This is a genomic window from Pseudomonas sp. 20P_3.2_Bac5 (assembly GCF_025466035.1).
GTDB lineage: Bacteria > Pseudomonadota > Gammaproteobacteria > Pseudomonadales > Pseudomonadaceae > Aquipseudomonas.
Genome location: NZ_JANLOA010000021.1, coordinates 110,742 through 156,684 on the forward strand (window position 1 = coordinate 110,742; position 45,943 = coordinate 156,684).

The 45,943-nt window shown below is 65.4% G+C and carries 43 protein-coding genes (1 of these 43 running past the window's edge); 23 read left to right on the forward strand and 20 right to left on the reverse strand.

What is annotated here, in order from left to right; all coding sequences use genetic code 11:
* On the reverse strand, positions 1 to 29 hold the beginning of the coding sequence (locus tag NTD88_RS04250) for a 3-hydroxybutyryl-CoA dehydrogenase (protein ID WP_262155980.1). Its footprint begins 823 nt before the window's first position; the window shows 29 of its 852 coding nt (coding positions 1-29); it begins with the start codon at positions 27 to 29; its stop codon lies beyond the left edge, outside the window.
* A gap of 14 nt (positions 30 to 43) precedes the next feature.
* Positions 44 to 1,228 carry an acetyl-CoA C-acyltransferase family protein gene (locus NTD88_RS04255; protein ID WP_095153725.1) on the reverse strand — a complete coding sequence of 395 codons (1,185 nt, stop codon included), beginning with the start codon at positions 1,226 to 1,228 and terminating at the stop codon, positions 44 to 46.
* A 176-nt stretch (positions 1,229 to 1,404) separates the two neighbouring features.
* On the opposite strand from NTD88_RS04255, the gene NTD88_RS04260 reads away from it, so the two are divergent.
* Complete coding sequence (locus NTD88_RS04260) at positions 1,405 to 2,415, forward strand: AraC family transcriptional regulator (protein ID WP_095153724.1); 1,011 nt, start codon at positions 1,405 to 1,407, stop codon at positions 2,413 to 2,415.
* Here the strand turns inward: NTD88_RS04260 and NTD88_RS04265 are convergent.
* A complete protein-coding gene (locus tag NTD88_RS04265; protein WP_095153723.1) occupies positions 2,412 to 2,849 on the reverse strand; it encodes a carboxymuconolactone decarboxylase family protein in 438 nt (145 codons plus the stop codon). The genes NTD88_RS04260 and NTD88_RS04265 overlap by 4 nt on opposite strands.
* Positions 2,850 to 2,974: 125 nt before the next feature.
* Positions 2,975 to 3,826: a LysR substrate-binding domain-containing protein gene (locus tag NTD88_RS04270; protein ID WP_262155979.1), complete on the reverse strand. Its 852-nt coding sequence runs from the start codon at positions 3,824 to 3,826 to the stop codon at positions 2,975 to 2,977.
* Between the two features lie 91 nt (positions 3,827 to 3,917).
* On the opposite strand from NTD88_RS04270, the gene NTD88_RS04275 reads away from it, so the two are divergent.
* Genes NTD88_RS04275 through NTD88_RS04285 form a run of 3 tightly spaced genes read left to right on the forward strand, consistent with a single transcriptional unit; the run spans position 3,918 to position 6,269 of the window.
* On the forward strand, positions 3,918 to 4,583 hold the full coding sequence (locus NTD88_RS04275; protein WP_410017081.1) for an ankyrin repeat domain-containing protein: 666 nt from the start codon (positions 3,918 to 3,920) through the stop codon (positions 4,581 to 4,583).
* A 19-nt stretch (positions 4,584 to 4,602) separates the two neighbouring features.
* On the forward strand, positions 4,603 to 5,058 hold the full coding sequence (locus NTD88_RS04280; protein WP_262155978.1) for a nucleoside deaminase: 456 nt from the start codon (positions 4,603 to 4,605) through the stop codon (positions 5,056 to 5,058).
* Positions 5,055 to 6,269, forward strand: a complete 1,215-nt coding sequence (locus tag NTD88_RS04285) for a cyanate transporter (RefSeq protein WP_262155977.1) — start codon at positions 5,055 to 5,057, stop codon at positions 6,267 to 6,269. The genes NTD88_RS04280 and NTD88_RS04285 overlap by 4 nt, the downstream gene beginning before the upstream one ends.
* Here the strand turns inward: NTD88_RS04285 and NTD88_RS04290 are convergent.
* Positions 6,262 to 7,695: a PLP-dependent aminotransferase family protein gene (locus NTD88_RS04290; RefSeq protein ID WP_262155976.1), complete on the reverse strand. Its 1,434-nt coding sequence runs from the start codon at positions 7,693 to 7,695 to the stop codon at positions 6,262 to 6,264. The two genes, NTD88_RS04285 and NTD88_RS04290, sit on opposite strands and share 8 nt — an antisense overlap.
* Positions 7,696 to 7,841: 146 nt before the next feature.
* Here NTD88_RS04290 and NTD88_RS04295 point away from each other — a divergent pair, with 146 nt between their 5' ends.
* Positions 7,842 to 8,084, forward strand: coding sequence for a DUF2790 domain-containing protein (locus NTD88_RS04295; protein WP_262155975.1), 243 nt, complete (start codon positions 7,842 to 7,844; stop codon positions 8,082 to 8,084).
* A gap of 15 nt (positions 8,085 to 8,099) precedes the next feature.
* On the opposite strand, the gene NTD88_RS04300 is transcribed toward NTD88_RS04295, so the two are convergent.
* Together NTD88_RS04300 and NTD88_RS04305 are read right to left on the reverse strand one after the other, a co-directional pair.
* Positions 8,100 to 8,984 carry a dihydrodipicolinate synthase family protein gene (locus NTD88_RS04300; protein WP_262155974.1) on the reverse strand — a complete coding sequence of 295 codons (885 nt, stop codon included), beginning with the start codon at positions 8,982 to 8,984 and terminating at the stop codon, positions 8,100 to 8,102.
* Between the two features lie 21 nt (positions 8,985 to 9,005).
* Entirely contained in the window at positions 9,006 to 9,788 is a 783-nt protein-coding gene (locus NTD88_RS04305) for an aldolase (RefSeq protein WP_095153715.1), read from the reverse strand.
* A gap of 163 nt (positions 9,789 to 9,951) precedes the next feature.
* On the opposite strand from NTD88_RS04305, the gene NTD88_RS04310 reads away from it, so the two are divergent.
* The 3 genes from NTD88_RS04310 (at position 9,952) to NTD88_RS04320 (ending at position 13,953) form a co-directional block, all read left to right on the forward strand.
* Positions 9,952 to 10,491 (forward strand): helix-turn-helix domain-containing protein, encoded by a 540-nt coding sequence (locus tag NTD88_RS04310; RefSeq protein WP_095153714.1) that lies wholly within the window; start codon positions 9,952 to 9,954, stop codon positions 10,489 to 10,491.
* 74 nt (positions 10,492 to 10,565) lie between these two features.
* Positions 10,566 to 13,115: a hypothetical protein gene (locus tag NTD88_RS04315; protein WP_262155973.1), complete on the forward strand. Its 2,550-nt coding sequence runs from the start codon at positions 10,566 to 10,568 to the stop codon at positions 13,113 to 13,115.
* Positions 13,116 to 13,167: 52 nt separating this feature from the next.
* Positions 13,168 to 13,953, forward strand: coding sequence for an AraC family transcriptional regulator (locus NTD88_RS04320; protein ID WP_262130548.1), 786 nt, complete (start codon positions 13,168 to 13,170; stop codon positions 13,951 to 13,953).
* Here NTD88_RS04320 and NTD88_RS04325 read toward each other — a convergent pair.
* Complete coding sequence (locus NTD88_RS04325) at positions 13,942 to 14,529, reverse strand: LysE family translocator (RefSeq protein WP_262130549.1); 588 nt, start codon at positions 14,527 to 14,529, stop codon at positions 13,942 to 13,944. The genes NTD88_RS04320 and NTD88_RS04325 overlap by 12 nt on opposite strands.
* Positions 14,530 to 14,758: 229 nt before the next feature.
* Between NTD88_RS04325 and NTD88_RS04330 the strand changes: the two genes are divergently transcribed.
* Positions 14,759 to 15,469, forward strand: coding sequence for a YebC/PmpR family DNA-binding transcriptional regulator (locus NTD88_RS04330; protein ID WP_262155972.1), 711 nt, complete (start codon positions 14,759 to 14,761; stop codon positions 15,467 to 15,469).
* Positions 15,470 to 15,548: 79 nt separating this feature from the next.
* On the opposite strand, the gene NTD88_RS04335 is transcribed toward NTD88_RS04330, so the two are convergent.
* The gene (locus NTD88_RS04335) at positions 15,549 to 16,838 is read right to left on the reverse strand and encodes a leucine-rich repeat-containing protein kinase family protein (protein WP_262155971.1); all 1,290 of its coding nucleotides are present in this window, start codon (positions 16,836 to 16,838) and stop codon (positions 15,549 to 15,551) included.
* A gap of 143 nt (positions 16,839 to 16,981) precedes the next feature.
* Here NTD88_RS04335 and NTD88_RS04340 point away from each other — a divergent pair, with 143 nt between their 5' ends.
* On the forward strand, positions 16,982 to 18,871 hold the full coding sequence (locus NTD88_RS04340) for a propionyl-CoA synthetase (protein ID WP_262155970.1): 1,890 nt from the start codon (positions 16,982 to 16,984) through the stop codon (positions 18,869 to 18,871).
* A gap of 15 nt (positions 18,872 to 18,886) precedes the next feature.
* Here the strand turns inward: NTD88_RS04340 and zapE are convergent, their stop codons facing one another.
* Entirely contained in the window at positions 18,887 to 19,981 is a 1,095-nt protein-coding gene (zapE, locus tag NTD88_RS04345; RefSeq protein ID WP_262155969.1) for a cell division protein ZapE, read from the reverse strand.
* A gap of 225 nt (positions 19,982 to 20,206) precedes the next feature.
* Between zapE and NTD88_RS04350 the strand changes: the two genes are divergently transcribed.
* The 7 genes from NTD88_RS04350 (at position 20,207) to NTD88_RS04380 (ending at position 26,554) form a co-directional block, all read left to right on the forward strand.
* Positions 20,207 to 20,719, forward strand: coding sequence for a spore coat U domain-containing protein (locus tag NTD88_RS04350; RefSeq protein WP_262156035.1), 513 nt, complete (start codon positions 20,207 to 20,209; stop codon positions 20,717 to 20,719).
* A gap of 34 nt (positions 20,720 to 20,753) precedes the next feature.
* Positions 20,754 to 21,284 (forward strand): spore coat U domain-containing protein, encoded by a 531-nt coding sequence (locus NTD88_RS04355; RefSeq protein WP_095153705.1) that lies wholly within the window; start codon positions 20,754 to 20,756, stop codon positions 21,282 to 21,284.
* A gap of 13 nt (positions 21,285 to 21,297) precedes the next feature.
* A complete protein-coding gene (locus NTD88_RS04360) occupies positions 21,298 to 21,825 on the forward strand; it encodes a spore coat U domain-containing protein (RefSeq protein ID WP_262155968.1) in 528 nt (175 codons plus the stop codon).
* A 3-nt stretch (positions 21,826 to 21,828) separates the two neighbouring features.
* Positions 21,829 to 22,335 (forward strand): spore coat U domain-containing protein, encoded by a 507-nt coding sequence (locus NTD88_RS04365; RefSeq protein ID WP_262130555.1) that lies wholly within the window; start codon positions 21,829 to 21,831, stop codon positions 22,333 to 22,335.
* A 51-nt stretch (positions 22,336 to 22,386) separates the two neighbouring features.
* A complete protein-coding gene (locus tag NTD88_RS04370) occupies positions 22,387 to 23,178 on the forward strand; it encodes a molecular chaperone (RefSeq protein WP_095153702.1) in 792 nt (263 codons plus the stop codon).
* Positions 23,179 to 23,294: 116 nt separating this feature from the next.
* On the forward strand, positions 23,295 to 25,589 hold the full coding sequence (locus NTD88_RS04375; protein ID WP_262156034.1) for a fimbria/pilus outer membrane usher protein: 2,295 nt from the start codon (positions 23,295 to 23,297) through the stop codon (positions 25,587 to 25,589).
* Positions 25,586 to 26,554, forward strand: a complete 969-nt coding sequence (locus tag NTD88_RS04380) for a spore coat protein U domain-containing protein (protein ID WP_410017247.1) — start codon at positions 25,586 to 25,588, stop codon at positions 26,552 to 26,554. Before NTD88_RS04375 ends, NTD88_RS04380 begins: the two co-directional genes overlap by 4 nt.
* 32 nt (positions 26,555 to 26,586) lie before the next feature.
* Here NTD88_RS04380 and NTD88_RS04385 read toward each other — a convergent pair whose 3' ends face one another.
* The 3 genes from NTD88_RS04385 to NTD88_RS04395 all read right to left on the reverse strand — a co-directional run bounded on the left by NTD88_RS04385 (position 26,587) and on the right by NTD88_RS04395 (position 29,063).
* Positions 26,587 to 27,723 carry a M14-type cytosolic carboxypeptidase gene (locus NTD88_RS04385; protein ID WP_410017248.1) on the reverse strand — a complete coding sequence of 379 codons (1,137 nt, stop codon included), beginning with the start codon at positions 27,721 to 27,723 and terminating at the stop codon, positions 26,587 to 26,589.
* A 52-nt stretch (positions 27,724 to 27,775) separates the two neighbouring features.
* Complete coding sequence (locus NTD88_RS04390; RefSeq protein ID WP_262155964.1) at positions 27,776 to 28,288, reverse strand: sigma factor-like helix-turn-helix DNA-binding protein; 513 nt, start codon at positions 28,286 to 28,288, stop codon at positions 27,776 to 27,778.
* A 436-nt stretch (positions 28,289 to 28,724) separates the two neighbouring features.
* On the reverse strand, positions 28,725 to 29,063 hold the full coding sequence (locus NTD88_RS04395; protein WP_095153697.1) for a DUF6124 family protein: 339 nt from the start codon (positions 29,061 to 29,063) through the stop codon (positions 28,725 to 28,727).
* A 126-nt stretch (positions 29,064 to 29,189) separates the two neighbouring features.
* Between NTD88_RS04395 and NTD88_RS04400 the strand changes: the two genes are divergently transcribed.
* The gene (locus tag NTD88_RS04400; RefSeq protein ID WP_095153696.1) at positions 29,190 to 29,804 is read left to right on the forward strand and encodes a S24 family peptidase; all 615 of its coding nucleotides are present in this window, start codon (positions 29,190 to 29,192) and stop codon (positions 29,802 to 29,804) included.
* 64 nt (positions 29,805 to 29,868) lie between these two features.
* Here the strand turns inward: NTD88_RS04400 and NTD88_RS04405 are convergent, their stop codons facing one another.
* The 4 genes from NTD88_RS04405 to NTD88_RS04420 form a co-directional block, all read right to left on the reverse strand.
* Positions 29,869 to 31,830, reverse strand: coding sequence for an acetyl/propionyl/methylcrotonyl-CoA carboxylase subunit alpha (locus tag NTD88_RS04405; protein WP_262155963.1), 1,962 nt, complete (start codon positions 31,828 to 31,830; stop codon positions 29,869 to 29,871).
* Positions 31,827 to 32,645, reverse strand: coding sequence for a gamma-carboxygeranoyl-CoA hydratase (locus tag NTD88_RS04410; protein ID WP_262155962.1), 819 nt, complete (start codon positions 32,643 to 32,645; stop codon positions 31,827 to 31,829). Before NTD88_RS04410 ends, NTD88_RS04405 begins: the two co-directional genes overlap by 4 nt.
* A gap of 3 nt (positions 32,646 to 32,648) precedes the next feature.
* Entirely contained in the window at positions 32,649 to 34,253 is a 1,605-nt protein-coding gene (locus NTD88_RS04415) for a carboxyl transferase domain-containing protein (protein WP_095153693.1), read from the reverse strand.
* Positions 34,254 to 34,352: 99 nt separating this feature from the next.
* The gene (locus NTD88_RS04420; protein WP_095153692.1) at positions 34,353 to 35,516 is read right to left on the reverse strand and encodes an isovaleryl-CoA dehydrogenase; all 1,164 of its coding nucleotides are present in this window, start codon (positions 35,514 to 35,516) and stop codon (positions 34,353 to 34,355) included.
* A 179-nt stretch (positions 35,517 to 35,695) separates the two neighbouring features.
* Here NTD88_RS04420 and NTD88_RS04425 point away from each other — a divergent pair, with 179 nt between their 5' ends.
* On the forward strand, positions 35,696 to 37,366 hold the full coding sequence (locus tag NTD88_RS04425) for an AMP-binding protein (RefSeq protein WP_262155961.1): 1,671 nt from the start codon (positions 35,696 to 35,698) through the stop codon (positions 37,364 to 37,366).
* Positions 37,367 to 37,411: 45 nt separating this feature from the next.
* On the opposite strand, the gene NTD88_RS04430 is transcribed toward NTD88_RS04425, so the two are convergent.
* Together NTD88_RS04430 and NTD88_RS04435 are read right to left on the reverse strand one after the other, a co-directional pair.
* On the reverse strand, positions 37,412 to 38,716 hold the full coding sequence (locus NTD88_RS04430) for an NtaA/DmoA family FMN-dependent monooxygenase (RefSeq protein WP_410017249.1): 1,305 nt from the start codon (positions 38,714 to 38,716) through the stop codon (positions 37,412 to 37,414).
* A gap of 91 nt (positions 38,717 to 38,807) precedes the next feature.
* Positions 38,808 to 40,898, reverse strand: coding sequence for a TonB-dependent receptor (locus NTD88_RS04435; protein WP_262155959.1), 2,091 nt, complete (start codon positions 40,896 to 40,898; stop codon positions 38,808 to 38,810).
* A 283-nt stretch (positions 40,899 to 41,181) separates the two neighbouring features.
* On the opposite strand from NTD88_RS04435, the gene NTD88_RS04440 reads away from it, so the two are divergent.
* Complete coding sequence (locus NTD88_RS04440; RefSeq protein ID WP_262130624.1) at positions 41,182 to 41,952, forward strand: IclR family transcriptional regulator; 771 nt, start codon at positions 41,182 to 41,184, stop codon at positions 41,950 to 41,952.
* A gap of 43 nt (positions 41,953 to 41,995) precedes the next feature.
* Here the strand turns inward: NTD88_RS04440 and NTD88_RS04445 are convergent, their stop codons facing one another.
* The gene (locus tag NTD88_RS04445; protein ID WP_262155958.1) at positions 41,996 to 42,787 is read right to left on the reverse strand and encodes an ABC transporter ATP-binding protein; all 792 of its coding nucleotides are present in this window, start codon (positions 42,785 to 42,787) and stop codon (positions 41,996 to 41,998) included.
* A 127-nt stretch (positions 42,788 to 42,914) separates the two neighbouring features.
* Between NTD88_RS04445 and fepB the strand changes: the two genes are divergently transcribed.
* Genes fepB through NTD88_RS04460 form a run of 3 tightly spaced genes read left to right on the forward strand, consistent with a single transcriptional unit; the run spans position 42,915 to position 45,898 of the window.
* Complete coding sequence (gene fepB / locus NTD88_RS04450) at positions 42,915 to 43,817, forward strand: Fe2+-enterobactin ABC transporter substrate-binding protein (protein WP_262155957.1); 903 nt, start codon at positions 42,915 to 42,917, stop codon at positions 43,815 to 43,817.
* 39 nt (positions 43,818 to 43,856) lie between these two features.
* Entirely contained in the window at positions 43,857 to 44,867 is a 1,011-nt protein-coding gene (locus NTD88_RS04455) for a FecCD family ABC transporter permease (RefSeq protein WP_262156032.1), read from the forward strand.
* Positions 44,864 to 45,898, forward strand: coding sequence for a FecCD family ABC transporter permease (locus NTD88_RS04460; protein ID WP_262155956.1), 1,035 nt, complete (start codon positions 44,864 to 44,866; stop codon positions 45,896 to 45,898). Before NTD88_RS04455 ends, NTD88_RS04460 begins: the two co-directional genes overlap by 4 nt.
* Positions 45,899 to 45,943: the final 45 nt, after the last annotated feature.

Here is a 45,943-nt window from a genome sequence, read left to right on the forward strand (position 1 = left end):
CCGATCACGGCGATTCTTTCAAGCGTCATCTTCATGGTTTCCTTCAAGCCCGTTCGAACAGCACGGCGATGCCTTGGCCGCCGCCGATGCACATGGTCGCCAGCGCGTAGCGGCCTTTGATGCGTTGCAATTCATGGATCGCCTTGGTGGCGATGATCACGCCGGTAGCGCCCACCGGGTGGCCGAGGGAGATGCCGGAGCCGTTGGGGTTGACCTTCTCCGGGTCGAAGCCCAGTTGCTGGGACACCGCGCAGGCCTGGGCGGCGAAGGCTTCGTTGGATTCGATGACGTCCAGGTCGGACACCTTCAGGCCGGCTTTTTCCAGGACCTTGCGGGTCGCCGGCACCGGGCCCAAGCCCATCAGTTCCGGCTCGACACCGGCGTGGGCGTAGGCGACCAGGCGGGCCAGCGGCTTCAGGCCCTGGCGCTTGACCATCTCACCGGTGGCCAGCACCAGCGCGCCGGCGCCATCGTTCAGGCCGCTGGCGTTGCCGGCGGTGACGGTGCCGTCTTTCTTGAACGCGGTTTTCATCGCGGCCAGTTGTTCGCTGCTGACGTCGCCGCGCACGTGCTCGTCCACCTTGAACTGCACCGGGCCTTTGCGGCCGGGGATTTCGATCGGCACGATCTGGCTGTCGAAGCGGCCTTCGGCAATGGCGCGGGCGGCGCGTTGCTGGCTGGTGATCGCGACTTCATCCTGCATGGCGCGGGTGATGCCGTTCTTCTCGGCAACGTTCTCCGCGGTGATGCCCATGTGGAAGCCTTCGAACGGGTCGTGCAGGATGCCGAGCATGTAGTCGATGCTCTTCATGTCGCCCATGCGCGCGCCCCAGCGGGCCTGGGTCAGCAGGTACGGGCCGCGGCTCATGGATTCGGCGCCGGCGGCGATCACCGCTTCGGCTTCGCCCAGCAGCAGGGTCTGCGCGGCCGATACAATGGCCTGCAGGCCGGAACCGCACAGGCGGTTGACGTTGAAAGCGGGGGTTTCCTTGGGGATGCCGGCGTTCATCGCGGCGACCCGGCCCAGGTAGGCATCGCGGGCCTCGGTGGGGATCACGTTGCCCATCACGACGTGGCCGATTTGCTCGGGGGCGACGCCGGAGCGTTCGATGGCGGCGCGGGTGACCTGGGTCGCCAGGTCCGCCAGTGGCAGGTCCTTGAGCGAACCGCCGAAGGTGCCAATGGCCGAGCGCACGGCGCTGACTACGTAGATATCGTTGTTGTTCATGATCGACTCCAATGGGCGAAGACGTGGCGTGGAGCCACGTGGCTCTGAGAGAATGACGCCCGGCCACGCCCGGGGTGTGTCGAGTCTAGGCACTGGGGGCGTTCGGGCCTATGCCTTAAGTGCCCAGCCGGGCTGTTACTTTTTGCCATGCCGTCGAGGTCAATGCGGAAGCTGTCATGCGGGAAAACGATTCGGTCGCGATGTACTTCGTCCACATCATGCTCTACAGCCTGCGCGACCAGCCCGCGCGGGCCGCGGCGCTGTTGCAGCAGTCCGGCATCGATCCGGTGCTGATCCACGAACTCAACGCCCGCGTGCCGGCCTCGGCCTTCGCCCGGCTGTGGCTGATATTGATCGAGGCCCTGGACGACGAATTTTTCAACCTCGACAGCCACGGCATGCCGCTGGGCAGTTTCGCCCTGATCTGTCGCGGGCTGATCCAGGAGCCGAACCTGGAGAAAGCGCTGCGCCAGTGCCTGGGCAACTTCGGCCTGTTCCTGCGGGACATGCGCGGCACCCTGACCCTGCGCGGACAACGCGCGGTGATCAGCCTGCACTCGCGCATCGACGACCCGCAGCGGCGCGTCTATGCCGAGGAAACCTTGCTGGTGCTGGTGATCAGCCTGCTGTGCTGGCTGGGCGGGCGGCGTATCGCCATTGATCGCACTGAACTGAGCGATGCGCGGGTAGCACTGGACGACGATGCGCTGCTGTGGGGGCCGAACCTGCAGATCGGCACCGGCCGCACCGAAGTGGAGTTCTCCGCCGACTACCTGAAATTGCCGGTGGTGCAGGACCTTGGCGCGCTGAAGACCTTCCTGCGCAGTGCGCCGCAAGGGCTGGTGGTGCGTTACCGCAACCAGAACGGCCTGGCGGCGCGGGTCTATCGGTATTTGCGCCTGCGCCAGTACGGCGAATGGCCGACCCTGCTGGGCCTGGCCGGGCAAGTGGGGCTGAGCCCCAGCAGCTTCCGCCGGCAACTGGAGCGCGAAGGCTGCTCGTTCCAGCAGATCAAGGACGAAGTGCGCCAGGCCATGGCCTTCGAATGCCTGCGCGACAGCGACCTCAGCGTCGCCGAGATCGCCGAGCAGACCGGCTTCCAGGAGCCCAGCGCGTTTCACCGGGCGTTCAAGAAATGGACGGGGGAGAGCCCTGGCAGCTATCGCCAGCGCCTGCGGCCGGCTTAGGCCGGAACCATCGCAAAGCCCACGCCGAAGCGGTTCCAGGCATTGATGGTGGCGATGGCCAGGGTCAGGTTGACCACTTCGGTTTCACTGAAATGCTCCAGCAGCGCCGTGTACTGGTGTTGCGGCGCATGTTTTTCCGGCAGCCGGGTCAGGCTCTCGGTCCAGGCCAGCGCGGCTTGCTCGCGAGGCGTGAAGTAGGCGGTGTCGGCCCAGACACTCAGGGTCTGCAGCCGGGCTTCGGTTTCGCCGGCCTTGCGCGCGTCATTGGCGTGCATGTTCACGCAGTAGGCGCAGCCATTGATCTGCGAGGCGCGCAGGCGGATCAACTCCAGCAGCGAGTTCTCCAGCCCGGATTTGGCCAGGGCCTGCTCCAGGCCGATCATGGCTTTGTAGGCTTCGGGTGCGTGTTTGGCCCATTCGATGCGGGTGGTCATGCTGGTAGCTCCGTTGTGGTTCCGCGACAGCGCGGGATGGAGCACACCTTAATCGGCGAGAGGCGGGTTTCAGATAGCCAATTTCGGGATTTGTGGGGAGGCCAATCGGGTTGCCGCGATACGCGTCACCCCCGCACCCGCGCTTCACCCAGGCCCATCAACAAATCCCGCAACGCCAGCCCATCCCCATCCAGCCCGGGCCTGGCATACAGGGCCAGTTCCAGCCCGTCCACCGGCGGAAAACCTTCGTCTTCGCTGAGTTCCCGGTGATCCGGCAGCACGCAGCGGCTGGGAATCAGGCTGACGCCCAAACCCGCGCTGACCGCGGCGCCGAGGCTGGCCAGGCTGGTGCTGGAGTAGCTGATTCGCCAGGGGCGGCCGGCGCTTTCCAGGGCGTGGATCATTTCCTGGCGGTACAGCGCGCCCACCGGGAACACCACCAGCGGCAACGGGTCGTGGGCGACCATGCCGCGAGCGCTGCAAACCCAGGACAACGGCTCCGGCCAGCGCGCGTGGCAGTCGCGGTCGGCGCCCCATTGCTTGACCAGCAGCACGTCCAGCTCGCCGTTGCGGTAAAGGTGCAGCAGGGGATTGCTCAGGCCGCTCTCGACTTCGAGGCGCAGGTGCGGGCGTTCGCCGATAAAGCCGCGCAGGGCTTCGGTCAGCAGTTCGCCGGCGAGGTCTTCCGGCGCGCCCAGGCGCAGGGCGGTCTGGGTCTGGGTGGGGTTGAGCGCCAGGCGTGCTTCTTCTTCCAGGCGCAGGATGCGCCGCGCATAGCCCAGCAGTCGCTCGCCCGCCTCGGTGGGCCAGACCTGGCGCTGACTGCGGTCGAGCAGGCGGCTGCCGAGGCTCTGTTCCAGGCGGATGATCTGTTGGCTGACGGTGGATTGGGTCAGGTGCAGGCGGTCGGCGGCACGGGTGAAGTTGCCGGTTTCCACCACGGTAACGAAGGCGCGGAGCAGGAGGGGGTCAAGCATTCACAAGTCCACTGGTATGCATGAAATCAATTAATTTCATGCTACACCGCTCGCTCGGGATAATCGCGGCTCATTCGACAGAGGGAATGCCATGCGCCCGAACCGAACCCGCAAACAGCCCTGGCGCGGCGTGCTCGCCGGCCTCGGGCTGGCCGCCAGTAGCGTCGCTTGCGCTGATCTGCCGCAAGCGGTCGTCAGCGGTGACCGTCAGCAACTGCAGACGCTGCTGCGCTCCGGCGCCGCCGTGGACCAGCGTGATGCCCGCGGCAACACCGCGTTGCTGCTGGCCACCGCGCGCAACGACCTCGATGCCGCTCGCCAGTTGATCGAGGCCGGTGCCGACGTCAACGCCAAAAATGCCATCCACGACAGCCCCTATCTGCTGGCCGGGGCCGAGGGTCACCTGGAGATTCTCGAACTGACCCTGGCCCACGGCGCCGACCTGAAGAGCACCAACCGCTACGGCGGCACCGCGCTGATTCCCGCCTGCGAGCGCGGTCATGTGGCGGTGGTGGCGCGCTTGCTCAAGGCCGGCGTCAACCCCGACCACATCAACAACCTCGGCTGGACCGGCCTGCTGGAAGCCATCCTGCTCAGCGACGGCGGACCGGATCACCAGGCCATCGTCACGCTGCTGATCGACGCCGGCGCGAAGGTGAACCTGGCCGACCGCAATGGCGTCACCCCGCTGCAACACGCCCGCGAGCGCGGCCAGCAGGCGATTGTCGAGCGGTTGCTGGCTGCCGGCGCCCACTGAAATCACCGAGGAATTTCCGATGAGTAACGACGCGTTCATGCGTGAAGCCCTGGCCCTGGCCCGGGAAAATATCCAGGCCGGTGGCCGGCCATTCGCCGCGCTGCTGGTGCGTGACGGGCAGGTGATCGCCCGCGCGGTCAACGAAATCCATTGCACCCAGGACCCCACCGCCCACGCCGAAATGCAGGCGATCCGCCTGGCCAGCCGGCAGTTGGGGCCGCGTCTGGACGGGTGCGAGGTCTACGCCACGGGCCATCCGTGCCCGATGTGCCTGGCCGCCATGCATTTGTGCGGGATCGAGCGGGCCTGGTTCGCTTACAGCAACGAGGAGGGCGAGCCCTACGGCCTGTCCACCGCCGCGGTCTACGCGCAGATGGCCCGCCCGCCGCAACAGCAGTCGCTGCCGCTGCGGCCGCTGAAACCGGAGGGCGAGGACGGGCTGTACGGCCTCTGGCAGCAGGTGCGCCCGGCATGACCGAGGCCTCGTCGCGCTGGCGTAGCGCTGCACTGTTGCTGCTGGTGATCGCGGTGACGGTCAACCTGCGGCCGATCCTCACCAGCATCGGTCCGCTATTGGAAGACATCCGCAGCGGCACCGGCATCGGCTACCAGCAGGCCGCGTTGCTGACGGCATTGCCGGTGTTGTGCATGGGCCTGGTGCCGTTGTTGCAGCCGTGGTTGCGCCGGTGGCTGAGCGAGCAGGGCGGTCTGTTGTTGGGCCTGGGCGCCATTGGCCTGGCCTGTTTCTGGCGCCTGTTGCTGGGCAGCGGCACGGCGCTGATCGCCAGTGCGGTGCTGGCCGGGCTTGGCGTGGCCTTTGTCCAGGCGCTGATGCCGGGGCTGGTCAATCGCTGGTTTTCCCGGCGGCTGGCGCTGGCGATGGGCGTGTATTCGGCGGCCTTGATGAGCGGTGGCGGGCTGGCCGCGGTGCTCGGGCCGCGGGTCGCCGAGCATTTCGGACACTGGCAGGCGGGGCTGGGCGTATGGCTGTTGCCGGTGTTGCTGGCGTTGCTCCTGCTCGGGTTGGTCGGGCCGAAACTGGAAGCCGCCGCCGGGCGCGGCGCAAATGGCGGCGGACACTTCTTCGGCAACCGTCGGGCCTGGCTGCTGGCGATTTACTTCGGCCTGATCAATGGCGGCTACACCAGCATGGTGGCCTGGCTGCCGGCCTACTATCAGCAGGTCGGCGGCAGCGCACGCGGCGGTGGAGAACTGGTGGGTCTGATGACGATCTTCCAGGTGCTCGGCGCGCTCGGTTTGCCGCTGCTGTTGCGCCGGTTGGCGGACCGCCGCCCCGGCCTGTGGCTGGCGCTGCTCGCGCAGTTAATCGGATTCGCCGGCCTGTTGCTGGACCCCGCGTTGTCACCCGGTTTGTGGGTGGGCCTGATTGGTTTCGGGCTCGGCGCCTGCTTCAGCCTGAGCCTGACGCTCACCCTCGAACACTGCAAAGACCCACGCCAGGCCGGCGGGCTGGCGGCGTTCGTCCAGGGCATCGGTTTCATCATCACCGGTCTGGTGCCGTACCTGACGGGGTGGCTGCGGGATATCAGCGGCGATTTCCAGGCGTCGTGGACGCTGCTGACTGTCACCGTGGTGCTGATGCTGTTGGTCACCGGGCGCTTCGTACCGAACGGCTACGCCGCGGCGATGAAGGTCACGGCGAGCCCGGCCAGCGCCGTCAACTGAGGTGCTGCAGGGTGTCGCGCACCCGGTCCAGCGCCGGGTCGATATCCAGCAGCTCGATAGCGCCGAAACCCAGCAGCAGGCCGTGGCGCGGCGTTGTTTCGGTGAAGAACGGCGCGAGGGAATACAGCCCGACTTCCACCTTGCGCGCCAGGGCAATCAGAAAATCCACGTCCAGCTCGCCTTTGGCTAGCGCGCTCAGGTGATAGCCCGCGGTGGTGGGCACCGCCTCGAACCACGGGCTGAGGTCGCCTTGCAAGCGTTGCAGGATGCGCTCGCGGCGCGCCGCGTACAGGTCGTGGCAGCGACGGATGTGCTTGAGCAGATGGCCCTCGCTGATAAAGCGGGCCAGGGCCCACTGGCTCAGGGTCGAGGTGTGCCAGTCGCTCAATTGTTTGGCGATGCGCACCGGTTCCAGCAACGCTGGTGGCAGGATGGCGTAGCCCAGGCGCAGTTCCGGCAGCACGGTCTTGGAGAAGGTGCCGACATAGGCCACCAGGCCGTGTTCATCGAGGCTTTGCAGGGCGTCGGTGGGCCGGCCTTCGTAGCGAAACTCACTGTCGTAGTCGTCTTCGATGATCACCGCGCCCAGCTCGGCGGCCCGGGCCAGCAGGGCGTGGCGGCGCGGGAGGCTCAAAGGCATGCCCAGCGGGAACTGGTGCGAGGGCGTGACGTAGATCAGCCGGACACCGGCGTCGATCCGCTCCACGCAAAGGCCTTCGGCGTCCACCGGCACATGCTGGATGCGCGCGCCGAGGGCTTCGAACAGGTGCCGCGCCGGCGGATAACCGGGATCTTCCATCGCCACCGTGCAGCCCGGCTCGATCAGCACCCGGGCGATCAGGTCGAGGGCCTGCTGCGCGCCGTTGCACACCAGCACATCGGCGCCGCTGCAATGCACGCCACGAGCAAAAGCGATGTGCCGGGCGATGGCCTCGCGCAGTTCGGGCAAGCCTTGAGCGTTGCTGTAGCGGGTGTCGGTGCGCTGGCACTGGCGCAGCGCATGCAGGCTGCACTGGCGCCAGGCGTCGAACGGGAAATGGGCCTTGCTCGACGCCCCACCGATGAAGTCGTAGCGCGACGGTTGTGCCAGCGCTGGGCGACCCATGGGAATGCCACGGGCGCGCCAACGGGCCAGGCTGTCCTCGCCGGCCAGCGGCGTGGCGGTCGGCGCGGGCGCGGCGCTGGTCAGTTGCGGCGTGATGAAGGTGCCGCGGCCGACCTGGCCGCTGAGCAGGTTGTCGTAGGTCAGCCGCGAGTAGGCTTCGGCCACGGTCTTGCGTGACACGCCCAATTGCTCTGCCAGCAGCCGCGTGGGCGGCAGTTGTGTGCCGGCGGCCAGCCGTCCGCTGTCGATACCGGCGCGCAGTTGCTGGTAAAGCTGGTCGGCCAGGCCTTTGCGGCCATGCAGGACGATATGCAGTTCCATGGGGAATGGCTTGTCGGGGCAGGGAGCGCAGGTTAACCGATTTGTTGCCGTTGATCCCCCCGGGCGACGGAATCCGCGGTCTGCGCCCACACTCAAAGGGTTGCATCGGTTCTCATCGCGTTGCTCATGCAACGAGGAGATTCACTATGAAACTGCATTTGTTGCTGTCGCTTGGCCTGTTGTTCGCGGCTGCCGCCCAGGCACAGGATGTCGCCACCGATTACCACTACGGCATGCGTCTCGACGTCGCCAGAGTACTGAGCATGACCGAGCCGGTCACCGAGGAGTGCCAGGTGATCAAGGCTGCCATGACCTACCTGGACTCGTCCGGGCAGGAGCACACGCTGCGGTATCTGAAGCTGGCCGAGGTGTGCTCCGATCAGGGGTAAGTCAGTTCCAGACCCTTAGCGCAGCTGTTCCAGCAGCGCACTCAACCGCCCAATCCCCGCGTCATCCAGCGGGAACACCGGCGCGCGCGGCGCGCCGCAATCCAGCCCGTCCAGCTTCAGACCAGCCTTGATCGTCGCCGGCAAACCTCCCTTGAGGATGAACTCCAGCAATGGCAACTGCTTGTAGAACAAGGCCCGCGCCTGTGCCAGGTCGTTGCCCAGCACCGCCTGGTACAACTGCTGGTTCAGCGCCGGAATCAGGTTGGCGGCAGCGGTGCACCAGCCGCTGGCGCCGGCGATGAAGGCTTCCAGGGCCAGCGGGTTGCAGCCGTTGTAGAACGGCACCTGGCCTTCGCCGAGCTGGTGCAGGGCGTGCATGCGCTGGATGTCGCCGCTGCTCTCCTTGACCATGGTCACGTTCTCCACCGCCGCGACAATGCGCAGGATCAACGGCACGGACATGTCGGTGCCGCTGGTGGCGGGGTTGTTGTAGAGCATGATCGGGATGCCGATGCTGTCGCCGATGCGCTGGTAATGCCGGAGGATTTCCGCCTCGCTGAGCTTCCAGTACGCCGCCGGCAGCACCATCACGGCGTCGGCGCCTTGTGCTTCGGCGAAGCGCGCGCGGCGGATGGCGTTGGCGGTGGTCAGGTCGGAGACGCTGACGATGGTCGGCACGCGCCGGTCGATATGGGCCAGGCTGAATTCAGCGACCTGGCTCCACTCGCGGTCATTCAGGTAGGCGCCTTCACCGGTGCTGCCCAGCGGGGCGATGGATTGCACGCCGCCATCGATCAGGCGGTCGATGGACTGACCGAGGGCGGCGAGGTCGGGTTGCTCGCCGTCGGCGCTGAACGGGGTGACGGTGTAGCCGATGATGCCGTGAAAAGTCGTGGACATGAAACGTACTCCAGAAAGGGCTCAGTTCAGGCAGTCGGCGTGCTGGCGCAGGCTTTGCCGGGCGAAATAGTTGAAAGCGGCGCCGTGGCGCTTGGGCCGGTCGATCCAGTCATGGGCCTCGCGGCCAAGGGCCGGGTCGATGGGCTTGATGGTCCCGGCCGACATGGCCAGCAGTTGCAACTGCGCCGCGCGCTCGATCAGGTTGGCGGTGACGCAGGCCTGTTCGATATCGGCTCCGGTAGACAACTGTCCGTGGTGCGTCAGCAGGATGGCGCGCTTGTCGCCCAGCGCGGCGGCGATGATCTCACCTTCTTCGTTGCCCACCGGCACGCCCGGCCAGCTTTCGAGAAAAGCGCAATCGTCATACAGCGGGCAGACGTCCATGTGCGATACCTGCAGCGGCACTTCCAGCATCGACAGCGCCGCGACGTGGGTCGGGTGCGTGTGAATGATGCAGTTGACGTCCGGGCGGGCGCGGTACAGCCAACTGTGGAAGCGGTTGGCCGGGTTGGCCATGCCTTGGCCTTCGAGCACTTCCAGGTCCTCGTTGACCAGCAGCAGGTTGCTGGCGCTGATCTCGTCGAAACCCAGGCCCAGTTGCTGGGTGTAGAAGGTGCCGGGCTGCGGGCCACGGGCGCTGATCTGCCCGGCCAGGCCGGAATCATGGCCGCGGTCGAAGAGAATGCGACAGGTCAGGGCCAGCTTTTCTCGTACAGTCCACGTATTATCGGCAAGCGAGCCTTGCATCCGCGCAAGGGCCTGCTGGACCAGTTGGTCCTTGGGCAGTGCCATTGTGTTGGCCATTCGGGTGTCCTCGGGTGGTGTGATGAAGCGTCATGGCTTGCCCGTCCCGGTTGCCTGGAAAGTGAGCGGGGCGGTCAGTCGAATGACACAGCAAAGGCTATATGACACAAAGTGTCATAGGCAAGGGAAAAGTTGCCCAACGAACTGGAATCAAGCGCGGCGCATGTCTATCCGATTGAAATTATTGAGAAAAAAACTTGGCGTGACCCTTGAGGTGCTGGCCGAAAAATCCGGCATGACCAAGAGTTACTTGTCCAAGGTCGAGCGCGGCCTGAACACGCCGTCCATCGCCGCGGCGCTGAAACTGGCGCGGGCGCTGAACGTCAATGTCGAGGAACTGTTCGCCGAAGATGCTCCGCACCAGGCCCGCTACAGCCTGGTTCGCCAGGGCGAGCGCCAGTCGCTCTCGGGCAGTCCCCAGGGGCCGGGCTATGCGGTGTTGGCCAACCAGATCGGCCAGCGCAGCCTGTTGCCGTTCCTGATCAGCCCGCCGCCGGACTTCAGCGATTCCACGTTCAAGGAGCACCTGGGCGAGGAATTCCTGTTCGTCCATGAAGGCCGGGTCGAGGTCGATTTCATGACCGAACGGGTTGTGCTGGAACGCGGCGATGCCTTGTATTTCAACGCCCAGACCCCCCATCGCCTGCGCTCGCTGGGTGAAGTGCAGGCGCAGTTGCTGGTGGTGGTGCACGACGCCGGGTAGCGGTTCCCTGTCCGTGTGTGGCGGGTTGGCGCGTTAGCATCGCGGCCTTCCCCAGGCCCTCACGGACGATCCCCATGGCGCACCCTTCGCGGGATTACACCCGCCTGCTCAATACCCTGATCGACCAACGTATTGCCGAGGCCGGTCGGCGCAGCCCGTGGTTCCACATGACCCCCGGCGAGCGCGCCGACTACCTGGCCGAAGTCGACCGGCGCCTGCTGGAAATGCAGCGCACGACCCTCAATATCCTCGCCGCGCAGTACTACACCACGCAGGACAAACCCCGCGCCATCGACGAGCACCTGGACCTTTTGCGGCGTTATCGTGCGCAACTGGACCGGCAGGAAGCCACGCCCGCGCGTGATGATTACGGCCGTCGGCTGGACGGCGAAATTCTGCTCTACGTGCGCCAGCAAGCGGCCATGCAAGGCTTCGAACAGGCCTGGCGCAAGGCGCTGAAACTGCTGGTCGCCGGCAATGGCCTGGCGGTGCCGTGTCAGGGGCTGCTGGTGCGCTTGCAGCGTCTCGGCCATCTGGCTCAGCGCAAGCTGGACGCGCAGGTTGTGCCAGGCGAGCAGCGAACCCAGCTGTTCGCTCGCGCCCAGGGCTGGCAGACGGTGACCGAGCGCTATCGCGCCGTGCTCGACGCGCCGCTGAGCGCGCGGCCAGCGGCCCTGGCGGCGCTGGAGGAGATCCCGGCGGCTTCGGATGAGTTGCCGGTCAACCTGTCGCTGCTGTTGATGGAGGAGCGCCCCGGCTATGTCCGTCTGAACGTCGCGCTGGTGGACCCGAGCGACGACGGCCGCTTCAAGGACCTGTACCTGGACCACGGCAAGCTGGTGGTGCAGGCCAACGGGGTGATGAACTTTTCGTTCGGCACCACCGACCGCTCCCTGTCCTGGCAGCAGCAGTACCGGCTCAAGCACGAGCCTGCGCACGCGCGCTCGCCGACCTTCGCACCGATCCGCTCGGTGCTGGTCCGCACCGGGTTCGTGGTCGACCTGCTGGGGCTTTATCTGGTGTCCGAGCAGACCCTGCGCAAAGGCTTTCTGGTGCAGGTGCTGAACCAGGGCGCGCGGATCCGTGTGCTCAATGTCGACCGCAAGGTGCCCAACCAGGTAGCCATGCAGGTCTTCAACGAGCGGCGCACGGGGCATCAGGTGCGCAACGTGGATCTGCCTCATGCCCTGAATGAACTGCTTGATCGTTACGCCGATATCAGCAGCTTCCAGACCATTGCTCTGGAAAGTTACGCCCGCACGCATTACGACCCGGATCGCGATGGCACGTTTGTCAGCCTTCGTCAGTGGGAGCAGGCGCTGGGCTTTGGTGAACGTCTGTACCTGCTGGAACTGCACCGAGATGGCCGGTTTCTGGCAGCGACCCCCTTCGCCGCGGTGACCGAAAAGGGCAGTCACCTGCTCAGCGTCTCCGAGCTGCGACGAGTCTGGGTGCAAAACGGATTGTTCTTCCTCCGGCTTGAACAGTTGCGCGAGAGGGGCAGGGAGGCCTGCCCATGGTTCCGCTATCCGCTCGAACACGCAGCGTTCTGCGCGCAGTGGCTGCGCCTGCTCGAGCGCAATCACCTGACCCCGGGTGGGATCCTGACGGCGCCGGAAGTGGTGCGCGACAGCCTGCGGGATATCAAGGGCAATCACCTGGGCAAGGTGCTCTGGGAGCGGGCTTTTGCCCACTGCGTATGGCACTGGCCGCCGCTGGAAACCTTGTTGTTTGGTCTGGGGGAAAACCTTGTCCAGCAGGGGCTGGCGAAATTGCTGGGAGATGCCTACCTGCAGGCAACCGTGGGCCGTGCCGGGCAGTTGCTGGGCGCACTGCTGGAACCGATGGGCTACCGGGTAAAGGCGCTGACGTTATTGCGCCTGTTATTGCTGGGCGAAACGGCGCTGACCGATGCCGATTCAGCGCTGTGCGCCCGCGCTGGGACTTTGCTGGACAGTAACGCGGGCCGCGCCCTTCGCCGGCAGGCGGTGTGCCAGGTACTGGTGTCCCTCGCCCGTCACTCCGATCAGTCGTATGCACCGGTCAACAGCCACCCGCCGCTGGGAGACGGCCCTTGGTCGGGCCGGCGCGGAGCGGTTGATCCTTACCTGATCCTCAACAGCCGCTCCGAGCTGACGGACGACGATTGGCTGATCGCCGAGGACAAATACCGCGGCTACCATCAGTTCGTGCCCGAGCCGGACAGCCCGGCGAGCCGTTACCTGGAGCCGTTGGACAGCCCATTCGTCGCTGGCATCAGCCCGCTCTGCGCGGTGCTGTGCGGGGAGTTGCCGCAATGGTTTGGCCGCGTGCCTGCGCCGGAGGATTATTGGCGGTTCCAGTTGGCGATCAGCGCTTTCCTGTTGCGCAACGGTCATCACGGGTTTTTCGAGACAATCTACGTGGCCGCGCGCTACGAGCCTCCGTGGCCGGGCGCGATTGGCGTTCTATTGCTCGCGCTGTTCGACCGTTGCCGCGAACCCGGTACGGGCAGTGGCGCGCTCTATCAAGGCGCCATGGCGCTGATCCTGCCGCTGGTCAACCGCGACATCGAGCCTTCGCGACAACTGAAAGTGGCCCGCTTCGGGCTGTTCGGTCCGCAAGCCGCTGGAGAGCAGGACTGACGGGTGTTAGGCTTCTGTGCGTGTTTTCGTACGGTTACTCGGGAGTTTTTTGATGAGCAGCATTTCGCACTTCTGGCGTGATCCAGCGCTGCCCTTCATCGAAGCCCGTGGCGTCGCCGATGGCCGCAAGGTCTGCTATGCCCGACACTCCCACGAAGGCTTTTCCATCGGTGCCATCACTGCCGGGTGCAGCACTTACTTCGATGGCCAGCGCTGGCACGAAATCGAGACCGGTACGGTGGTCATGATGAATCCGGGGGTGGTCCACGCCTGCAACCCGATTGCCGACCAGCCTTGGTCCTACCTGATGCTGTATGTCGACATGCCCTGGCTGCGCGGTCTTGGTTTCAAGCCGCTGGCCCGCACCCTGAGCACTGCGCCAGGGCTGTATCAAGCCTTGACCGGGCTCTACGCACAACTGATCGACAACCAACTGGACAGCGAGCACAAGCGCATCGCCGCCGAAGCGTTTTTCAGTCAGCTGCGTGCCCAGGTGCAGGCCGCACCGGCGTTGGCGGGGCAGGGCAACGAACGCCTTGAACGGGCGGCGTGCTATATCCGCCAGCACTGCACCGAACCGCTGAAGCTGGAAGACATCGGCGAGGCGGCGGGGCTATCCACTTCCTACCTGATCCGCGCGTTCAAGCAGCATTACGGAATGACGCCCCACGGTTACCTGCTCGATCACCGCGTGCGTTATGCCCGCGCCCAGTTGCGCCAGGGCCGGCTGATCGCCGAGGTGGCGCACGAGGCGGGCTTCGCCGACCAGGCGCACCTGCAACGCGCGTTCAAGCACCACCTGGCGGCCACCCCCGGTCACTACCGCTCAGCCCAGTAACAGGTACAGCGCGCTGGCCACCAGCAACAAGGCCAGGGCGCGGTTGAACAGGCGCATGCGCCGCGGGTTGTCGAGGTAGCGCCGAATCACCGTCCCGGCCCAGGCCCAGCAGCCCACCGACAGGTAGCAGATCACCAGATAGATCAACGTGAACTGCCACAGCAGCGCCGTTTCGCCTTGCCCGACGAACGCCCCGACCCCGGCCACGCAGGCCAGCCACGCCTTGGGATTGAGCCATTGCATCAGCGCGCCGTAGGCCATGCTTGGCGGCTTGCCGGGGCTGCCATCGCCGAGGCTGCCGTCATCGGCGGCCAGTTTCCAGGCCATGTACAGCAAAAACAGAATGCCGGCCCAGCGCAGCACCTCGGTCAGCCCCGGCCACTCCCGCAGCACCGCATGCAGGCCGTAGCCCACCAGCAACAGCAGCAGACAGAAGCCCAGGGTGGCACCGCTGACATGCCGCATGGCCGGGCGCAGCCCATGCTGAGCGCCGGCGGCGAGGGCGACCAGGTTGACCGGGCCGGGAGAAATGGAAGCGGCCAGCGCAAAGGCGGCCATGGACAGCAACAGGCTCATGCAGCGTCTCTCTTGTCAGTGAAGAAAGTCAGGAGCCTATCGGGCGGTCGTTGGCGGGTATTGAAGAAAACTGCCCTGTTGCACCGTTATGTCTCAGTGCCGGGGCCTGAGGCGTGCGATGGCGGCACGGTCCCCCGGCTTTTCTTGTCGATTGCAGGTAACAGGGCGTATAAACTGCACCCCTTTGCCGGTCGCTTCCTGAACCGGCCGTTGAAACAAGAGAGTCGATATGGGCGCACAGTGGAAAGCCAAACATAAAGAACAAGCTGCCAATGCCAAAGGCAAGGTCATGGGCAAGCTGGCCAAGGAAATTCAGATCGCCGCGCGCAGCGGCGCCGACCCGGACATGAACGCCCGTCTGCGTCTGGTGATCGAGCAGGCCAAGAAAGCCTCCATGACCCGCGAGACCCTGGAGCGCGCGATCAAGAAAGGCGCGGGCCTGCTGGGCGAGCAGGTGCAGTACCACGCGGTGAAGTACGAAGGTTTCGCGCCGCACCAGGTGCCGCTGATCGTCGAGTGCCTGACCGACAACATCAACCGCACCGTCGCTGAAGTCCGCGTGTTGTTCCGCAAGGGTCAACTGGGCGCCGAGGGTTCGGTGTCGTGGGACTTCAACCACGTCGGCCTGATCGAAGCCACCCCGGACAGCGCAGACGCTGACCCGGAAATGGCCGCCATCGAAGCCGGCGCCCAGGATTTCGAACCGGCTGATGAGGGCGCGACCCTGTTCATCACCGAAACCACCGACCTGGACAGCGTGCAGAAAGCCCTGCCGGAGCAGGGTTTCACCGTGATTTCGGCGAAAATCGGCTACACCCCGAAAAACCCGGTCAGCACTGCCAGCCTGAGCGAAGAGGCTCTGGCTGAGGTCGAGGCGTTCCTCGAGGCGATCGATAACCACGATGATGTGCAGAACGTGTATGTCGGCTTGACGGCTTGAGTCGAGCCTATCGCTGAACAAAAAGGCCGCTTGATGCGGCCTTCTTGTTGCGGTTGTCAGGCAGGCCCCCAGCGCGCTGCTATTTCCCGAGCCTCACCACCACCTCGGCAAACCCCGGCCGCCGACACACCTCAGCCCGCACACAATCGCTCTGCAACGCCCTCAACAGCGGCAAATCCCCGTCACAACGCTCCAGCAACTCCCCAAGCAACACCCCAAACGCCCGCACCTCGATGCGCTCCAGCGCCGCCGCCGCGCTGCCGCCATCCAGCGGATGGAACGACGCCGCGCCAAAATCCCCCAGCAAGCTGTGCCCGTGCTCATCGCAGAGGATGTTGTGCGCGTACAGATCACCATGGCTCAGCCCGCGCTGGTGCAGGTGCGCCGCGACCGAAGCGATGGCCGACACGAGCCGGCGTACGCCCTGTGGCTCAAGGCGGCGTTCGGCGGGGTAACTATCCCGCGTGCAGCTTTGTAGGCTGGGCGGGCCGGCGAGGCTGAACCAGGCCGGGTCGATCAGTTCCATCACCAGCGCGGGAAGCTGCTGCGGATGGTTGTCGATGCGCCCCAGCAGTGGAATCAGGTGCGGATGCTGGCCGGCAGCGATGCAGGCGTTCATCTCGTCCAGCGGCGTGCCGTCGCTGGTGATCTCGCCTTTGTAGAGTTTCACCGCCACGGCGCTGGCGTGTCCGTTGAGCCGCGCACGATGAATCACCCCGGACGCGCCCTGGCCAAGCACTTGTTCCAGCGTGATGTCCTGCCAGTCCAGCCGGGCGCAGTGCCCGTCCACTGCGGGCGGGCGATAGCCCTCGGGCAGCGGGTTGCCGGCATAGGCCAGCCACGCCAGGTTGGGCAGGCTGATTAGCCATTCCGGGAGCTGTTCCAGGCGGTTGGCGGCGACCCTTACCAATTCGAGTTTTTTACAGCGGGCGAGGCTGGCCGGCAGGCTGCGCAGGCGGTTGCCGGAAAGCATGAGCTTTTGCAGCTCGACGCAATCACCGAGGGCTTCGGGCAACTGCTCCAGGCGGTTGTCGGTCAGCACCAGCGAGCGCAACCGCGGCGGCAGCGCAGCGGCAGGGACGTCCTCGATAAGGTTGCTCTTGACGCCGACCACTTCCAGGCTGGCGCACTGGCCGATGCCGACGGGCAGTTGGCTCAAGCGATTCTCTGAACAAAACAGCACGTTCAGTTTGTGCAACCTGCCGAGGTCGTCGGGCAGGTCGGTCAGGGCGTTGCCGGTCAGGTTGAGGACTTCGAGGCTGTCGGCCAGCGCGAAGATTTCCTCCGGGAACCGCTCAAGGCCACAGGCCAGGTCGAGGCGAGTAATACCTGCCAGACGGCCGGCGTTGAGGTCTTCAAGAGTGTGCATGGACAGGGCCGTCAGTCAAAACGGCGGCCATGATAGCGGCAAAGACTTCGTGGCATGCGACTTAAGTTCGATAGCGGGCCGGCGCCAACTGGCCATACTCGACGTTCGCCCTTTAATAACAACAAACGTAGGGTTATTCGTCGATGAGTTATCAGCACAGCTACGACCGTTCCATCGCGGCGCCCGCCGATTTCTGGGCCGAGCACGCCCATGACCTGGCCTGGTTTCGCAAACCCACGGAAATCCTTCGCGACAATCCCGATGGCACCCATCAGTGGTTTGCCGACGGGCGCCTGAACAGTTGCTTCCTGGCGCTGGATCATCAGATCGACGAGGGTCGCGGCGAGCAGACTGCCCTGATCTACGATTCGCCGGTCACCAACAGCCAACAGACCTTCACCTTCCGCCAGATGCGCGACGAAGTGGCGCGCCTGGCTGGCTTGCTGCGCGACCTCGGTGTCCAGCAGGGCGACGGGGTGGTGATCTACATGCCGATGGTCCCGCAGGCGGCCATGGCCATGCTCGCCTGCGCCCGCATCGGCGCGGTGCATTCGGTGGTGTTCGGCGGTTTCGCCCCGCATGAGCTGGCGCTGCGCATCGATGACGCGCGGCCCACCCTGCTGCTGACGGCGTCGTGCGGCGTCGAGTTTGATCGCGTCATCGAATACAAGCCGCTGGTGGACAGCGCCCTGGAACAATCCAGCCATCAGCCGCGCAAGGTGCTGGTGCTGCAACGGCCGCAGGCACGCGCCACCTTGAAGGACGGCCGCGATCTGGACTGGCACGCCGCGCTGGCCGATGCCAGGCCGGTGCCGCCGGTGGAGCTGGGCGCCGCCGATCCGCTGTACATCATGTACACCTCCGGCACCACCGGAAAACCCAAGGGTATCGTCCGCGAAAACGGCGGCAACGCCGTGGCCCTGCGCTTTGCCATGAAGAACATCTACGGCATGCAGCCGGGTGAAGTGTGGTGGGGCATTTCCGATGTCGGCTGGGTGGTCGGGCACTCGCTGATCGTCTACGGCCCGTTGATGAACGGCTGCACCACGGTGTTCTACGAGGGCAAGCCGATCCGCACCCCGGATGCCGGCGCTTACTGGCGGGTGGTCGAGCAATACCGGGTCAACGGCCTGTTCTGCGCCCCAACGGCCATGCGCGCGATCCGCAAGGAAGACCCGGAAGGCCTGCTGCTGCGCGGCTACGACCTGAGTTCGCTGCGCGAGTTTTTCCTTGCTGGTGAGCGTCTCGATTCAAGTACCCATCAATGGCTGGAAAGCATCAGCGGCAAGACCGTGCACGACCACTGGTGGCAGACCGAAACCGGCTGGCCGGTGACCGCGCCCTGCCTGGGCCTCGATGGCAGTGGCGGCCGCGCAGGATCGAGCAACCGGGCGGTGCCGGGCTACCACGTGCGGGTGCTGGACGAAGACGGCCAGTTGCTCGGTGCCAACCAGCAGGGCGCGATCGTCATCACCTTGCCGCTGCCGCCGGGCTGCAGCCAGACCTTGTGGGGCGATCATTCGCGCTACCTGGATTCGTACCTCAACACCTTCCCCGGCTACTACCACACCGGCGACGGCGGCTACCTGGATGAAGACGGATTCGTCTACATCATGGGCCGCACCGACGATGTGATTAACGTCTCCGGGCACCGCCTTTCCACCGGCGAGATGGAAGACCTGGTGGCGCGCCACCCGGCTGTCGCCGAGTGTGCCGTGGTCGGCGTGCGCGACGAGATCAAGGGCCAGGTGCCGCTGGCGCTGCTGGTACTCAAGGACGGGGTCGGGATGGGCGAGGCGCAGTTGCAGTCCGAACTGGTCGCCACCGTGCGCGAGCAGATCGGCGCGCTGGCCTGTTTCAACCAGGTGCGGGTGGTCAAGCGCCTGCCCAAGACCCGCTCGGGCAAGATCCTGCGCGCCGTGCTGCGCAAGATCGCCGACCAGCAGGCCTACACACCGCCCTCGACCCTGGATGATCCGGCGGTGCTGGTGGAAATCGAGGAAGTGCTGGCGGGGTTGGCGCGGGCGGGGTGACTGGCATGCACCGCGTCAGGCCGGCCCCATCTGCCGTAACTGCCCCAGCCGGCTGCGGGTGCGCGCCAGGTCCGCGACGCTGCCGCCGAGGCTTTGCTCCAGCGGTAGCTCGCCGATCAGCAGCAGTTGTTTGTCGCGGTCATAGAGCACGTCCACCAGGTTGATGAAGCGCTGTTGGGCGGCGATGGTGCAGTCTTCCAGGTTCGGCAGGTGTTCGATGGTCCAGTGTTCGAAGCGCTGCACCAGGTCCAGGTAGTCGATGACTGCGGTCGCTTGTTCGCAAATGGCGGAGAAGTCGAAAACCACGCTGTGTTCATCGCGAACCCGCGCGCGCAACTGGCGTTTGCCGACGTTCAGCAGCACGTCTTCGGTGGCGTCGTTCAGGCCCAGTTGGTGACGCTGTTGCGGGCTGCCGGGCCACAAGTACAAGCCTTGGGTGAAGCGCTGCTGCGCACCGGCGCCGGGCAGGGCGCGGTAGTCCTGATCGCCGCCGACTTCGAGGACGTCCATGCGCGCCTCGATAAGGCGGATAACCGGCTCGAAACGCTGGTGGTAGAGCGGATTGGGCAGCAATCCCTCGGGGGCGTAGTTGGAGGTCACCAGGACGAAAGTGCCGCGCTCGAACAGGGCCTGGAACAGCCGGGTGAGGAGCATGGCGTCGCCGATGTCGTGGACGTGGAATTCGTCGAAGCACAGCACCCTGCAATCACCGAGCAGGGCGTCGAGGGTCAGCGCCAGGGCGTCGGGGGCCTGGCGATGGTCGAACATGCCTTGGTGCAGACGGGCGAAGAAGTCGTGGAAGTGCAGGCGGCGCTTGGGGATCTCGCCCAGGGCGTTGAAGAATCCGTCGAGCAGCCAGCTTTTGCCGCGGCCGACCTGGCCATGAAGGTACAGGCTGCGTGCCCGGCCAGCGGGAAGGCGGGCGACCTGTTCGGCCATCGCCGCGATCACCCGTTGCTGGCCTTGGCTGAGGGTGTAGCCCTGCTGGCTGGCTTTGTCCCGGAAGTACACCTGGATCTGGCTGTCCGGCCCTGGCGTCGCGACCGTGGAAGCGCCAAGGCGCTGGCGCAGGGCGTGCAGTGGCGAGCGGAGCCAGGAGAAAACGGGCACGGGCAGGGTTCCTCGTAGAGCGTGAAGCCGGCAGGCAGATAACGAGCGGCGGCAATATTAACCAAATAGTGAAAAGTGCTGCCAGTCGTGTCTTTCGTGCTCGTCGGATAGTTCTTGTACATGAGCTGTACATTTCTTGATCGGCTGGCAGCTTTGTCCTCGGCTGCTACCCTGAAATTCACGAAGTCCTGTAAGGGACAGGGAGGGCAAGTGAAGGGATGGTCACTGGCGACGCTGTTCGGGCTGTGTGCGGCCCAGGGTGTTGCTGCCACGGAGTTTCTCGTCGAGGTGCGTGTCGACGTTCAGCGCGGCTGTCTGCTGATCCATCAGCCCCGCGAAGCGGCCGCCGAGGCGTTGGGTGTGCTGGATTTTGGTCAGAGCCCACGGCTTGACGATCCCGCGGGTCCGCTGAGCAGCCAATTGCTGGTGTTGCGTCCGCCGCGGCTGGAGTGCAATCCTGATACCGCCTATCAGATCGAAGTCGATGGCGGCCTGCACGGTGGCACCGGCGAAGTGCGTTATCTGGTGGCCGCAGACCCCAAGGCCAAACCCATTCCCTACCGCTTGTACCAGGATGCTGCCTGGCGCGCGCCGCTGTCGGTCAATACGGCCCAGCATGGGCGTGTACCGGACAGCGGATCGGTTGAACTTCCCTTGTACGCACGTATCGACACTCAAACCGAGCTTCCAAGGACGGGACGTTATTCGGACATGTTGAAGGTGACCGTCACCTGGTGATGGTCACGGTGGCACTGCTTAAGGAGTGAGCAGCATGCAAACGACCCGCATTCTTTTGCTGAGCCTGGGGCCGCTCCTGCTCAGCACCAGCGTCAACGGCGCGCTCAATGGCCATATTCAGGCGCGCCTGGTGATTACCTCCGCCTGCCAGATCAGCAGCGAACAGCCCGGCGCGCCTCCTGCCGGCGCTGGTGGTGTGCTCGACTTCGGCCAGCAGGGCCCGGTGTGGAACGACACCCTGCGGGCCAATCTCGACGAGCCGGGCGGCAGCAACCTGCAGGTCAGCTGCAACCCGCAGGTGCGTGCTTTCACCGTCACTATCAACGGCGGTGCCAACCCCGATGGCACTACCCGGCGCCTGAGCAATGGCGGCGTGCTCATTCCCTACCAGCTTTCCACCGACCCGGCCGGGCGTTCCAACTACGGCATCGGTCAGCAGCTCAACTTTTCCGTGAGCAGCGCGGCGCAAATTCCCATCCCCATCTACGGCGTGGTAACCGCCAATCCCAAAGCCCTGCCTGCGGGCATTTACCGCGACACCCTGACGGTGACGCTGGACTGGTAACAAGGAGTGAACCATGAAACCTCGTCTTTCCCGTGTCCTCATCGCTGGCGTCGCGCTAGCACTGGCTTCCCAGGCCCATGCGGCCACTGTCACCGGTGTGATCAACGCCACGCTGACATTGATCGCCAGTTGTCAGGTCAATGGCTCCACCGCCACCAGCGGGGTCAACTTCGGCGCCCTCAACTTCGGCACCCAGAACGCGCTGTTCACACAGGCTTCGGGCCAGGTGCAGAGCGGCGGCGGGGCGATCAGCGTGCTCTGCTCGAAAGGCGCGATACCGGTGATCAAGGTCGGCCTGGGTAGCCATGACGGTGCCTCGACCGGTGGCACCCGGGCGTTGTCCGATGGCACCAACTTCGTGCCCTATGACTTCTACACCGACGCCGGCACCTCTACGCTGCTGCCGATCAACGGCACCATCACCCTGCCCACCAGCACGGGCGTGGCGCAAACCGTCGACCTGTACGGCAAGGCCGTGGGCAAGGCCGGCTTGCCGCCGGGCGTCTACACCGACACCGTGGCGGTCGAATTGAGTTTCTAAGTCATGAGCGGGCGGCTGGCGGTGGCGCTGGCGCTGACGGCAGTGGTGGCGGTTGCGCCGACGCCACTGGACGCGGCGCTCAGCAGCACATTCCTGGTCAACGCCACGGTGCAGGCGGGGTGCCTGGTGGTCGGTGGGGTGACCAGTTACGGCAACCTGGACTTCGGCAGCTATTCGGCCCTGTCGAGCGCGGCGGTGACCACCCAGTTGAGTGGCACCACGGTGACGTTGCAGTGCACGCCCGGGGTGACGATGACCATGAAGGTCGGCGGTGGGCAGAACAACAACGGCAGCCGCAACCTCAAGCGCAGCACCAGCGCGGACCTGCTGGTCTACCAGTTGTTTCGTGATGCCGGTTTCAGCCAGGCCCTGGGCATCGACCAGACGGTGAACGTCAGCTACAGCGACCCGACGACGATCAAATTGCCGGTCTACGCCCGCGCCCAACTGAGCGGCGCGCTGCCGGCGGGCAGTTACAGCGACGTGCTGCAAGTGACATTGACTTGGTGAGCCTGTGCTCGCCCGGTCCATAAGAAAACAATATCGCCGAAGGAGAGTGGCATGGGCACAGAGGCTCAGCGTCGGAGTACGTGGGGGGCGAGACTGGCACTGGGATTGACGCTGCTGGGGGCGGGATCGGCGCAGGCGGCGACCTCGGTGCTGATCTGGCCGATCGACCCGGTCATCGAGGCCGAGCAGAAGGCCGGTGCGCTGTGGCTGGAAAACCGCGGCAGCGAGGACGCCAACCTGCAGGTGCGGATTTTCGCCTGGCGCCAGGGTGAGTTCGACGACCAGTACCAGAACCAACGCGAAGTGATCGGCAGCCCGCCGGTGGCGAAGATTCCCGCGGGCGGCAAACAACTGATCCGCCTGACCCGCACCGGCACCTCGCCGGCGGGTCAGGAACAGGCCTACCGCATCATCATCGACGAGATTCCACCGGCCATGCCCCCCGGCGAAAACGCCAGCGGGCCACAGGCGGCGATCCGCTTCCAGATGCGCTACTCGGTGCCGCTGTTCGTCTACGGCCAGGGCCTGTGGGGCAAGCCGGACCCGCAGGGGCAGCGCGACGCGGCCGGGGTCGGCAAGCCGCAATTGAGCTGGCGCCAGGTGGCGGTGCAGGGGCGCTCCTATGTCGAGATTCGCAACACCGGTCCGGTGCACGCGCGCCTGACCGATGTGGTGATGCAGCAAGGCGGGCAAAACCGGCCGGTGGTCGAAGGCCTGCTCGGCTACGTGCTGCCGGGCGCCACGATGCGCTGGCCGGCGCCGTTGCAGGCTTCGGCGGCGACGGTGCTCAAGGGCAGGATCAATGGCAGTGAAGCGGCCCAGACCATAGGTCAGGGGAATTGAACGTGAGCGGATAAGTGATGGATCCGGGCCAAGGAGGCCCAGCCAATGGTGAGATGCAGTGCGTGATGGGCTTTCTGGCCAGTACCCGCCGGCTCGCGCTGGCGGGTGGCATGGCGATGCTCGCGGCGGCCCCGCTGATGGCCGGCGAACTGCCGCCGCCGCCCTCGGGGCTGGAGGCGGTGAGCGATGCCCAGTTGTACCTGGAACTGGTGGTCAACCAGATGAGCAGCGGTAGCGTGGTCGCCGTCCAGCAGCGTTCGGGTCATCTGTACATGGCCAGCGCCGACCTGCGCGCCGCTGGCATCGAACTCCCCGGCGAGGTGCCGGAGCAGGTGGCGCTGGACACCATTGGCGGCCTGCACAGCGACTACGACAGCCAGACCCAGCGCCTGCTGATCGAAGTGCCGCCCGGCTGGCTGCCGAACCAGCGCATCGGCAACCGCGCGCTGTTCGACGGCAGCCAGGCCCACAGCAGCTTCGGCGCGCTGCTCAACTACGACCTCTACCTGAACGACACCGACGACGCCGGCACCAGCCTGTCGGCCTGGAACGAGCTGCGCCTGTTCGACAGTTGGGGCACCTTGTCCACCACCGGCCAGTGGCGGCAACAGCTCAGCGGCCGCAGCTACGACGACAGCCAGCGCGGCTTCCTGCGCTACGACACCACCTTCCGCTACACCGACGAAACGCGCCTGCTGACCTTCGAGGCCGGTGACGTGATCAGCGGCTCATTGCCCTGGACCAGCTCGGTGCGCCTGGGCGGTATTCAGTTGTCGCGGGATTTCGCGGTACGCCCTGACCTGGTGACCTATCCGCTGCCGGCCTTTGCCGGCGAGGCGGCGGTGCCGTCCTCGGTCGATCTGTTCATCAACGGCTACAAAAGCGCCAGCGCCGACCTGCAACCCGGCCCGTACACCCTGACCAACGTGCCGTATATCAATGGCGCCGGCGAGGCGGTGGTGGTGACCACCGATGCCCAGGGTCGGCAGATCGCCACGACGCTGCCGTTCTATGTCACCAGCACCCTGCTGCAGAAAGGCCTGAGCGACTTCTCGGTGGCCGCCGGCAGCCTGCGCCGTGACTATGGCCTGCGCGATTTTGGCTACGGCCCGGCGCTGACCTCGGCCAGCCTGCGCTATGGCATCAGCGACAGCTTCACCCTCGAAACCCATGCCGAAGCCGCCGAATCGCTGGCCCTTGGGGGCTTGGGCGGCAACCTGCTGGTGGGCAGTTTCGGGGTGATCAATGCGGCGCTCAGCCAAAGCAGTTTCGACAGCCGCAGCGGTCGTCAGGCGAGCCTCGGCTACCAGTACAACAGCCAGCGCGTCGGCTTCAATTACCAGCGCCTCGAACGCTACGGCGACTATGCCGACGCGTCCTTGCTGGACACCCCCTACATCCGCCTCAGCCAGCGCAGCGAACAGGTGACCCTGAGCCTGAACCTGGAGCGCTATGGCAGTTTCGGCGCTGGCTATTTCGACGTGCGTGCCGGCAACGACACCCGCACCCGGCTGCTCAACCTGAGCTGGAGCAAATCGCTGTGGGGCAACACCAGCCTGTACCTCTCGGCCAACCGCGAGGTGGGCGGCGGGCAGTGGGCGACCCAGGCGCAACTGGTGATCCCCTTCGACCTGCGCGGCACCATCAGCCTGAGCATGGAACGCAACCAGAGCGGCGAGCGCCTGCAGCGGGTCAACTACAGCCGCGGCGTGCCCAGCGAGGGCGGGGTGGGCTTCAATATCGGCTATGCCGGTGGCGACCAGCAGGCCTACCGCCAGGCCGACCTGACCTGGCGTCTGCAATCGGTGCAGTTGCAGGCCGGCACCTACGGCACCCGCGACGCCATGACCCGCTGGGCCGATGCCAGTGGGTCGCTGGTGTGGATGGACGCCGGGCTGTTTGCCGCCAATCGCATCGATGACGCCTTCGTAGTGGTCAGCACCGAGGGCTTCGCCGATGTCCCGGTGCGCTACGAGAATCAGTTGGTCGGTCGTACCGACAGCAAAGGGCATCTGCTGGTGCCGTGGAGCAGCGCCTATTACCGCGGCAAATACGAGATCGACACCCTCGACCTGCCGGCCAACGTGGTCAGCCAGAACGTCGAGCAGCGCGTCGCGGTGCGCCGTGGCGCCGGTTACCTGCTCAACTTCCCGCTGAACCGGGTGCGTGCGGCCACGGTTGAACTGGTGGATGGCAATCGCCAGGACTTGCCCCTGGGCAGCCAGGTCACCCATCGGCAGAGCGGCGCACTGGCGGTGGTGGGCTGGGACGGGCTGGTGTACCTGGAAGGGCTGGCCGACCAGAACACCCTGGACGTGCAGTTGGCCGGTGGCGCGCGTTGCCAGGTGGAGTTCGCGCTGGATGCCGCGCAGGACGACGTGCCGCTGATCGGCCCGCTGGTGTGCCGGTGAAACGCCTGTTGCTGGCGCTCGTCCTGTGCCTGGCCGGGGTGCGGGCCGAGGCCCAGTGTGCGGTGGTGCAGGCCGCCAACGTGGCGTTCGGCAATGTCGCCTCGACCTCGGTCAACACCACCGTGCAGCCCAGCTCCACCGCCAACGCCGGCTTGCGTTGCAGCGGCGCGCTGCTCAGCCTGTTGCGCACGGACGACTTCTTCAAACTGACGCTGACCCCTTTGGGCGGATCCACGGGCATGGTCGGGCCGACCGGAGACGTGATCCTCTACACGATCTACGCCGACAACACCACGTCCTACCCGATCACCCGCGGCCAGCCCTTCGACTTCGCCCGCCACGGCATTCTCGAAGCGCTGGGCCTGCTGGGCAGCATCGTGCCCAGTACCGTGCCGCTCTACGTCAAGACCCTGACCGGCAGCAACGTTGCCGCCGGCACTTACCAGGAAACCTTCAGCGTGTACTGGGATTGGGACTACTGCTACGGCATCGGTGTACTCGGTGCGTGCATCGGTCGCCAGGTGTTGACCGGGACCACCTCGATGACCGTGAGCCTGCAGGTGACCGCCGACTGCCAGATCACCACGCCGACCATCAACTTCGGCACGGCGCCGGTGGTCAGCGGTTTTTCCACGGTCAGCCAAAGCGTCAGCCTGTCCTGCACCAAGGGCAGTGCGTACACGGTCGGTCTCAATGACGGGCTGTACGTTTCCGGCGGACGACGGCGGATGAAATCGACGGCCAACAATTACCTGTCCTACGACATCTTCAAAAGCGCCACTGCGGTGCGCTGGGGTTCATTGACCACCGCCCGGCGCTCCAGCAGCGACGCCGACATCAATCCCGGCAACGGCACCGGGACCGGCAGCCAGGTGTTCAACTACAACGCCAAGGTCTACACCGACCAGCCCACGCCACCGGCCGCGGCGTATCAGGACAGCGTGATTCTGGATGTGCAGTTTTGAGGGGCCCACAGCATTTCAGTCCCTGAGTTGAATCAGCGCAACTCGCCAACCATCTCCCCGATGCAATCCAGCACCGAACTCGCCAGCTCGCGCGAGCGTTTGCCCGACCAGCCGGTCAGCGCATTCGGCGCGTCGTCGTGGTCCTTGAATGGCATCTCCAGGGTCAGGGACAGGCAATCATGGGTCTGGCCGACGGCGTTGCAGGCCAGGGTCAGGTTGGCCTTGCCAGGGGCGCTGCGCGGGTAGCCGTGGACGTCCTGGAAGTCGCGGGTCAGCCCGCACAGGGTTTTACGGAAACGCGCTTCCAGCGCGGCGATGCGCGGAGTGTAGCCAGGGTTGCCTTCGCAGGCGGCGGTGAAGACGTGGGGGATTTCTTCGTCGCCGTGGACATCGAGGAACAGGTCGACGCCGTGGAGTTTCATCTGGTGCTGGGCGAACAGTACTTCCGGGGTCTGCTCGACGCTGGCGTCCTGCCAGGCACGGTTGAGGTCGCGGCCCTTGGCGTTGGTGCGCAGGTGGCCACGGAACGCGCCATCGGGGTTCATGTTCGGGATCAGGTAGAGGTCGGCGGCAGCCAGCAGGGCTTGCAGCGTGGCGTCGTTGCGCTCCAGTCGCTCGATAACGCCTTCCATGAACCATTCAGCCATGTGTTCGCCCGGATGCTGCTGGGCGATGATCCACACCTTGCGTTTGCCTGGGGCGCCGTCACCGGCCCGCAGCAGTTGAATATCACGGCCTTCGACGCTGCGCCCGGTGGCCAGCAGGGTCATGTTGGCGAGGCGGGTGGCGCGTTCGATCAACTGGTTATGGCGGGCGCGGGAGTAGGGCTCGAAGTAGGCGAACCAGGCCTGTGGCTCACTGGCCTGAAGGTTGAAGTGCAGCGCCTTGCCGTCGAAGTGCGACGGTACGCGGAACCAGTTCTGCTGGTCATACGAGGCGACGGCCTGATAACCGTCCCAGGCTTTGTTATAGGAAGACTCGCCAGCGTTCTCCAGGACGAACGTGTGGGACTGTCCTGGCGTCAGGCCGCTGGCCTTGAAGTGGAACCACTGGAAATGCGCGCTGCTGGTGTCGTTACGGATCGCCAGGCGGACCTGCAAGGGATTGCTGGAATCCCGTACCAGGATGTTGCCGGAATCGAAGTCGCAGTCGATGCTCAGTGCAGTCATTGCCAGGTTCCTGTGTAGAGTCATGGAGGCCCATTACTCTACACAACCCGGGTCAGGACCAGAAACCCAACGCCAGCAGCGCCGCCACTCCGAGGCCCATGGCCACGGTGCAACCGCCGAGGGAAAACGCTGCGCGCCCTTGCCGGTACCACTGGTTTTCGCCCAGCAGGCGTGCCGGCGCGAGCAGGGTGCGCCAGCGCAGCTCGGTGGCATGGAAGGCGGCCAGGTGCTCCGGCGCGGCGTCGAGCCAGCGGCGGAAGTCGATACGCTCGCTGGCGGTGACCTGCGGGCTCTGCAAACGCACGTACCACTCGCCTGCGCTGCGGGCGATGGCGGACGGCGCGGGCAGGGTGCATTGCAGGACCTGATTCATGTGCCGTTCGACGCTGGCGTCGGACAGGTCCAGGCGGCGGGCGATATCGGCGTAGGAAAGTTGATCGAGGCGGTTCAGCAAGAACACCTGCTGTACCCGGCGTGGCAGCTTTTTCAGGCGGTGCAGCAACGCCAGTTCCGTGGGATCGGCGCACGCGGCGTGATGGTCCAGAGGCAGCAACAGACGGGTCATATTCAAGCTCCTTGCTGGAAAAACGGAGGAGGCGGGGAAGGGGGCATCGTCCTTGATGCGGGTATGAGATTAATCGTAACGAGATTGATTCTCAAGTGCTAAATTCCGCAAACCCGTGCTTCGGGGTTACATCCTGAGACATTCCTTTGATATCATCGCCACATTCAGTAACACACGCCTTCATTAGCCTGAAGAGCCAAAAAAAAGACCCGGCAAAAAGCCGGGTCAAAAACCGTGATTAGCCTGATGAGGAGATAATCTGAGAGTCCGACCTAAGGGCTTTCAGTTTATCCAACCAGTCTCGCGACCAGTTGCGAGCAATAATAATCGTTCTCATTTTCAAGTCAAATGAATTTTCTGTAATTCCACGAAAATTCTTTCTCCCTGTTTCCGCTCTCCAGGCTTCCCGGGCCTTCCCCTTGGTTTTCTTCCTCCCTCAGCACGGCGCCTGCGCTTCGCATTCTTCGTTTCTCACTGCCTGAACCAGGCTGTGTTCCAGCATCGCGCGCGCGAGGTTGACCAGGTGCATCACCGTGAGCATTTGTTCCCGCGCTTTGCCTTGCAGGCGCTGCGCCGCGTCCGAAGCACTGGATGAGGCGCAGCGCAGCAGCCAGGTTGCCTGCTCGCCGGCGTCCTCCGACGACAGGTCGTGGCGGGCTACCACCAGTTGCATATCACTCAGTCCCGTCGCGGGTTGCGGCTCGGGATTCAGGTAGAAATCAATGGCGCGGCGGGCTGCCTCGCTGTCGAGGTAGGTGAGAGAGGGCGCACTCATGGGGCGGTCTTCCTTGAGAGGAGTGGATGGTAGTTCGCAATATAGTACTCAATGTATTTCTATCAGCATTTTAAATACTACAATTTGTGTATTGAGCGGCCGGAGACAGTCCGTATCGTGCCTGCGATGGAAAAATGGATTGAGCTGGTCAAGATCAGGATGCGTGCGCTGAACCTCACGCAAGAACAACTCGCCGAACGCCTCGGGGTCACTCAGGGCGCTGTTGGCCACTGGTTGCGCGGGAAGCGGCGCATTTCTCTCGAAAAAATGAACAAAGTGCTTGTAGCACTCGAACTCGAGATGGAAATGGGCGCCACCGCCCTCGCTGAAGAACCCGCCTCCTATGAATTGCCCACGGCCTACCGCTATCCGTTGTCGGACTGGCAGCGCCTGGGGGCAATAGAAGAGGGCGACGAGGCGACCGACAGCGGCGAACTCACCGAATACCGGGCGCTGGGCAAGGCGTATTGGCTGCGGGTCGAAGGCGACGCGATGACGGCGCCGTCGGGCATGAGCATCGCGGCGGGCATGCTGATCCTGGTGGACAGCGGCGTCGAGGTGCAGGTCGGCAAGCTGGTGATCGCCCATCTGCCGGGCAGCCCGCAGGGGATCTTCCGGCAACTGGTGCAGGAAGGCGGGCAACGCTTTCTCAAGCCGCTGAACCCTACCTACCCGATGATGCTCTGCGACGACGATTGCGAACTGGTCGGCGTGGTGGTGCGTGCCAACCTCAAACTCTGATTTCTGAAAAACACAACGGCGCCACCCGCCATGGGCGAGGGCGCCGTTGTTGCAGGCGGGCCCGTCAGCCCGCCACTTCCTCCAGCGCCACCAGCACGCTGCCTTCACTGACCATCTCGCCTTCCTGGCAATACAGCGCCGCCACGGTGCCCGCGTGCGGCGCGCGGATGCTGTGTTCCATCTTCATGGCTTCCAGCACCACCAGTTGCGTGCCGGCTTCCACCACCTGACCCGCCTCCACCAGCACCCGCACGATGCTGCCATTCATCGGCGCCGTCAGGCCGCCTTGCTGGGTGTGGCTGGCTTCGGCCTCGGCGATCGGATCGTAGGCGTTGACCGTGTGCAGCTCGCCATTCCAGCGCAGGTACAGGGTTTCGCCGCGACGGATCGCCAGGTGCTGACGGCGCAGGCCATCGTTATCGACCCGCAGTTGTTCGCCATCGAGCTGGAAGGTCGAGGCCGCCTGGCGGTCGAGGCTCAGCGCCTGCTGCTCACCGTTGCAGCTCAAGTGCAGGCTGATATGCGCCGGCACGCCAGCGCGCAAGCCCTGACGTGAGGACCACGGCGAATGCGGATCATCGTCGCGCACGCTGTTCGGCAGGCCCTGCACGAACGCCTCCGCCGCTGCCTGCCAGAAACTCGCGGGCAGGGTGCCCGGGGCTGGCAGCAGGTCGTCGTGGTAGCGCGGGATGAAACCGGTATCCAGCTCGGCGGCGGCGAACGCCGGATGGGCGAGGATGCGCCGCAGGAAGGTGATGTTGGTCTTCACGCCGCCGATGGCGAACTCGTCTAGCATCGCCAGCAGGCGCAGGCGTGCTTGTTCGCGGTCTTCGCCCCAGGCGACCAGCTTGCCCAGCATCGGGTCGTAGAACGGCGAGACTTCGTCGCCCTCGCTGACCCCGCTGTCGACCCGGCGCCCGGCGCCCGGCGCGCTTTCGCGGTACAGCGCCAGCGTGCCGGTGGCCGGCAGGAAATCGTTGGCCGGGTCTTCCGCGTACAGCCGCACTTCGATGGCGTGGCCGTTGAGCGGCACCTGTTCCTGGCTGATCGGCAGCGCCTCGCCGCGAGCGACGCGGATTTGCCAGGCGACCAGGTCAAGGCCGGTGATGGCTTCGGTGACCGGGTGCTCCACCTGCAGGCGGGTGTTCATCTCCATGAAGAAGAATTCGCCGCGGGCGTCGAGGAGGAATTCCACGGTGCCGGCGCCGACATAGCCGATGGCCTGCGCCGCGCGGACTGCCGCTTCGCCCATGGCGCGGCGCTGTTCCACGCTCAGGCCCGGGGCCGGCGCTTCCTCGACGACTTTCTGGTGCCGGCGCTGGATCGAGCAGTCGCGCTCGTTGAGGTACAGGCAATTGCCGTGCTGGTCGGCGAACACCTGGATTTCCACGTGGCGCGGCTTCAGCACGTATTTCTCGACCAGCATCCGCGCATCGCCGAACGACGACAGCGCCTCGCGCTGGGCCGAGGCCAGGGCTTCAGCCAGTTGGCTTTCCTGCTCGACCACTTTCATGCCTTTGCCGCCGCCGCCGGCGGTGGCCTTGAGCAGTACTGGATAGCCGATTTTCTCGGCGGCGGCGCGGAAGGTTTCCAGGTCCTGGGCTTCGCCGTGGTAGCCGGGCACCAGCGGCACGCCGGCGATTTCCATCAGCGCCTTGGCCGCGGACTTGCTGCCCATGGCCTCGATAGCGCTGGCCGGTGGGCCGAGGAAGATCAGCCCGGCCTGTTCGATGGCCTTGGCGAAGCCGGCGTTTTCCGAAAGGAAGCCGTAGCCGGGGTGGATGGCCTGGGCGCCGCTGGCCTTGGCCGCGGCGATCAGTTTGTCGATGACCAGGTAGCTCTCCGCCGCCTTGGTCCCGCCGAGGTCGACGCGGATGTCGGCTTCGCGGCTGTGGCGGGCCTCGCGATCGACCGCGCTGTGCACAGCGACGGTGGTCAGGCCGAGGGCTTTGGCGGTGCGCATTACCCGGCAGGCGATCTCGCCACGGTTGGCGACCAGCAGGGTGGTCAGCTCGGGACGGCTCATGGGCGTGGCTCCTTGGGGGTCGGTTCGGCCTGCCAGGCCGGCGTGCGTTTTTCCAGGAAGGCGCGCAGGCCTTCCTGTCCTTCGGGGCTGACGCGGATGCGGGCGATGGCGTTCTCGCAATAGCGACGCAGGGCCGGGGTCAGTTCGCCGGCGCCGACTTCACGCAGCAGTTCTTTGCTGGCGCGCATGGCTTGCGGGCTGTTGAGCAGCAGGTTGGCGATCCATTCTTCGACACGGGCGTCCAGTTCCGCCGCCGGGTAGCTTTCCGCCAGCAGGCCCAGTTCGCGGGCACGGGCGCCGCTGAATCGCTCGGCGGTAAGGGCATAGCGGCGGGCGGCGCGCTCGCCCATGGCCTGGACCACGAACGGGCTGATGACTGCCGGGGCCAGGCCGATGCGTACTTCCGACAGGCACAGTTGCGCGTCGTCGGCGCCGATCGCCATGTCGCAGCAACTGATCAGGCCCAGCGCGCCACCGAAGGCCGCGCCCTGGACCACCGCCAGGGTCGGCAGCTTGAGCCGCGCCAGGTTGTACATCAGTTCCGCCAACTCGCGGGAGTCGTCGAGGTTGCTCTGGTAGTCGAGCGCCGCGCTCTGCTGCATCCACGCCAGGTCAGCGCCGGCGCTGAAGTGCCGGCCGCGGCCGCGCAGCAGGACGAAGCGCAGACTGCTGTCGGTGGCGAGCTGGTCGATGGCGATGATCAGTTCGCGGATCATCTGCGCATTGAACGCGTTGTTCTTGTCTTCCCGGCTCAGCCACAGGGTGGCGAAGCCGCGGGGATCCTTGATCAGTTCGAGGGTGCTGAAGTCGGTCATCGGTCACATCCGGAAAATGCCGAAGCGGGTGGATTCGATCGGCGCGTTGAGCGCGGCCGACAGGGCCAGGCCGAGGATGTCGCGGGTCTGCGCCGGGTCGATGACACCGTCGTCCCAGAGCCGGGCGCTGGAATAGTAGGGGTGACCCTGGTGCTCGTACTGATCGAGGATCGGCTGTTTCAAACGGGCTTCGTCGTCGGCGCTGAACGGCTGGCCGCTGCGCTCGCTTTGTTCGCGCTTGACCTGGGCCAGCACGCCGGCGGCTTGCTCGGCGCCCATCACGCCGATCCGCGCGTTGGGCCACATCCACAGGAAACGCGGGTCGTAGGCGCGGCCGCACATGCCGTAGTTACCGGCGCCGAAGCTGCCGCCGATGATCACGGTGAACTTCGGCACTTTGGCGCAGGCCACCGCGGTGACCAGCTTGGCGCCGTGCTTGGCGATGCCGCCGGCCTCGTATTTCTGGCCGACCATGAAGCCGGTGATGTTCTGCAGGAACAGCAGCGGGATGCCGCGCTGGCAGGCCAGTTCGATGAAGTGCGCGCCTTTCTGCGCGGCTTCGGCGAAGAGGATGCCGTTGTTGGCGAGGATGGCGATGGGATAGCCGTGCAGGTGGGCGAAGCCGCAGACCAGGGTGGTGCCGAACAGCGCCTTGAATTCATCGAACACCGAGCCGTCCACCAGGCGGGCGATGATCTCGCGCACGTCGAACGGTTGCTTGGCGTCGGCCGGGACCACGCCGTACAGCTCATCGGCGGTGTATAGCGGGGCAATTGGCGTGCGCAGTTGCAACTCGCCCTGCTTGTGCCAGTTGAGGTTGGCCACGCAGCGGCGGGCGATGGCCAAGGCGTGTTCGTCGTTGTCGGCGTAGTGGTCGGCGACGCCGCTGGTCTTGCAGTGCACGTCGGCGCCGCCGAGGTCTTCAGCGCTGACCACTTCACCTGTGGCGGCTTTCACCAGCGGCGGGCCGGCGAGGAAGATGGTGGCTTGCTGGCGGACCATGATGGTTTCGTCGGACATCGCCGGCACATAGGCGCCGCCGGCGGTGCACGAGCCCATCACCACGGCGATCTGCGGGATGCCCTGGGCGCTCATGTTGGCCTGGTTGAAGAAGATCCGGCCAAAGTGCTCTCGGTCGGGGAACACTTCATCCTGGCGCGGTAGGTTGGCGCCGCCGGAGTCGACCAGGTAGAGGCAAGGCAGGCGATTCTGCTGGGCGATGGTCTGGGCGCGCAGGTGTTTTTTCACGGTCAACGGATAGTAGGAGCCGCCTTTCACCGTGGCGTCGTTGGCCACGATCATGCATTCGACGCCTTGCACCCGGCCGATGCCGGCGATCACCCCGGCGGCGGGGACGTCTTCGCCGTACACCTCATGGGCGGCGAGCTGGCCGATTTCCAGGAAGGGTGAGCCCGGATCGAGCAGGCGGTCGATACGCTCGCGGGGCAGCAGTTTGCCACGCGAGATATGGCGCTCTTGAGCCTTGGGGCCGCCGCCCTGATGGACCTGGGCGAGCAGGGTGCGCAGCGCGTTGACCTGCTCCAGCATGGCGGCGCTGTTGACGGTGAACTCGGGGGCGCGGGTGTTCAACTGAGACTTCAGAATCATCGGAGGTCCTCGGCAGCTTCAAACGTCAAAGCTGCAAGAAGGGATCGGGGGGCAAGCTGCTTTTTCTTGCAGCTTGCCGCTAGAAACTTGCCGCTGCTTCTAGCGCGTCTCGTTGAACAGCTCGCGACCGATCAGCATGCGGCGGATCTCGCTGGTGCCGGCGCCGATTTCGTACAGCTTGGCGTCACGCAGCAGACGGCCCGCCGGGAACTCGTTGATGTAGCCATTGCCGCCGAGGATCTGGATCGCTTCGAGGGCCATCTGGGTGGCGCGTTCGGCGGTGTAGAGAATCACCCCAGCGGCGTCCTTGCGGGTGGTCTCGCCGCGGTCGCAGGCCTGGGCCACCGCGTACAGATAGGCGCGGCTGGCGTTGAGCTGGGTGTACATGTCGGCGATCTTGCCCTGGATCAACTGGAACTCGCCGATGCTCTGGCCGAACTGCTTGCGGTCGTGGATATAAGGCACCACCAGGTCCATGCACGACTGCATGATGCCGGTCGGGCCGCCGGAGAGGACCACGCGCTCGTAGTCGAGGCCACTCATCAGAACTTTTACGCCGCCGTTGAGCGCGCCGAGGATGTTTTCTTCCGGCACTTCCACGTTGTCGAAGAACAGCTCGCAGGTGTTTGAGCCGCGCATGCCCAGTTTGTCGAACTTGTTGCTGCGGCTGAAGCCGGCCCAGTCACGCTCGACAATAAAGGCAGTGATGCCGTGCGCACCCTTTTCCAGGTCGGTCTTGGCGTAGATCACATAGGTGTTGGCGTCGGGGCCGTTGGTGATCCAGGTCTTGCTGCCGTTGAGGACGTAGCGGTCGCCGCGTTTCTCGGCGCGCAGCTTCATCGACACCACGTCGGAGCCGGCGTTGGGTTCGCTCATGGCCAGGGCGCCGATGTGCTCGCCGCTGATCAGCTTGGGCAGGTATTTGCTTTTCTGTTCGTGGGTGCCGTTGCGGTTGATCTGGTTGACGCAGAGGTTGGAGTGGGCGCCGTAGGAGAGGGCGACCGAGGCCGAGCCGCGGCTGATTTCTTCCATGGCCACCACGTGGGCCAGGTAGCCCAGGCCGGCGCCGCCATATTCTTCGCTGACGGTCACGCCCAGCAGGCCCATGTCGCCGAACTTGCGCCACATGTCGGCGGGGAACAGGTTGTCGTGGTCGATCTGCGCGGCGCGTGGCGCCAGTTCGCTAGCGACGAAGGCCTGTACCTGGTCACGCAGCATGTCGACGGTTTCACCGAGGGCGAAGTTCAGGGAGGGATAAAGCATGCTCTGCCACCTTTGATTGTTTTTGGAGGGGTGTGGGTCTGGGTAATCACCTTTACGTTAACGTAAACCTGAGTCCCTTTACTGTCAATCATCACCATGACCTTTACGTTAACGTTAATTTGCGCCAGAGTAGTCCGCGCCCCGATCAGCTCCCAGAACAAACACAAAAAGGGATCGCCATGAATCAACCGAGCTACACCCAGGGTCGTCAGGACAAAGCCTTGCTGGCCATGACCATCGGTCAGGCATTCGACCGTACGGTGTCACGTTTCGCCGACCGCGAGGCCCTCGTGGTTCGTCACCAGCAATTGCGCTACACCTGGGCCGAGCTGGCGGCCAGCGTCGACCTGCATGCCCGCGCGTTCATGGCCCTGGGCCTGAAGACCGGCGACCGCCTGGGTATCTGGGCGCCCAACTGCGCGCAGTGGTGCATCGCCCAGTTCGCCAGCGCCAAGGCCGGGATCATTCTGGTCAACATCAACCCCGCCTACCGCACCAGCGAGTTGGAATACGTGCTCAAACAGTCCGGTTGCCAGTGGCTGATCAGTGCGGGCGCGTTCAAGAGTTCGGATTACCACGGCATGCTCGGCGAGCTGCTGCCGGAGCTGCCGCGCGCGGTGCCTGGCCAGTTCAACAGCGAGCGCCTGCCCGACCTGCGCGGGCTGGTCAGCCTGGCGGATGAGCCGCCGCCAGGCTTCCTGGCATGGAACGCGCTGGCGGAACTGGCCGCGCAGGTCAGCGAAGATGACTTCCAGGCCCGCCAGCGGAGCCTGCAATTCGACCAGGCGGTGAATATCCAGTACACCTCCGGCACCACCGGTTTCCCCAAGGGCGCGACCCTCAGTCACTACAACATCCTCAACAACGGCTATATGGTCGGCGAGAGCCTGGGCCTCACCGAGCAGGACCGCATGGTGATCCCGGTGCCGCTGTACCACTGCTTCGGCATGGTCATGGGCAACCTCGGCTGCATGACCCACGGCACGACCATGATTTACCCCAACGATGCCTTCGACCCGCTGCTGACCCTGCAAGCCGTCGCCGCCGAGCGCGCCACCGCGCTGTACGGCGTGCCGACCATGTTCATCGCCCTGCTGGACCAGCCACAACGCCGCGAATTCGACCTGGCGAGCCTGCGCACCGGGATCATGGCCGGCGCCACTTGCCCGATCGAAGTGATGCGCCACGTCATCAGCGAACTGAACATGAACGAAGTGCAGATCGCCTACGGCATGACCGAAACCAGCCCGGTGTCGCTGCAGACCGGCCCGGATGACGAGCTGGAACTGCGGGTGACCACGGTCGGCCGGACCCAGCCGCAACTGGAGAGCAAGATCATCGACGAGCACGGCTGCGTGGTGCCGCGCGGGCAGATCGGCGAACTGTGCACCCGTGGCTACAGCGTGATGCTCGGCTATTGGGGCAACCCGGCGGCCACCGCCGAGGCCATCGACCCGGCCGGCTGGATGCACACCGGCGACCTGGCGAGCATGGACGAGCAGGGCTACGTGTGCATTGCCGGGCGCAACAAGGACATGATCATTCGCGGCGGCGAGAACATTTATCCGCGCGAGCTGGAAGAGTTTTTCTTCACCCACCCGGCGGTGGCGGACGTGCAGGTCATCGGCATTCCGGATGACCGCTATGGCGAAGAGATCGTCGCCTGGATCAAGTTCCACCCCGGCCACAGCGCGACCGATGTGGAGTTGCAGGCCTGGTGCAAGAGCCGCATTGCCCATTTCAAGACGCCGCGTTTCTTCCGCTTCGTCGAGGAATTCCCGATGACGGTGACGGGCAAGATCCAGAAGTTCCGCATGCGCGAGATCAGCATCGAGGAACTGCGCCGCTGAAAACGTCTTCGGGGCTGCCGCCCGGCAGCCCCAAGGACGAGGGTTTCAGTACTCGCTCAGGTGCTCGATGAACGTCGAGCCGCTGTAGCGTTCGCGGAACAATCCCGCCTCCACCAGCCTCGGCACCACCTCGTCGAGGAACAGGTGCACCGACTCCACCGAGCCCCCCGGCGCGGCGATAAAACCGTCCATGGCCCCGGCCTCGGCCCAGTCGGCGATCTGCTCGACGGCATCGTCCACCGTGCCGATCACCTGCCAGTGCGCGGCGGAGATCACTTCCGGGCGCAGCAACAACTGGTCCACCGTCAGCGACTCCCGCTCGATCAGCCGGCGCAGCAGGTTGGTGTGGGTGCGGCTGCTGGTTGTCGCCAGCGGCGGCGGCAGGTCGTCGTGGGTCACGAGGCGGTCCTGCGGCCAGTCGCTGAGGTCCAGGCCGGTCATTTCCTTGATCGAGGCGAATTTGCGCCCGCGGTCGAGGCGGGCGTGGGTCTGCATGAACAGCGCGCGGGCTTCTTCGCGGGTCGCCGCGAGGTACAGGCTCAGGCCCGGCAACAGGTGGATGTCGGCGGGTGCGCGGCCATGGCGCTCGGCGCGTCGGGACAGGTCGCGGCGCAGTTCGAGGGCGGCTTCCTTGTCCGGGGTCGGGGCGAATACCAGGTCGGCCACCGAGGCGGCGAAGTCGCGGCCCGATTCCGACGCCCCGGCCTGCACGAACGGAATCCGCGCAGCGGGGAAGGCCGGCACATTGAGCGGGCCCTTGACCTTGAAGTGCTCGCCCTCATGGCTGATGGGGCGGATCTGCGCGGTGTCGGCGTAGCGGCCGGCGGCGCGGTCGATCTTCAGCGCTTCGTGGGGGAAGCTGGCCCACAGCGCCTGCACCAGCGCGGTGAACTCGCCGGCGCGCTGATAGCGTTCCTCGGCGCCGGGCATCTGTTCCAAACCGAAATTCTCATGGCCCTGCAGGGCGGTGACGATGTTCCAGCCTGCGCGGCCGTTGCTGACCCAGTGCAGTGATTGCAGTTGCCGGGCCACCACATAGGGCGGGTAAAAGGTGGTCGACACCGTCGACACCAGGCCGATACGCGACGTGGCCTGGGCGACGGCAGCGAGCAGCACGGTCGGGTCGAGGCTGGCGAAGCCGGGGGCGGTTTCCATTATCTCGGTGGTCAGGCAACTGACATCCGGGCGAAACACGAAGTCCAGGTGCACGGCTTCGGCACGGCGGGCCAGGTCGATGGCGAAGCCGGCGCTGAAGACACCTTCTATATTGCTGTTGTCCTGGCGCCAGCCGTCACCGCTGAGCCAGGTGGGAGCCAGGGACAGGCCGATATGGAGTTTGCGTTGGGTCATCACGGGGTTCCTGTGGGGCCAATAACGGATCGCGAGCAAGCTCGCTCCTACAGGTTTTCTGTAGGCGCGTGCTTGCTCGCGAAGGACAAGATCAGAACGAGCCCTTGATCCCGGCGCCGAACATCCGCGGCGTGGTCATGCTCGCCTCGGTGCCGCCGATGCCGCGGTTCTGCTGCATGTAGATCGCGGTGCGGTCATCGAAGACGTTCTTCACGTACCCATACAGCTCAACCGCTTTGCTGAACTGGTAGCTCATCCGCGCATCGGCCAGGGTGTAGGCGTCCGTGGCGTAGCTCTTGGTGTTGGCGGTGTCGGAATAGTACCCGTCGATCCGGCGAACCTGGGCCGAGACGTTCCACTTGTCGGTGATGTCCCAGCTCGGCCCGAAGCTCAGGGTGTAGCCCGGCGAGCGGGCGAATTCGTTGGCTTCGTAGCTGTTGTTGGCGGAGATCTTGTCGATGCGGGTGCGCAGGGTGCCGGCGCTGGCCTTGAGGGTCAGGTTGTCCAGCACGCGGTAGTCGGCGCTCAGTTCCAGACCGTAGGCGTGGGCCTTCTCGGCGTTGATGGTGTAGGACTGCGACACGCCGGTGGAGATCACCACCGGAATGTTGTACTGGGCGTCCTTGTGGTCCATGTAGAACAGGTTGCCGCTCAGTTGCAGGCGGTTATCCAGCAGGCTGGCGCGGCTGAACAGCTCGTAGTTCCACACCGATTCGTCCTTGAACGAGGTCCAGTTGCGGGTGCTCAGGTTCAGCGCCACGCCGCCCGGGTTGTAGCCGCGGCTGACCATGCCGCCGACGGTCCAGTCCGGGGTCACGGCGTAGGCCAGGGAAATTTTCGGCAGCAGCGCGGAGAAGGTTTTCTCGTAGTCCAGCGCGGTCGGCGCGAGAACCGAGCGGCCTTCGCGCTCGATGCGGTCTTCCTGGTAACGCAGGCCGGTGCCGAGGGTCCAGCGGTCGTCCAGGCGCCAGCTCAGTTCGCCGAACACGCCGAGGTTTTCCTTAGTGTCGTCGAAGGTCGAGAGGCCGCTCAACAGCAGCACTTCATCGGACTTGGTGCGCGCCACGTAGACCCCGGTGGCGCCGCTGACGCTGCTGTCCTGGTCGCCGAAGCTCAGGCGGGTTTCGTTGGACAGGTTCTTCTGCTGGATGTCGGCGTCACCGTTGCCGGGGATGCCGGTGTAGCGCTGCACATGGGACAGCGAGTACTGCGCCTGGTTGAGCAGCTTGAGGCCGTTGTCGAAGTCGTAGCTCACGTCCAGCACGCTGGTGTTGGTCGACTGTTCCCAGCTTGGCATGGTCGTGGTCGGGTGCTTGAGCTTGTGGTACGGCGCCGCGGCGGCTTCCTGGCTGGGCCGGTTGGAATCGCCGTGGGAGAAGGTGTACTTGGCTTCCAGGCCGGGCAGCGCGCTGGGCAGCCAGAGTAGCTTGGCGCGGGCGTTGAGCGAGCTGAAGTTCTTGTCGGCCTTGCCTTTCTGGAAGGCGCTGCTGGTGTAGTCGATGAAGGTGTCACGGGCCGAGTGGTCCACCGCCAGGCGCCCGGCCAGCTCGTTTTCCAGTAACGGGCCGGAGACGGCCAGCGAGGTGCGGTGGGAATCGTAGTTGCCGACCTCGGCCTGGTAGGCGGCTTCCGGGGTGAAGCTGGGGTCCTTGGTGTTGACGATGATCGCGCCGGCGATGGCGTTGGCGCCCTGGGAGGTGGTCTGCGGGCCGCGGAACACTTCGATGCTGTCCAGATCCCAGACCGAGGTCGCGCCGAAGTACATCTCGTTGTAATTCAGGTAATGGCCGTCGAGGTTGATGGTGGCCCGTGGCACGGTGCCGCCCCAGAACACGTTCTGGCCGTTGTTCGGGCCCTGGCTGTCCATGCCGCGAATCACCGGCGCGCCGACGCTGTCGGTGTAGATCACGTTGGGCACGTCATTGAGCACTTCGGTGACGGTGGAGCTGCCGGTTTTCTCCTTGTCGATCTCGCGTCCGGTCTTCACCGTCACCGACGACGCGGTGTTCTTCAGTTCCCGTTCGATCTTTTCCCCGGTGATGAGGATGGGCTCGAAGGTGACGCTGCCGGCGCTGGTGCTGGCGGCGGTTTCCTGGGCCATGGCCGCCGTGGCGCCCAACAGCGTCGAGAGGGTCAGAACACTGAAACCGCGGGCGAGGGTGAGGGGTGAATAGGCCTTCAAGGGACGCTCCAAATGAGAATGATTAAGCTTTAGCGGATCGTAGCATGTGGCTATTACGTTCCTCAATAAAGAATTGATTCCACAATGTGGTTTATGCCGGGATCGGATAAGCTCGTTTGCGGCCCCACGCAGGGCTCTGCGCCGCGTTGCCTGATGTGCTGGCCCGCAAAATCGGTATCATGCGTCGCGCCGCCACCGGCCTGCGGCGCTGCACCCCAGCCTGTTGAGAAACAGCCGCGAGACAGCGGCGAGGAGAGGACATTTGAAGTCAGACGAGTCCGTACTGGACGATGCGCCCCAGAACGAAAAGCGCTCCGGCACCATCCAGTCGGTGGCGATCGCCACGCGCTTTCTCAAGGTGCTGGCCAGTGCCGAGCGCGAACTGGCCCTAGGCGAAGTCGCCCGGCTTACCGGCACCGGTGGCTCCAGCGCGCACCGTTACCTGCAGAGCCTGGTGAAGGAAGGGCTGGCCCGGCAGGACCCGGCCACCGGTCTTTACGACCTCGGCCCGGCAGCACTGAGCATCGGTATCGCCGCGCTCAAGCGCGTGGACGCGGTGGAAATCGCCGCGCAACACATGAAGGCCCTGGCCCACCACCAGGCGGCCAGCGGCGGGGTGGCGATCTGGACCGAGCGTGGTCCGACCCTGGTGCGCTGGTACCGCAGCGCGTATTTCTCGGTGAACCCGCTGGCGCTGGGCGACATCCTGCCGCTGGACAACACCGCGTGCGGCCTGGTGTTCCAGGCGTTCCTGCCAAAATCCACCATCGATGCCGCGCGCAAGCAGCAGCCCGCGCATTTCCGCGGCACACCGCCGAGCAAGGCCGTGCTGGATGAAGTGCGCGACAGCCGCTGGGCCGAGCTGACCAGCCATTTGCTGTCCAACGTCACCGGCCAGGCCGCGCCGGTGTTCGATGCGCAGGGCGAGATCGTGTGCTGCATGACCACCGTCACTGACCTTGGCCGGCTGAATTCGCCGGAAGACCGGGATGCGTTGTTTCGCGAGGCGAAGCGGGTGAACCAGTCCACGGGTGGGCAGGCTTGGGAGGGGTGATTGAGAGGTATGGCCGGCTGGAATGACGTTGTTGTTGGGGGCTCTACCCCCGCAACACCCGGCCCTTGGGCACCAGCAACGGTGTCCCCGTCACCGGATCGGCAATGATCAGAGACGCCAGCCCAAACACCCGCTCCACCAGTTCCTCGGTGAAGATCTCCGCCGGGGCGCCGCTGGCGACGATCGCGCCGTCCTTCATCGCCACGAGGTGCGAGGCATAGCGGCAGGCCTGGTTGAGGTCGTGCAGCACCGCGACGACGGTGCGACCCTGGCGGTTGAGGTCCGCCAGCAGGTCGAGCAGTTCGACCTGATGAGCGATGTCCAGATAGGTGGTCGGCTCGTCCAGCAGCAGGATCGGCGTCTGTTGCGCCAGCACCATGGCAATCCACACCCGCTGGCGCTGGCCACCGGACAATTCGTTCAACGCACGTTCGGCCAACTCGCTGACGCCGGTCGCCGCCATCGCTTCCTTTACCGCCTGTTCATCCGCTTTCGACCACTGCCGCAAGAACGACTGATGCGGATAGCGCCCACGTGCCACCAGGTCAGCCACGGTGATGCCGTCCGGCGCGGTGGCACTCTGCGGCAGCAGGCCGAGGCAACGGGCGACTTCGCGAGCGGGAAACTCGCCGATCGGGCGCTGGTCCAGCAGCACCTGGCCGGCAGCCGGAGCCAGCAGGCGGGAGAGGGCGCGTAACAGGGTAGATTTGCCGCAGGCATTGGGGCCGACGATAACGGTGAAGGAACCGTCTGGAATGCGCAGCGAAAGGTCCGTGGAAATGGTGCGCTGTTCGTAGCGCAACGTCAGCGCATCGGCCTGCAGGCGGTGCGTCATGGGGGCGGGTTCCTCGGCAATGATGGCGCGGCAGTATTGCATGTGCGGAATTTATTCCGCAATATGGAATGCGAAACGCTCTCAAATCGTATCACTTCGCATTCCATCTGCCGATATCGACCTCACCATGACGACTTCTTCGCTGTTGCGCCTCGCCGGCGCTACCACCCTGGCCCTGCTGGCGGGTTTCGCCCAGGCCGCGGACACCGCGCCCAAACGCATCGTCTCCACCACGCCCAGCGTGACCGGCATTCTGCTGGCCATGGACGCGCCGCTGGTGGCCAGTGCTGCCACCACGCCGAGTCGGCTGTCCGACAGCAAGGGTTTCTTCACCCAGTGGGCTGACGTCGCGGATCAGCGCGGCGTGCAGGTGCTGTACAAGAACCTGGTGTTCGACATCGAGTCGGTGATCGGCCAGGACCCGGACCTGCTGGTGATTTCCGCCACCGGCGCCGACAGCGTGATCCAGCACAAGGCCGAGCTGGAAGCTCAGGGCGTGAAGACGCTGGTGGTCAACTACTCGAACCAGAGCTGGCAGCAGATCGCCACCGAACTGGGTCGCCAGACCGGACTGGAAACCCAGGCCGCCGCCGCGATCAAGCGCTTCGACGACTACACCGCCGACGTCGGCGCGCAGCTCAAGGTGCCGGCCGGCAGTGTCAGTGTGGTGGGTTACAACATCGGCGGCAGTTATTCCATCGCCCGCGAGAACAGCCCGCAAGCGCGGGTGATCGAGGCGCTCGGCTTCACGGTGGCGGGGCTGCCGACGGCGCTGGAATCGCAGGTCAAGCGCAGTTCCGACGTGGCCTTTATTTCCCGCGAGAACCTGTCGGCGGCGATCACCGGCGACAGCGTGTTCCTGCTCAGCGCCACCGACGCCGATGTTCAGACGTTCCTCGCCGATCCGGTGCTGGCCAACCTGCCGGCGGTGATCAACAAACGGGTGTATCCGCTGGGGCCCAGCTCGTTCCGTATCGACTACTACTCAGGACGGGAAATGATCGACGCCGTGGCGCGGAATTTCCGTTAAGTGGCCGTCGGTTTTTCTTCGTGTGCGCCGCTGACGCTGATGGAGCGTCGGCGGCGTCGACGTTTGCAGGGGCTGGTGTTTGGCCTGACGTTGCTTGCGCTGGCGGTGGTGCTGAGCCTGACGGTGGGTTCGCGCACCGTGCCGCCCGCCGACGTGCTGCAAGCCCTGCGTGCTTATGACCGGCATAACGACCTGCACCTGATCGTGCGCGAGATGCGTATCCCGCGCACCCTGGTGGCGATCCTCGCCGGGCTGGCGCTGGGGCTGGCCGGGGCGATCATGCAGGCGGTGACGCGCAATCCGCTGGCCGAACCCGGTCTGCTCGGCATCAATGCCGGCGCCGCCCTCGCAGTGATCGGCGCCGCCGCAGCCTTCGGCATGGCGAACATGGCCAGTTATGTCTGGTTCGCCTTTCTTGGCGCCGGGCTGGCTGGCGCTGTGGTGTTCATGCTCGGCCAGGCCCACGAAACCACCACCAACCCGGTGCGCCTGGTGCTGGCCGGGGCAGGGCTGTCGGTGCTGTTGGCGTCAGTGACTGGGGTCATCATCCTCAACGCCCCGGCGGATGTGTTCGACCAGTTCCGCCACTGGGCTTCCGGCTCCATCGAGCGCGCGGGTTTTGATGCCGTGGCGGTGCTGCTGGTGGCGGTGCCGCTGGGTGCACTGGCAACCTTCGCCATCGTTGGCAACCTCAATGTCCTGGCCTTGGGCAATGACCTTGGCCAGGCACTGGGTGCCAGTGTCCGCGGCACCTGGCTGCTGGCGTGCCTGGCGGTGATGCTGCTGGCCGGCGCCGCCACTGCCGGCGCCGGGCCGATCGCCTTCGTCGGGCTGGTGGCGCCGCACCTGGCGCGGCTGCTGGTGGGGCCGGATTACCGCTGGCTGCTGCCTTACTCGGCGCTGTTCGCCGCGGTGCTGTTGCTGGCTGCCGACGTGCTCGGGCGGGTGGTGGGCGGCAATGCGGAAATCGCCGCCGGGGTTATCGCTGCCTTGCTGGGCGGCCCGTTCTTTATCGCCGTGGTGCGCAAATACCGGTTGAACACGCTATGAACAAAAGCACTTCGGTCCTCCGCTTCGGCGGCTGTTCCTTTCTCTGGCGCCCGCGGGTGGCGCTGGTTTGTTTGCTGCTGGTGGCAACCGCGCTGGCGCTGGGCATCTTGCTGCTGGGCATTGGCAGTCTGCAACTGACGCCGGCGCAGGTGGTCGCCGGCCTGTTCGGCACGGCGGACGACCCCACCTTGCAGCGGGTGATCACCCGCGTGCGCCTGCCACGGGTGCTGACCGCCGTGCTGGTCGGCGCGTCGCTGGGCATGGCCGGCTCGATCTTCCAGTCGCTGTCGCGCAACGCTCTCGGTTCGCCGGACATCATCGGTTTCACCACCGGCGCGGCCAGCGGCGCGATTGTCCAGATCATCCTGTTCGATGCCGGCCCGCTTGGCATTTCCGTGGCGGCGGTGGCCTCGGGCATGGCGACGGCGGCGCTGGTGTTCCTGCTGTCGATGAAAGGGCGCAGCACCGGCGGTTATCGGCTGGTGCTGGTGGGTATCGGTATCGGCGCGATGCTTTCGGCGCTCAATACCATCCTGCTGGTGACCGGCAACCTCGACCAGGTAATGACCGCGCAACTGTGGCTGGCCGGTTCGCTTAACACCCGCACCTGGTCCCATGTGCTGCCGGCGGCGTTGGGCCTGTTGTTGATCGTGCCGGCGGCGCTGTACCAGACGCGGCGGGTGAGCCTGCTGGAAATGGGCGACGACAGCGCCAGCCAGCTTGGGGTCGCGGTGGAGCGCACGCGCTTGCTGATGATGCTGGCGGCGGTGGCGCTGACCGCCATCGCCACCGCCGCGGCCGGGCCGATCGCCTTCATCGCCCTGGCCGCGCCGCAACTGGCGCGGCGCCTGACCGGCAGCGCCGGCGTGCCGCTGGTGTCCGGGGCGTTGATGGGCGCGGTGCTGTTGCTGGCGGCGGACATGCTCAGCCAGCGCTTTCCGCTGTCGCTGAACATGCCGATCGGGTTGACCACGGGGATGCTGGGTGGGGTGTATTTGCTGTGGCTGTTGGCGCGGAATCGGCGGATGTGAAGGGTGGGCCTTATCGGGGGGAAACCTGCGCCAAAAAACACCGCC

What these genes read in the sequence shown, in the direction of transcription:
- NTD88_RS04255 (WP_095153725.1), bottom strand. Translation starts at nt 1,228, where the DNA reads ATGAACAACAACGATATCTACGTAGTCAGCGCCGTGCGCTCGGCCATT.
- NTD88_RS04260 (WP_095153724.1), top strand. Translation starts at nt 1,405, where the DNA reads ATGCGGGAAAACGATTCGGTCGCGATGTACTTCGTCCACATCATGCTC.
- NTD88_RS04265 (WP_095153723.1), bottom strand. Translation starts at nt 2,849, where the DNA reads ATGACCACCCGCATCGAATGGGCCAAACACGCACCCGAAGCCTACAAA.
- NTD88_RS04270 (WP_262155979.1), bottom strand. Translation starts at nt 3,826, where the DNA reads ATGCTTGACCCCCTCCTGCTCCGCGCCTTCGTTACCGTGGTGGAAACC.
- NTD88_RS04275 (WP_410017081.1), top strand. Translation starts at nt 3,918, where the DNA reads ATGCGCCCGAACCGAACCCGCAAACAGCCCTGGCGCGGCGTGCTCGCC.
- NTD88_RS04280 (WP_262155978.1), top strand. Translation starts at nt 4,603, where the DNA reads ATGAGTAACGACGCGTTCATGCGTGAAGCCCTGGCCCTGGCCCGGGAA.
- NTD88_RS04285 (WP_262155977.1), top strand. Translation starts at nt 5,055, where the DNA reads ATGACCGAGGCCTCGTCGCGCTGGCGTAGCGCTGCACTGTTGCTGCTG.
- NTD88_RS04290 (WP_262155976.1), bottom strand. Translation starts at nt 7,695, where the DNA reads ATGGAACTGCATATCGTCCTGCATGGCCGCAAAGGCCTGGCCGACCAG.
- NTD88_RS04295 (WP_262155975.1), top strand. Translation starts at nt 7,842, where the DNA reads ATGAAACTGCATTTGTTGCTGTCGCTTGGCCTGTTGTTCGCGGCTGCC.
- NTD88_RS04300 (WP_262155974.1), bottom strand. Translation starts at nt 8,984, where the DNA reads ATGTCCACGACTTTTCACGGCATCATCGGCTACACCGTCACCCCGTTC.
- NTD88_RS04305 (WP_095153715.1), bottom strand. Translation starts at nt 9,788, where the DNA reads ATGGCCAACACAATGGCACTGCCCAAGGACCAACTGGTCCAGCAGGCC.
- NTD88_RS04310 (WP_095153714.1), top strand. Translation starts at nt 9,952, where the DNA reads ATGTCTATCCGATTGAAATTATTGAGAAAAAAACTTGGCGTGACCCTT.
- NTD88_RS04315 (WP_262155973.1), top strand. Translation starts at nt 10,566, where the DNA reads ATGGCGCACCCTTCGCGGGATTACACCCGCCTGCTCAATACCCTGATC.
- NTD88_RS04320 (WP_262130548.1), top strand. Translation starts at nt 13,168, where the DNA reads ATGAGCAGCATTTCGCACTTCTGGCGTGATCCAGCGCTGCCCTTCATC.
- NTD88_RS04325 (WP_262130549.1), bottom strand. Translation starts at nt 14,529, where the DNA reads ATGAGCCTGTTGCTGTCCATGGCCGCCTTTGCGCTGGCCGCTTCCATT.
- NTD88_RS04330 (WP_262155972.1), top strand. Translation starts at nt 14,759, where the DNA reads ATGGGCGCACAGTGGAAAGCCAAACATAAAGAACAAGCTGCCAATGCC.
- NTD88_RS04335 (WP_262155971.1), bottom strand. Translation starts at nt 16,838, where the DNA reads ATGCACACTCTTGAAGACCTCAACGCCGGCCGTCTGGCAGGTATTACT.
- NTD88_RS04340 (WP_262155970.1), top strand. Translation starts at nt 16,982, where the DNA reads ATGAGTTATCAGCACAGCTACGACCGTTCCATCGCGGCGCCCGCCGAT.
- NTD88_RS04355 (WP_095153705.1), top strand. Translation starts at nt 20,754, where the DNA reads ATGCAAACGACCCGCATTCTTTTGCTGAGCCTGGGGCCGCTCCTGCTC.
- NTD88_RS04360 (WP_262155968.1), top strand. Translation starts at nt 21,298, where the DNA reads ATGAAACCTCGTCTTTCCCGTGTCCTCATCGCTGGCGTCGCGCTAGCA.
- NTD88_RS04365 (WP_262130555.1), top strand. Translation starts at nt 21,829, where the DNA reads ATGAGCGGGCGGCTGGCGGTGGCGCTGGCGCTGACGGCAGTGGTGGCG.
- NTD88_RS04370 (WP_095153702.1), top strand. Translation starts at nt 22,387, where the DNA reads ATGGGCACAGAGGCTCAGCGTCGGAGTACGTGGGGGGCGAGACTGGCA.
- NTD88_RS04375 (WP_262156034.1), top strand. Translation starts at nt 23,295, where the DNA reads ATGCTCGCGGCGGCCCCGCTGATGGCCGGCGAACTGCCGCCGCCGCCC.
- NTD88_RS04385 (WP_410017248.1), bottom strand. Translation starts at nt 27,723, where the DNA reads ATGACTGCACTGAGCATCGACTGCGACTTCGATTCCGGCAACATCCTG.
- NTD88_RS04390 (WP_262155964.1), bottom strand. Translation starts at nt 28,288, where the DNA reads ATGACCCGTCTGTTGCTGCCTCTGGACCATCACGCCGCGTGCGCCGAT.
- NTD88_RS04395 (WP_095153697.1), bottom strand. Translation starts at nt 29,063, where the DNA reads ATGAGTGCGCCCTCTCTCACCTACCTCGACAGCGAGGCAGCCCGCCGC.
- NTD88_RS04400 (WP_095153696.1), top strand. Translation starts at nt 29,190, where the DNA reads ATGGAAAAATGGATTGAGCTGGTCAAGATCAGGATGCGTGCGCTGAAC.
- NTD88_RS04405 (WP_262155963.1), bottom strand. Translation starts at nt 31,830, where the DNA reads ATGAGCCGTCCCGAGCTGACCACCCTGCTGGTCGCCAACCGTGGCGAG.
- NTD88_RS04410 (WP_262155962.1), bottom strand. Translation starts at nt 32,645, where the DNA reads ATGACCGACTTCAGCACCCTCGAACTGATCAAGGATCCCCGCGGCTTC.
- NTD88_RS04415 (WP_095153693.1), bottom strand. Translation starts at nt 34,253, where the DNA reads ATGATTCTGAAGTCTCAGTTGAACACCCGCGCCCCCGAGTTCACCGTC.
- NTD88_RS04420 (WP_095153692.1), bottom strand. Translation starts at nt 35,516, where the DNA reads ATGCTTTATCCCTCCCTGAACTTCGCCCTCGGTGAAACCGTCGACATG.
- NTD88_RS04425 (WP_262155961.1), top strand. Translation starts at nt 35,696, where the DNA reads ATGAATCAACCGAGCTACACCCAGGGTCGTCAGGACAAAGCCTTGCTG.
- NTD88_RS04430 (WP_410017249.1), bottom strand. Translation starts at nt 38,716, where the DNA reads ATGACCCAACGCAAACTCCATATCGGCCTGTCCCTGGCTCCCACCTGG.
- NTD88_RS04445 (WP_262155958.1), bottom strand. Translation starts at nt 42,787, where the DNA reads ATGACGCACCGCCTGCAGGCCGATGCGCTGACGTTGCGCTACGAACAG.
- fepB (WP_262155957.1), top strand. Translation starts at nt 42,915, where the DNA reads ATGACGACTTCTTCGCTGTTGCGCCTCGCCGGCGCTACCACCCTGGCC.
- NTD88_RS04455 (WP_262156032.1), top strand. Translation starts at nt 43,857, where the DNA reads ATGGAGCGTCGGCGGCGTCGACGTTTGCAGGGGCTGGTGTTTGGCCTG.
- NTD88_RS04460 (WP_262155956.1), top strand. Translation starts at nt 44,864, where the DNA reads ATGAACAAAAGCACTTCGGTCCTCCGCTTCGGCGGCTGTTCCTTTCTC.